Source organism: Cellulophaga baltica (genome assembly GCF_018861125.1).
Taxonomy (GTDB): domain Bacteria; phylum Bacteroidota; class Bacteroidia; order Flavobacteriales; family Flavobacteriaceae; genus Cellulophaga; species Cellulophaga baltica_A.
The window spans coordinates 228,491-273,304 of sequence record NZ_JAHKQN010000029.1 but is presented as its reverse complement, the minus strand read 5'-3'; the positions used below and the strand labels follow the sequence as shown (position 1 = coordinate 273,304).

39 protein-coding genes, 1 tRNA gene and 2 pseudogenes (1 of these 42 running past the window's edge) are annotated in these 44,814 nt (G+C 31.4%); 29 read left to right on the top strand and 13 right to left on the bottom strand.

Going from position 1 to position 44,814, the window contains the following annotated elements; translation table 11 throughout:
- A pseudogene (locus KO500_RS15360) lies at window positions 1-404 on the bottom strand (transposase); the annotation flags it as partial.
- 293 nt (window positions 405-697) lie between these two features.
- Here KO500_RS15360 and KO500_RS15355 point away from each other — a divergent pair.
- From KO500_RS15355 to KO500_RS17415, 7 genes are all read left to right on the top strand, one after another.
- A complete protein-coding gene (locus KO500_RS15355) occupies window positions 698-1,468 on the top strand; it encodes an AraC family transcriptional regulator (protein WP_215957443.1) in 771 nt (256 codons plus the stop codon).
- Window positions 1,469-1,539: 71 nt separating this feature from the next.
- Complete coding sequence (locus KO500_RS15350; protein ID WP_215957442.1) at window positions 1,540-3,006, top strand: S41 family peptidase; 1,467 nt, start codon at window positions 1,540-1,542, stop codon at window positions 3,004-3,006.
- Window positions 3,007-3,419: 413 nt separating this feature from the next.
- A complete protein-coding gene (locus KO500_RS15345) occupies window positions 3,420-3,983 on the top strand; it encodes a helix-turn-helix domain-containing protein (RefSeq protein ID WP_215957441.1) in 564 nt (187 codons plus the stop codon).
- A 304-nt stretch (window positions 3,984-4,287) separates the two neighbouring features.
- Window positions 4,288-5,190, top strand: a complete 903-nt coding sequence (locus KO500_RS15340) for an energy transducer TonB (protein ID WP_215957440.1) — start codon at window positions 4,288-4,290, stop codon at window positions 5,188-5,190.
- 225 nt (window positions 5,191-5,415) lie between these two features.
- Window positions 5,416-5,976, top strand: a complete 561-nt coding sequence (locus KO500_RS15335; protein ID WP_215957439.1) for a helix-turn-helix domain-containing protein — start codon at window positions 5,416-5,418, stop codon at window positions 5,974-5,976.
- A gap of 210 nt (window positions 5,977-6,186) precedes the next feature.
- A complete protein-coding gene (locus KO500_RS17420; RefSeq protein ID WP_252732542.1) occupies window positions 6,187-6,855 on the top strand; it encodes a DUF2254 family protein in 669 nt (222 codons plus the stop codon).
- Window positions 6,812-7,438, top strand: a complete 627-nt coding sequence (locus tag KO500_RS17415; RefSeq protein WP_252732540.1) for a DUF2254 family protein — start codon at window positions 6,812-6,814, stop codon at window positions 7,436-7,438. The genes KO500_RS17420 and KO500_RS17415 overlap by 44 nt, the downstream gene beginning before the upstream one ends.
- 43 nt (window positions 7,439-7,481) lie before the next feature.
- Here the strand turns inward: KO500_RS17415 and KO500_RS15325 are convergent.
- Window positions 7,482-7,562: transfer RNA gene (locus KO500_RS15325), tRNA-Leu, on the bottom strand.
- 146 nt (window positions 7,563-7,708) lie between these two features.
- On the opposite strand from KO500_RS15325, the gene KO500_RS15320 reads away from it, so the two are divergent.
- The 3 genes from KO500_RS15320 (at window position 7,709) to pth (ending at window position 10,014) form a co-directional block, all read left to right on the top strand.
- Window positions 7,709-8,650: a ribose-phosphate pyrophosphokinase gene (locus KO500_RS15320; RefSeq protein ID WP_215957438.1), complete on the top strand. Its 942-nt coding sequence runs from the start codon at window positions 7,709-7,711 to the stop codon at window positions 8,648-8,650.
- A 43-nt stretch (window positions 8,651-8,693) separates the two neighbouring features.
- Window positions 8,694-9,302 (top strand): 50S ribosomal protein L25/general stress protein Ctc, encoded by a 609-nt coding sequence (locus tag KO500_RS15315; RefSeq protein ID WP_215957437.1) that lies wholly within the window; start codon window positions 8,694-8,696, stop codon window positions 9,300-9,302.
- An 82-nt stretch (window positions 9,303-9,384) separates the two neighbouring features.
- A complete protein-coding gene (gene pth / locus KO500_RS15310; protein WP_215957436.1) occupies window positions 9,385-10,014 on the top strand; it encodes an aminoacyl-tRNA hydrolase in 630 nt (209 codons plus the stop codon).
- Here the strand turns inward: pth and KO500_RS15305 are convergent.
- A complete protein-coding gene (locus KO500_RS15305) occupies window positions 10,011-10,691 on the bottom strand; it encodes a hypothetical protein (RefSeq protein WP_215957435.1) in 681 nt (226 codons plus the stop codon). The genes pth and KO500_RS15305 overlap by 4 nt on opposite strands.
- Complete coding sequence (locus KO500_RS15300; RefSeq protein ID WP_215957434.1) at window positions 10,688-14,461, bottom strand: reprolysin-like metallopeptidase; 3,774 nt, start codon at window positions 14,459-14,461, stop codon at window positions 10,688-10,690. The genes KO500_RS15305 and KO500_RS15300 overlap by 4 nt, the downstream gene beginning before the upstream one ends.
- Window positions 14,462-14,511: 50 nt before the next feature.
- On the opposite strand from KO500_RS15300, the gene KO500_RS15295 reads away from it, so the two are divergent.
- The 3 genes from KO500_RS15295 to serS all read left to right on the top strand — a co-directional run bounded on the left by KO500_RS15295 (window position 14,512) and on the right by serS (window position 18,107).
- Window positions 14,512-15,441 (top strand): bifunctional riboflavin kinase/FAD synthetase, encoded by a 930-nt coding sequence (locus tag KO500_RS15295; protein ID WP_215957433.1) that lies wholly within the window; start codon window positions 14,512-14,514, stop codon window positions 15,439-15,441.
- Entirely contained in the window at window positions 15,438-16,757 is a 1,320-nt protein-coding gene (locus tag KO500_RS15290; protein WP_215957432.1) for an HTTM domain-containing protein, read from the top strand. Before KO500_RS15295 ends, KO500_RS15290 begins: the two co-directional genes overlap by 4 nt.
- Before the next feature lie 78 nt (window positions 16,758-16,835).
- Complete coding sequence (gene serS, locus KO500_RS15285) at window positions 16,836-18,107, top strand: serine--tRNA ligase (RefSeq protein WP_215957431.1); 1,272 nt, start codon at window positions 16,836-16,838, stop codon at window positions 18,105-18,107.
- Here the strand turns inward: serS and KO500_RS15280 are convergent.
- The 4 genes from KO500_RS15280 to KO500_RS15265 form a co-directional block, all read right to left on the bottom strand.
- The gene (locus tag KO500_RS15280; RefSeq protein ID WP_354668445.1) at window positions 18,104-20,770 is read right to left on the bottom strand and encodes a carboxypeptidase-like regulatory domain-containing protein; all 2,667 of its coding nucleotides are present in this window, start codon (window positions 20,768-20,770) and stop codon (window positions 18,104-18,106) included. The two genes, serS and KO500_RS15280, sit on opposite strands and share 4 nt — an antisense overlap.
- Window positions 20,763-21,503, bottom strand: coding sequence for a GLPGLI family protein (locus KO500_RS15275; RefSeq protein WP_215957429.1), 741 nt, complete (start codon window positions 21,501-21,503; stop codon window positions 20,763-20,765). Before KO500_RS15275 ends, KO500_RS15280 begins: the two co-directional genes overlap by 8 nt.
- A gap of 69 nt (window positions 21,504-21,572) precedes the next feature.
- Entirely contained in the window at window positions 21,573-21,884 is a 312-nt protein-coding gene (locus KO500_RS15270) for a hypothetical protein (RefSeq protein WP_215957428.1), read from the bottom strand.
- A gap of 23 nt (window positions 21,885-21,907) precedes the next feature.
- Window positions 21,908-22,207 carry a hypothetical protein gene (locus KO500_RS15265; protein ID WP_215957427.1) on the bottom strand — a complete coding sequence of 100 codons (300 nt, stop codon included), beginning with the start codon at window positions 22,205-22,207 and terminating at the stop codon, window positions 21,908-21,910.
- Between the two features lie 333 nt (window positions 22,208-22,540).
- On the opposite strand from KO500_RS15265, the gene KO500_RS15260 reads away from it, so the two are divergent.
- The 7 genes from KO500_RS15260 to KO500_RS15230 all read left to right on the top strand — a co-directional run bounded on the left by KO500_RS15260 (window position 22,541) and on the right by KO500_RS15230 (window position 30,254).
- The gene (locus tag KO500_RS15260; RefSeq protein ID WP_252732538.1) at window positions 22,541-24,322 is read left to right on the top strand and encodes a tetratricopeptide repeat protein; all 1,782 of its coding nucleotides are present in this window, start codon (window positions 22,541-22,543) and stop codon (window positions 24,320-24,322) included.
- Between the two features lie 93 nt (window positions 24,323-24,415).
- The gene (locus KO500_RS15255; protein WP_215957425.1) at window positions 24,416-24,727 is read left to right on the top strand and encodes a DUF4286 family protein; all 312 of its coding nucleotides are present in this window, start codon (window positions 24,416-24,418) and stop codon (window positions 24,725-24,727) included.
- On the top strand, window positions 24,717-25,037 hold the full coding sequence (locus tag KO500_RS15250; RefSeq protein WP_215957424.1) for a gamma-glutamylcyclotransferase family protein: 321 nt from the start codon (window positions 24,717-24,719) through the stop codon (window positions 25,035-25,037). The genes KO500_RS15255 and KO500_RS15250 overlap by 11 nt, the downstream gene beginning before the upstream one ends.
- Window positions 25,038-25,041: 4 nt before the next feature.
- Entirely contained in the window at window positions 25,042-25,914 is an 873-nt protein-coding gene (gene rsmA / locus KO500_RS15245; protein ID WP_215957423.1) for a 16S rRNA (adenine(1518)-N(6)/adenine(1519)-N(6))-dimethyltransferase RsmA, read from the top strand.
- Window positions 25,901-27,256, top strand: coding sequence for a magnesium transporter (gene mgtE / locus KO500_RS15240; protein WP_215957422.1), 1,356 nt, complete (start codon window positions 25,901-25,903; stop codon window positions 27,254-27,256). Before rsmA ends, mgtE begins: the two co-directional genes overlap by 14 nt.
- Before the next feature lie 101 nt (window positions 27,257-27,357).
- Window positions 27,358-28,881 carry a carbon-nitrogen hydrolase family protein gene (locus KO500_RS15235; protein ID WP_215957421.1) on the top strand — a complete coding sequence of 508 codons (1,524 nt, stop codon included), beginning with the start codon at window positions 27,358-27,360 and terminating at the stop codon, window positions 28,879-28,881.
- A gap of 551 nt (window positions 28,882-29,432) precedes the next feature.
- Window positions 29,433-30,254, top strand: a complete 822-nt coding sequence (locus KO500_RS15230; protein WP_215957420.1) for a DUF695 domain-containing protein — start codon at window positions 29,433-29,435, stop codon at window positions 30,252-30,254.
- An 89-nt stretch (window positions 30,255-30,343) separates the two neighbouring features.
- On the opposite strand, the pseudogene KO500_RS15225 reads toward KO500_RS15230, so the two are convergent.
- A pseudogene (locus tag KO500_RS15225) lies at window positions 30,344-31,922 on the bottom strand (IS1182 family transposase).
- A 304-nt stretch (window positions 31,923-32,226) separates the two neighbouring features.
- On the opposite strand from KO500_RS15225, the gene KO500_RS15215 reads away from it, so the two are divergent.
- From KO500_RS15215 to KO500_RS15185, 7 genes are all read left to right on the top strand, one after another.
- Complete coding sequence (locus tag KO500_RS15215; protein WP_215957418.1) at window positions 32,227-32,979, top strand: hypothetical protein; 753 nt, start codon at window positions 32,227-32,229, stop codon at window positions 32,977-32,979.
- Window positions 32,980-33,268: 289 nt separating this feature from the next.
- Entirely contained in the window at window positions 33,269-33,760 is a 492-nt protein-coding gene (locus KO500_RS17410; protein ID WP_215957417.1) for a DUF4274 domain-containing protein, read from the top strand.
- Between the two features lie 438 nt (window positions 33,761-34,198).
- A complete protein-coding gene (locus tag KO500_RS15205) occupies window positions 34,199-34,651 on the top strand; it encodes a hypothetical protein (protein WP_215957416.1) in 453 nt (150 codons plus the stop codon).
- Window positions 34,652-34,704: 53 nt separating this feature from the next.
- Entirely contained in the window at window positions 34,705-35,097 is a 393-nt protein-coding gene (locus KO500_RS15200) for a hypothetical protein (protein WP_215957415.1), read from the top strand.
- A 155-nt stretch (window positions 35,098-35,252) separates the two neighbouring features.
- Complete coding sequence (locus KO500_RS15195) at window positions 35,253-37,541, top strand: TonB-dependent receptor (RefSeq protein ID WP_215957414.1); 2,289 nt, start codon at window positions 35,253-35,255, stop codon at window positions 37,539-37,541.
- A gap of 21 nt (window positions 37,542-37,562) precedes the next feature.
- Entirely contained in the window at window positions 37,563-38,540 is a 978-nt protein-coding gene (locus KO500_RS15190; protein ID WP_215957413.1) for a DJ-1/PfpI family protein, read from the top strand.
- An 83-nt stretch (window positions 38,541-38,623) separates the two neighbouring features.
- Window positions 38,624-39,172 (top strand): PAS domain-containing protein, encoded by a 549-nt coding sequence (locus tag KO500_RS15185; protein WP_215957412.1) that lies wholly within the window; start codon window positions 38,624-38,626, stop codon window positions 39,170-39,172.
- A 26-nt stretch (window positions 39,173-39,198) separates the two neighbouring features.
- On the opposite strand, the gene KO500_RS15180 is transcribed toward KO500_RS15185, so the two are convergent.
- Entirely contained in the window at window positions 39,199-40,122 is a 924-nt protein-coding gene (locus KO500_RS15180; RefSeq protein WP_215957411.1) for a hydrogen peroxide-inducible genes activator, read from the bottom strand.
- A 102-nt stretch (window positions 40,123-40,224) separates the two neighbouring features.
- Here KO500_RS15180 and KO500_RS15175 point away from each other — a divergent pair, with 102 nt between their 5' ends.
- Together KO500_RS15175 and KO500_RS15170 are read left to right on the top strand one after the other, a co-directional pair.
- Window positions 40,225-41,745, top strand: coding sequence for a catalase (locus tag KO500_RS15175; RefSeq protein ID WP_215957410.1), 1,521 nt, complete (start codon window positions 40,225-40,227; stop codon window positions 41,743-41,745).
- Between the two features lie 65 nt (window positions 41,746-41,810).
- Window positions 41,811-42,326, top strand: coding sequence for an ankyrin repeat domain-containing protein (locus KO500_RS15170; RefSeq protein WP_215957409.1), 516 nt, complete (start codon window positions 41,811-41,813; stop codon window positions 42,324-42,326).
- A 77-nt stretch (window positions 42,327-42,403) separates the two neighbouring features.
- On the opposite strand, the gene KO500_RS15165 is transcribed toward KO500_RS15170, so the two are convergent.
- The 3 genes in view from KO500_RS15165 to proC are tightly spaced (at most 22 nt apart) and all read right to left on the bottom strand, a layout consistent with a single transcriptional unit that may run on beyond the window.
- Window positions 42,404-43,603 carry a glutamate-5-semialdehyde dehydrogenase gene (locus KO500_RS15165; protein WP_215957408.1) on the bottom strand — a complete coding sequence of 400 codons (1,200 nt, stop codon included), beginning with the start codon at window positions 43,601-43,603 and terminating at the stop codon, window positions 42,404-42,406.
- A gap of 22 nt (window positions 43,604-43,625) precedes the next feature.
- Window positions 43,626-44,405 carry a glutamate 5-kinase gene (proB, locus tag KO500_RS15160; RefSeq protein ID WP_215957407.1) on the bottom strand — a complete coding sequence of 260 codons (780 nt, stop codon included), beginning with the start codon at window positions 44,403-44,405 and terminating at the stop codon, window positions 43,626-43,628.
- 4 nt (window positions 44,406-44,409) lie between these two features.
- Window positions 44,410-44,814, bottom strand: partial view of a pyrroline-5-carboxylate reductase gene (proC, locus tag KO500_RS15155; protein ID WP_215957406.1) — the 3' portion only. 402 nt of this gene lie beyond the right edge of the window; the window shows 405 of its 807 coding nt (coding positions 403-807); the start codon falls outside the window, past its right edge; the stop codon is at window positions 44,410-44,412.

Below are 44,814 nucleotides of genomic sequence, written 5' to 3'. Positions count from 1 at the left end.
GCTTTTATAGGCGCCGAATCTATAGCTTGTGTATGGCCACTTACCATTCCCTTGGCTATACAAAGCTCCAATACCGTAGTGAAAACACTTTCAAATACAGTCTCTGGATAAAGCTGACGCGTACGACTAATCGTACTATGCCATGGCAATTCATCTTCTAGATCATAATCAATAAAAAATAAAATATCTAATCGCATTGAACAATGGGCAATAAGCTTACGGTCACTGATAATATTCTCTAAATAACCTACCAAACACAATTTAAAAAACACTACGGAATCTATACTCTTTTGACCACTAGACCCGTAGAAGGATTTGGTCATCGGGTAAAGAAAATCTAAATCTATCGTTTCTTTTAAGCGTCTATAAAAATTGCCCAAGGGAACGCGTTCGCTTAATAAAAAAGTAGTAGAACTCTAAAAGTCTTAATTCTATGAAACGATATCAATTAATTTGTATCTAGCCGAACCTCCTAATCTCTTAAAAATATACTATCTTCAAACTAAGAAACAAACATACGAGCCGTGACCGTTAGGCAACATTCCCCACATCAGAATCCGATTAATTCCTCAAGCTAACGAGAGAAAAAGATTCTAAAAGACGGAAAAAATTGATAAATTTGAAAAAACATAATTAACTGAATTTCAACAACAAAATTTGACATTAGTCGAGATTAAAAACAACTGTAGAATCAAGAATGCCATTCCATAAATTAGAATACATATCTATAGAAAACCAGACTAACGAATTTCCGAAACATTTCCACGAAACATTTTGTATTTCGCTCATACATAAAGGAACAGAACAAATTGATTTTGATAAACATAGTCTCTTTAGTGAAGCTGGTATTATTTCAATTACTAACCCTTATGAAGTGCATTCAAACCCATTAATTGATAAAACTTTGTGTTTAAAATTTGATACTATTTACGTTCCAAATGAACTTATGAAAAAAGCCCTAAACGGAAAAAACATAAAGTTCACCAATGGAAACAGAAAAATAAAAAGTAAAAAAACAACCCGCTTGTTTTTAGCTTTAAAAGACGCTTTAGATGCAACTGATATAGAAACTATTGATAGTCACTTTCATCAATTAGCGAAAGCTCTTGAAAAATTTTCGGATGAGAGTACAACGGACTATTCATATATTGATTTTAAAAACTTTGCTAACATAAACAACTATATAGAGAATCATATTCAAGAAAAATTTCACTTAGAAGAACTGTCTAAAATGGCACATATTAATAAATATGGTTTTTCAAAAAAGTTCAAAACATATACGGGAATGACGCCAATGAATTATATACTTATGCGAAAAGTATTTTCGAGTAAAAAGATTATAAAAAACACTACAAACCTTACTGATTTAGCCTACCTATATAATTTTACAGACTTAGCCCACTATTCTAAAACCTTTAAACGTTTTATAGGCACTTCACCAAAAGACTATAAAAACAGCCTGCTTTAAAATTGTCAACATTATACAAGTAAGTAAGGTTCTGGCAGTATTACATTTGTAAAAAAACACATAATTTTACAATGCATACAATTACCAAACTTAGCATTTTTATACTTTTAACACTTGCAATTTCTTGTAATTTAGAACCTAAAAAGAGTGTAATTATTGAGGAAAATAGACTTTCAGAAAAAGAAATGCTTGACGATTATCAGTTGTTTAAAAATATCTTTAAACAAGCCAATGCAGGACTATATAAATACCATACAAAACAAGTAATAGATAGTGTTTTTGAAGCAAACAAAAGGCTTATAAACGACAAACTATCATACCGAGAATATTATACTGTATTATGGAATGTAATCGATTATACAGGAAGCTGCCATAATGAATTGTACTTTCCAGACTCATTAAAACAACGATTAAATAAAGAGCAAATATTTTTTCCAATTCCGTTAAAATATTTGGGGGATAAAATATATACTAAGTACAAATTTGAAACTATTCCTAAGGGAAGTGAAATTATAGCTATAAATAATATACCGAGTAAAAAACTAGCTTCATTATTAGCAAATTACACGAGTACTGATGGTCATAACAAAACAGGAAAATACTCATTTATAGAAACTGGCAGACTAGCAAGCTATATGTACTTAATTTTTGGAAAACAACAACATTTTGAAATTGTCTACAAAGGTAAAAATTCATCTAGTATAAAAGAACAAATTACAGCAGTTGATTATACTACTTTCTTAAATAATTTCAAGAAAAAGAAAACTAAAATAGAACAAGAATATAGTTTTAAATATATAGACTCTATAAAATCAGGATACTTAAAAATAAAAACCTTCGGTATGGGTGGCTCAGATTCTGAAGGTCATAAAAAGTATGCTAAATTTCTAGATTCAGTTTTTATTCAATTAAAAAGAAATAAAACTAATAACCTAATTGTCGATGTTCGAAATAATGGTGGTGGAAATGACCCAAACGACATACTTCTGTATTCATACTTAACAAAAAGAAATTTTAAAGAGAATACATCTGCCTACACTATTTTTCAAGACATCCCTTTTAAAGAATATTACATTGATGATGATATAGATGAATTACCGATAAGTTTAAAAGAAGAACATTCGATATTTAAAGATGGAAAATACTACCAAAACAATAATTTTAATAAAGTTTGGAATCCAAATAAAAATGCATTTAACGGCACCATTTATTTATTAGTAGACCCTTTTGTTGCCTCTGCAGGCTCATTATTTGCTAGTTTAGTTAAAAGTGATGAAAAGAACTTTGTAATTGGTGAAGAAACAGCTGGTGGATATTATGGACACACAGGTCATATTCCTGTACATTACAAATTGCCAAACTCAAAATTAATACTACAATTCTCAATTGTAGATTTAGAACAGGACGTAAAAGAATTACCTGATGAAAATTATGGTGACGGTATCAAACCAGACTTCAATGTAATTCAATCGTACTCAGATTTTATGAACAAGAAAGACACACAACTAAACTTTACCATTAATTTGATTAAAAAGTAAAACTTTGCCTAACAAATAACTGAGGTAAAAAACAACTCTTTTCTCAATTAAATTTAGATACTATTATTCTAGGCTCATAAATTTAAAAACTGGTTCTTTGAGCTTTTTTATTGTATTAAATTTCTTTTGTTCTTTCTGATTTATAACTAAATTTAATAGAAATCAAACTTAAGATGTATATAAAAAATAGGCGAAACATTTATAAAATCAAGGATTTTTGTTCGTTTAAAACTTTGTACTTAACTGAAAATTTTGTGCTTCGTAATCGCCTACTTTTCATATACTAAACGTTAGAAAAAAACTAAACGAAATCAACATATTGACAAGAATGTCGTAAAAATGTCGCAAACAAACCGTTATCAAATGGACAGATTCATAATTAGTTTTGCAGGAACAATAAACCAAAATTAATTATGAACGAAATTGGAAAAAAAATTAGAGAAATAAGAAAGCAAAAAGGACTTTCTCAAGAGGAGTTGGCTGAATCTGCAAAAGTGAATTTAAGAACAATTCAGAGGATTGAAAAAAATGAAAGTGAACCTCGTGGAAAAACCTTGAATTTAATTTGTGAGGTTCTGAACATTAATGCGGAAGATATTTTAGATTATGGAAAACGAACAGATAAAAGCTATCTAACAATTTTTCATCTTTCTGTAATCGTTTTTTTAGCTATTCCTGTTGGGAATATAATTGTTCCTCTGATTTTATGGATGAATAAAAAAGATAAAATTGTTGGACTAAAAGATATCGGAGCAAATCTTTTGAATTATCAAATCTTATGGTCGATTATAACATTTTTATGCATAACTGGATTCGCATTTTCGAAAATTATGCATTACGGTTATTATCCTATTCTTTTTTATGTTTTTATCGGACTTTATGCTTTGAACATAATATTACCAATAATTTTTGCAATTAAAACGAGTAAAGGAAAAACAGAAAATTTATATCCGAATATAATTAAACTGATAAAATAACTGGTGGCAACAAGTGCTATAAAAAACATAGGGCATTTGTGTTAACTCCAAAGCTCCAAAGACTATCAAATCTTCATCTCGACGTTTCAGGAGGCTTTTAAAATAAAAACACACAAATACCTAGTATCAACATTATATATAAAACACCTTCAATAAAAGCTAAACCAAATGTTTACTTTTATTTTTAGACTAAATAATTTTTGATATCTAATATGCATTAAAAGCCAGCAAATACGTGTTGGCAGTTACATTTGTCTTAAATAATACCAATATTTGTACTGTTAACTATACAATAAAGACCATTATGAAATTTAATTTAAAAATAGCTTATAATACATTTTTTACTACCTTGTTATTTACCTTTACAGTAAGTGCACAATATTATCAAACTAATGGAGATGGTATGGAAATAACTTCTTACAGACCGTTTGAAGAAGTTACAGATTATGCCAATTTTATTGAATGCACTGCAACCAGCCCAGGAACCAAAAACGCTTGTTTTACAAGTAAATTACAGGAGTTTTTTAATGAGAACTTAAAGATGCCTAAAGACTCTATTTCTCAAAATTTTAATGGAAAAGTATATTTTAATTTTTTTACAGATCCTAAAGGAGAGCTAGAATCTTCGGAGATTTATAGTAGGCCAGAAACTAAATTTATTGAAAAAAAAATAGGCCTGGTTTTAAAAAAACTCCCAAAATTAAAAGTGGTTCAATTAAAAAATACGGCTGTTAGCACTGGTTATGTCTTATATGCTAAATTTACCCCAGAAAAAAACATTAGGTTAAAGGTAATAGACATTAAGGTAAGTAAAGAAAATTTAAAAGAAGAAGAAAAAAAAGAAGCAGGTGAAGGTGATGTTAGCTTTCAAATAGTAGAAGATGCACCCATATTTCCTGGCTGTGAAGATATGGCTAAAAGCACTTGGAGATCTTGTTTTCAAAACAAATTAAACAAACACATTGTTAAAAATTTTAATTATCCAGAAGAAGCCAAAGAATTAGGAATAGAGGGTAGAATAAACATTATGTTTGTAATTGATAAAGATGGATCTGTAAAAAACATAAGAACCAGAGGACCACACCCTTTATTTGAATTGGAAGGCCGAAGAATTTTTGCAAAACTTCCTCGTATGATTCCTGGCAAAGTAAAAGGAAAGCCTGTTAGAGTACCTTTTAGTATACCTATAACATTTAAAAGTTATTAATTACGAAATGTATTAGGGATATTTACATCTATATTTCTTAGATTGAAATTAAACATTAGTTTAAGATAAAATCGACTATATATGGAGTGAAGTTTAAAGGAGTTAATATAGAAAAACTTTACGGCATTTAATGACAAAGCAAATGTCATATAAAAATCATAGGAAAACCGCTATCAAACTTTAACCGAATTACTACTTTTAGATTTAAATAAAAGTATCAAACAAATGAATTGGATAGCAAAGAAAATAAGTGAAACCCGAAAAATAAAAAGACTTACTCAAGAGGAATTGGCTGAAAAAGCAAAAATAAACTTGAGAACAATTCAACGGATTGAAAACTCGGAAAGTGAACCAAGAGGTAAAACCTTAAATTTGATTTGCGAAGTCCTGGAGATTGACTCAAAAGAATTGATTTTAACAGAAAGTTCTATTCGGGAAAAAAATATTGGAACTAAAATAATTAATGGACTTTTTCTCATAGCTCTGAATATGGTCTTAATGGGAATTATCGGATTTCTTACATTAGACTCAAACGCAAATATGAATAGTGTATTTGGAGGATATTTATTAAGTATATTCCTCCCGTTTTTCATAGTTGTAATGACAAAGAAAATGAGCAGAATGGAAAGAATACTAAAATTCGGATTTGGTTATATTGCTTACTTTATTTTAATTTTAGTAAAATACGGATTCCCAACTGGATTTGTAACGGGTTTATTTCCTTGTCTTTTAATAAGTTTATCTGTTTTATATTTTGGAAATGAACTAAACAAAAACAGAGAATAAAAACCGTTATATAACAAATAACTGTGGTGAAAAAAAACTTTTTTATTCTTTCCGATTTATAACAAAATGAATAAAAATTAAACTTAAGGGTTACTGAAAAAAAACTACTCATTTTGGTTAAATTTAGATATAATATAGTAAGCTTAAACTTTGGTTTAAGCTTTTTTTATACTAATTTTTGTGTACCTTCAAAAAACAACATTCAACTAAATGAGAAAAAAAATTATAATTTATTCTAACCGCATTAGAGAACAATTATGGTTTAGACCATTTATGTTTTGTTTATTTTCTGTAGTAGGAGCACTACTAGCTCATCAAGCAAACGGAACTAGCATTAATGATAAAGTCCCTAACATTGATATAGAATCTATTAAAGGTCTTTTAGACACTATATCGTCTAGTATGTTAGTTATTTCAATATTTGCAGTAACATCAATGCTATCAGCATTTTCATCAGCAAGTAATACCGCAACTCCGCGTTCTTTTAAAATTGTAATAACTGATGATGTTTCACAAAATGCGCTTTCCGTTTTTATTGGAGCATTTATTTTCAGTATTGTGGCTACCATAGCACTTGATAACGGGTATTATGATAAAGCAGGTAAATTTATTCTGTTTGTATTTACGATATTACTTTTTACAGCAGTAATTCTCATTTTTCTAAGGTGGGTAAACAGAATTTCAAAATTAGGCCGTTTAGAGCATACTATAAGTCAAGTGGAGGCAGTTGCATTTCGGTCATTATCACAACACATAAAAAACCCTTATTTAAAAGCACTTCCTCATAAAAAAAGTATTAAATACCAGAAAACCGTTTACGCTAATAGCGTAGGTTATGTTCAAAAATTTAAACTTAAACACTTTACAAGTATTAGCTGAAAATAAAGATTTACATATTAAACTTAATTGTTTGCCCGGCAAATATGTACATAAGAATTTTGCTATAGCTAATTTTAAGGCTGATAAAAATATTGATTTTGATGAAATTGAGAAGAGCATCAACAAAGCTATAACTATTGGACACACGAGGCTATTTGACGAAGACCCTAGATTTGGTTTAATTTCATTAACTGAAATTGCAAGTAGAGCTCTCTCACCAGGTATAAATGACCCAGGAACAGCAATACAAATTATAGGTAGCCACGAAAGATTATTTTTTCTATGGCAAAAAGAGATTGAGAGTGATCGTAAACCAGAAGTAACTTTTAACCGTATAGAGGTACCACAAATAGCAATAGAAGATTTTTTTGATGATGCATTTAGGCCAATTGCAAGAGATGGCGCTGATAATATTGAGGTATTACTTAGGTTACAAAAAGCATTTAAATCAATAGCAAGTATTGAAAATACAAGTCTAAAAGAAAATGCATTAAAAAACTCTAAAGAAGCCTATCATAGAGCTGAAAAAGCTATTACGTTCACAAAAGATTTAGAATTATTAAAGAAAGAATGTTTGTTTTAAAAAATGAAAAACCTCTAAAATCTATTGATTTTAGAGGTTAAAGTACTCGAGGTGGGAATCGAACCCACACTCCAAAGGAACTGGATTTTGAATCCAGCGCGTCTACCAATTCCGCCACTCGAGCATTAAAAGGAGTGCAAAACTATAAAATATTTTCCTTTTTTAATCAAAAAATAACAGATTTATCCTTTAGCAAGACAAAAAAAATTCTAAATTTGCAGCTTCTAAGCGATCAAGGAGCTTAACAAACTATAAAACAACAAATTAACAATGGTCTATCAAGTCCCTGAGCCTAAAATTTTTGCATGTACACAAAGTGCTGTGTTAGCTGAAAAGATTGCAAAGTCTTTTGGTTCAGAATTAGGTAAAGTTATTTTTTCAAGATATAGTGATGGTGAGTTTCAACCTTCATTTGAAGAATCGGTTAGAGGAAGACGTGTTTTTATCATTGGGTCAACAAACCCAAGTTCTGAAAACCTAATGGAAATGTTATTAATGTTAGATGCTGCAAAACGAGCATCAGCAAGACACATTACCGCTGTTATGCCTTACTTTGGTTGGGCTAGACAAGATAGAAAAGATAAACCACGAGTTCCTATTGCTGCAAAATTAGTTGCAAAAATGCTTGAAGAAGCTGGAGCGACTCGTATTATCACAATGGATTTGCATGCAGATCAAATTCAAGGTTTCTTTGAAAAGCCTGTTGATCATTTATTTGCATCAACATTGTTTTTACCATATTTAAAAAGTTTAAACCTTGACAATTTAACTATTGCATCTCCTGATATGGGTGGTTCAAAAAGAGCCTACGCCTATTCAAAAGCATTATCTTCTGATGTAGTTATTTGCTACAAACAAAGAGAAAAAGCCAATATTATCTCACATATGGAGTTAATAGGTGATGTCCAAGGCAAAAACGTAGTTCTTGTTGATGATATGGTAGATACTGCCGGAACATTAACAAAAGCAGCTGACCTGATGATAGAACGTGGTGCAATAAGTGTACGCGCCATTACAACACACGGTTTGTTATCTGGTGATGCGTATGAAAAAATAGAAAATTCTAAGTTAGATGAACTAATCATTACAGATTCTATTCCGACTAGAAAAGATAGTAAAAAAGTAAGAGTTTTAAGTTGTGCTGATTTGTTTTCTGACGTTATGGAAAGAGTTCACACAAACACATCAATAAGCTCTAAATTTTTAATGTAGTGCAAACTACACCAAATAAGTATATTAATAATTAATACATATAATGAAGTCAATTACAATTTTAGGATCTAAAAGAGAAAGCGTAGGCAAAAAAGCAACAAAAGCCTTACGTAATGCTGGAAAGGTTCCTTGCGTACTGTACGGAGGGGAAAAACCATTACACTTTTCAGCGGATGAACCAGCGTTCAAAAACTTAGTGTATACCCCAAACGCTCATACTGCAGTAATTGAGCTTGAAGGTAGTGAAAAATTTGATGCTGTTTTACAAGACATCCAATTTCACCCAGTTACTGATAAAATCTTACACATAGATTTCTACCAGTTATTTGCTGACAAAGAAGTAACAATGGATATTCCTGTACGTTTAGTAGGTAACTCTCCAGGTGTAAAAAATGGTGGTCGTTTATTATTCAGATTAAGAAAATTAACTATCAAAGCTTTACCAGCTGATTTACCTGATTTCTTTGATGTTGATATTTCAGCTCTTAAAATTGGAAGAAACATTGCTGTAGGTACATTACTTAAAGAAGAGTACACAATCTTACACCCAGAAAACACAACTGTTGTTCAAGTTAAATCATCTCGTAACGTTGTTGCTGATGATGATGAAGAAGGTGAAGAAGGTGAAGCTACAGCAGAAGCTGCAGAATAAATTTCTCACAAGTATAAAACAAAGCATCCCTACATTTATGTTGGGATGCTTTTGTATTTTTACACCATAGTAAATCACAATAATGTTTGGTTTTTTAAAGTCCATTTTTAGCAGTAATAAAAATTATTTACAAGAGGTTGATTCCATGAAAAAATACTTAGTTATAGGATTAGGAAATATTGGTCCGGAATACGCACAAACAAGACACAACATAGGTTTTAAAATTTTAGATGCACTCGCTAATAAAGAAGATTTAAGCTTCAATACAGTAAAACTTGGTGATGTAACTACATACAAAGTTAAAGGCAGAAGTGTGCTATTACTAAAACCATCTACATATATGAATTTAAGTGGTAAAGCTGTTCAATATTGGATGCAAAAAGAAAACATACCTGTAGAGAATATTTTAGTAATTACTGATGATATAAATTTAGATTTTGGTACCATTCGTGTAAAAACAAAAGGTAGCAATGGCGGCCACAATGGTTTAAAAGACATTCAACAGGTATTAAACAGCACCAATTACAACCGTTTTAGATTTGGTGTCGGTGCCGATTTTGGCAAAGGCCGACAAGTTGATTACGTATTAGGCAAATGGACTGATGAAGAAAGAGATGCTCTTAAAGAACGACTAGCTCAATCTACTGAAGTAATTAAATCTTTTGTTCTAGCAGGCGTTGAAAGAACTATGAATACGTACAACGGTAGTTAATACACCCTAAAACTATATACACCCGAAGAGGAAGTATTGCCCGCTTCATCAATACTTTTAATTTTCCAGTAATAAATTGTACTTGATGCTACAGTAACATCTAATTCTTCTGTTGAAGCATCAAGTGTATCTATCAAAATAGTTGGCGGGTTGCTTGTAGAGAAATATACTTCATAACTATCAATATCTAAATCAACATCAGTGCCCTCCCAAATCAAAGTAACTTCATCATTACTATGTTTAAAAACAGATTCTCCTGAACTAGGTGATAATATATCCGCCGGAAAAGGTGCATATGACGTTTGAGCTCCTGCATTGTAAAATTTCCACTCCTCACTTGTGGCAGTTTCATCAACATCAGTATTTTTTGAAGTAACACTCCAGCTAAAAGGCATTCCTTTTTTAACTGGTAATTCCACAAAAGTTTCATTAGTACTTACAATTTGTGTGGAATTTGTCAACAAATTTTCAACAGTTAATTCATAACTATCCGTATGATCCGCTTCTTCCCATTCAAAAGTAATAATTCTAGTCGTTTGGTTGATGCTTTCACCCGTAGTACATTCTGAATTTTGTAATGGAAAAATCAAAAAAGTTGCATCAGGTGAATCGGGCTGATTGTTTTTTGAACAGCCGAACACTAATAAAATAGCACCTATGTATATTAACTTTCTCAATTTTTAATAAGTTTTAAAGTTTGTTTTAGATTATCACCAGTAAGCCTAATTACATATACTCCTTTTGGCAAACTATAGACTTCAAAATCTAAAGTTGAACTTGAATTTTCATAAGTAATCTCTTTTACCAAACTACCATTGGTTGAAAATATTTGCACCTTGCAATTATCATAAGTGATGCCAGTATAAATAGTCGTCTCATTCGTCGCAGGGTTTGGTGAGATATAAGGATCGTTTGCGATCAAAATAGTATCTTCATAAACTCCTTGACATGATAAATTTGTACTAACTTTTAATGTATTAAATCCATCTTTTAAATCTAGCGTAATTTGGTCACTTGCCACCTCAGTTGCAACACCATTTAATTCTATCGTATAAGTATCAGAACCAGATAGAAACAAATCAACTTGGTTGTCACTGGCCGAAATATCAGAAGTTACACTCAACTCATCTGGTTGCGTTACAATGGCATCAAGACAATATTCTTCATACGATATTGATCCATCAACACCTGTAATACAAATATAATAACTACCAGCTTCTAAATTTTCTAGCGAATAAAAACTAGTAAAACTGGCCACCATGTCAAGCCCCTCGCCAGTAATTGTAGCCGTATAGTTTAGTGATGTTGATGCTTCAATTCTAATTTCACCATCATTATTATTTATACAAGATTCACTATCTATTTCAACTGAAAAATTAGTAGAATCAAAACGATAAACAGCACAACCATTTGCATCTACTTCTTGACCTTCAGGAGTGTTTAAACATAAATCATCACCATCATCAAAAACGCCATCATTATCTTCATCAGGTCTAAACTCACCTTCTACGCACAATTCAATTTCAAAATTATTTAATGAACCACCATCTCCGTTAACATTATCTGAAATCTCAAGGATCCACTCTCCTTGTGAGGATTCTCCATTAAAAGAAGTTAGAGAACCCAAAGGTTTTACAGTCCCAGAAATTGCTGGGTTAGTTCCACAAGAATAACTTGAAGCGCTATTATCAAAAGTGGCATTTATATTTCGGGAACTACCACAAGAGTTAGACACTAAAATAACACTAGTACCTTCTGGCGAGGTTAGCTTTATAGTCAAATCTGACAAATAAGTATGTGTAATATCTAAAATTACATTGATATCCGAAACTGGCAAGTCTTCAACAAAAGTTACTGTTGACGTAATTGTTGATGTTCCTGATGATGAAATAGTCACTGGCACTAATGATGCTGCTGTTGTTTGGCAACTAATTGTTTGTGTTGTAAAACTATTTGCTGTACTAAAAGCACCTTCACCACAACCATTTTTAGGCTTCACATGCCAATAATATACAGTTTCAGAATCTAAGCCTGTAGTTGTATATGAATTTACAAGCACATTGGCCGTTTCAACAATATCAGTAAAACTTTCATCAGTAGCAATCTCCACATCGTACGAAGTACTCAATATTTCTTCATTCCACTCAAATGTTTGATAAAGACTGGCATCAACAAAATCATCTTCAGGGGAAGTCAAAACAACTTCTGAAAAACTTGTATTACTAATACGAACATCAATATCTACTTGTTGCGTAAAGCTGGTTGCTGTAGCAATTACGCTTATTGGATAAACGCCAGCGTCAACATCACCTGTTCCTGTAAAAGTAATTTCAATATCTGTTTCATCTTCAGTAGCAGTATCTTCTGAAAATGTTGCGACTAATCCATCAGGCAATCCTGTTACACTAAATGTAGCTGTTTCAGTAAAACCAGTATTTGTTTCGTATACAAAAGGAACAATGAGATCATCAGGTTGACAAACCTCATATTCTAAACTTGAAAAATTTAAAACGATATCTGAATTAGTTATGGTAAAATCTGAAGCATTCACTGCAAAGAAAATATTATCACTTGCCTTCACCATTAATCTTGCTTGCGTAGTTGCCTCCCCTGGAAGCAACACATCATAAGACCCATCATTAACTACATCATCAGCAATTAATTCAGAAAAAGTAACACCTCCATCATAAGACAAATAAATGTCTACTGTTTGAGCGTTAATTGTAGAATTGTTAGTATCTGCTACATCCCAAATTACTTCTTGTGTACTTCCGCCATCATAAGTAACCTCAGCATCTTGCGACAAAACACTAAATGGACCTGCGCTACTTAAAACATTCACCGCCATTTCATCAGACACTACTTGCCCACCTTCATCATTATTATCACGAACAGTTACAGCAAAATTCATTTCACGTTCTACATTAGAAACAGTTTCCCAGGCAGAATTTTCAGTAGGATTCGTTTGCGTTAAATTACCAGAGGTTACACTTGATAATTTTGGAAAATAACGACTAGTATTTGTTGTTGGTTCAAACGATCTAAAATTTGCACCACTAGGGTTATCGGGTCCAAATGTAGTATTGGTAACAATACCATCATCAATTTGCTCCCAAGTATAACTTAGAACATCATCAACATCTGAATCGGTAGCTTCAGCCTCTAGCACAAAAGCTGTTCCTATGGGAATAGTATAATTTACAAGATCTGTAAGTACTGGTGGATTATTGCTTAGCGAAATTACCTCAGCACATGATGTAGATTCTAAATTTTCAGAAATCTGCTTGATACTACTATAATGAAAATAGTCATCGGCATTTGTGGCTACATTGTTGCTACCTACAATACCAGCATAACTCATAATTGTAGAACCACTGGCAGGTTCAGTTTGCACTAGTGTACCTTCAGACTCAAAAGACCAGGTATGGTTTGCACCCAATTGATGTCCAATTTCGTGAGCAACAAAATCAATATCAAACAAGTCCCCTTCAGGATTTTGCCCTGAAGAATACGCACTACCCTTTTCTGAGTCTACACAAACGGAACCAATAAATCCTGCATCACCACCATCAAAATCAGCATGAAATAAATGTCCAATATCATAATTTGACGCACCAATTTCACTCGAAAATGTACTTTGTGCTTCTGTATTTAAACTTGTATCAAAAGGGTCTGTATCAGGGTCTGTATAAACAACTAAATCATTATCGGCAACAAGCTCTAAGGTCACTCCTAAATCAACCTCAAAAACCATATTAATTCTAGTTAATGTAGCATTAATTGCCGCTAAAGCATTTGCTACTGTACCACCATGATATTCGGTATATTCACCAGTAGCTGCGACAGCTATTCTAAATTTTCTTAAAACTTTATCACTAACCAATTTTGAACTTAGTGCAAGTGTTTTTACTGACACTACAGCTTCTTCAGTAGCACAAACAAAATCATTATCTAACACATCTGTAGCATCACGCGCATACAAAACATAATCACCATCTGCAGTTTTTTGCATAAAAGTAGCATCACCACCACTTTTATCAAGCATCATAGTCTGCACACCATCTTCCGAAACACTAAACCGAATTTTTTTAGCGGTATCGGTATCTGTTGACACACCTTTGTAAGATTTTATTTGTGGATATTTTTGTGCTAATTCAGGAGAAAAAACAGTCGCTTCCTCTATTTCAAAGGCATACATTTTACCTGTAGCATCAGGGAAATAGACTTTATTTATGGCTTGCTTTGAAGTAATTTTTGACAACTTTTGGCTAAAATCAGCCTCAGATAAATTATAAACTTTTGCTGTATGTACTTTAATATTTTTTAACGTATTTGATGTTTTTTGACTGTTTGAAGTATTCTCATGCCAATAATCATCTTGAGCCACCCCATAAAAGCATATAAAAAATATGGGAATTGTAAAAACTAAACGTAAGTTTGTTGCCATTAATACGTATTAAAAGATTATAAAAGTACGCTTTTTATTATTTTATTTTTGTGATAACGTTTCAAAACATAAGTAAATTCGACAACCTACATCCTACGGCAGTGACTATTGGCACTTTTGATGGAGTACACATTGGGCATCGCAAACTTTTAGAACGTCTCATAAACGATGCCAAACTTTTAGATTTAAAAGCTACGGTACTTACTTTTTTTCCGCATCCGCGTATGATATTACAACAAGATGCGAATATTAAACTACTTAACACCTTAGACGAAAAAATTCATATTCTTGAAAAAATAGGTTTAGATTATTTGATGATCTACCCTTTTTCTCGTGAATTCTCAAGGTATTCTGCCACCGACTTTGTTGAAAAAATATTAGTCAAAGGTCTGAACAGTAAAAAAATAATTATTGGTTACGATCACCGTTTTGGTCGTAATAGAAATGCTGATATTAAAGATCTTATTGATTACGGAAAAACATTTAATTTTCAAGTGGATGAAATTCCGGCGCAAGAGATTGAAGATGTATCGGTTAGTTCTACTAAAATTAGACGTGCACTTGAAGAAGGTGATATTAAAACCGCAAATTCATATTTAGGATATGAATACATGCTTACCGGAACCGTTAAAAAAGGAAAAGGCTTAGGCCGAAAAATAGATTTTCCGACGGCAAATATTCATATTGAAGAAAGTTATAAATTAATACCATTAAACGGTGTTTATGTAGTAAAAAGCACCATCAACAATCGTACTGTTTTTGGGATGATGAATATTGGCTTTAACCCTACGGTAAATGGTACTGAACGTAGTATCGAAGTCCACTTTTTTGATTTCAATAACGATTTGTATGAGCAAAAAATACAGATAAATATTTTAGAACGTATTCGTGATGAAGAAAAGTTCAAATCTGTAGAAGACCTAAAAAACCAATTATATAAAGACCAAAAAACTGCTATTAATTTAATTGCAAAACAATGAGTTCTTTTCTTTTCAAAAAAATTGACAACATAGGTTTAATACTTTTTAGAATATTTTTTGGAATCTTAATTAGCTTTGAATGTTACGGAGCAATTTTAACAGGTTGGGTTAAAGCTAATCTTGTAGAACCTACTGTATATTTCCCTTTTATTGGTTTTGAGTTTTTAAATGTTTTACGCGGGCAAGGTATGTACCTATACTTTGTAATTATGGGAACTTTGGGACTTTTAATATCCATTGGCTACAAGTACAGGTATTCAATGATTGGGTTTGCTGTACTATGGTCCGGCGCCTATTTGATGCAAAAAACATCTTATAACAACCATTACTATTTACTATTTCTAGTATCATGGATTATGGTTTTTTTTCCTGCTCATAAAGATTATTCAATTGATGCCAAACTAAACCCTGAGATACGCACCAATAAAATGTATGCGTTTTACAAAATCATCATAACCATACAGCTAATTATTGTGTACACGTATGCTTCGGTCGCTAAGTTATATGCTGATTGGTTAGAGTTTAAATTTATAAAAGTATTGATGAGCAGTAAATCTGAATATTTTTTAATTGGCGAGCTCTTACAACAACCATGGATTCACCAAATAATTGCTGTATTTGGCATTTTATTCGATTTACTAATTATACCCGCTTTACTTTGGAAACCGACTAGAAAAATTGCTTTTATATTTGCTATTTTCTTTCATTTGTTTAATTCGATTGTATTTCAAATTGGCATATTCCCTTATTTAGCGCTAGCTTTTACAGCTTTTTTCTTTGAACCTGAAAAAATTAGAAACATCTTTTTTAAGAAGAAAAAAGAATACCCAACAGAAAGCACCTCGCTATTAAAAAATAAAAAATTAATCATTGCATTTTGGAGTATCTATTTAATAATCCAGATAGGACTACCATTACGTCATCATTTTTTTGAAGGTGATGTTCTTTGGAATGAAGAAGGCCACCGAATGAGTTGGCGTATGATGTTACGTACAAGAAAAGGCAGTATTCAATTTGTATCGGTAGATAAGAAAACAAAAAAATCGACCAACATACGGTTAAAAGAACATTTAACGGCTAAACAGATTCGAAAAGTAAAAGCTTACCCTGATTTTATGTGGCAGTTTGCTCAATATCTAAAAAAGGAAGCTGAAAAAGAAAATAAAGATGTGGAAATACATGTTTATGGTAGAGTAAGTATCAATGGAAAACCTTCAAAAAGACTCATTGACAAAACTGTAGATTTGGGTGCTGCAGAATGGCAACATTTTAAACACAATTCTTTTATTTTACCTGATCCTATTTACAAGAAATAGCAAACTCTATAACTTTTACACTTTCTCTTTTGCGCAATGCTTTTTTACCATTAAATTTGAGGTTAAAATTTAAACGTCATGTTACAGCTAAACGCTATTAGAGAAAATAAGGAGGCTTTTATTGAAGCATTAAAAAAGAGAAATTTAGATGCTGCTTCACTTATTGATACTGTATTGAATTTAGATGAAAGTCGAAAAGCAATACAAACCAATCTTGATAATACGTTAGCACAATCCAACAAGCTGTCAAAAGAAATTGGAAACCTTTATAAAACAGGCAAAGCACAAGAAGCTAATGCTTTAAAAGAGGAGACTGCACAATTAAAAGAGAATGCTAAACAGCTAAGTGATGATTTAAGCAAAATAGCTTCTGAATTACAAGATGCTTTGTATCAAATACCAAATGTACCGCATAGCTCTGTTCCAAACGGAAATTCTGAAGAAGATAATGAAGAGATTTTTAGCGAAGGTGATATTCCTAAACTAATTGATGGTGCTTTACCACATTGGGAACTTGCTAAAAAATATGACATTATTGACTTTGAATTAGGGGTGAAAATTGCAGGTGCAGGTTTCCCTGTTTACAAAGGTAAAGGTGCTCGTTTGCAACGTGCATTAATCAATTATTTTTTAGATAAAAATACCGCTGCTGGTTATACGGAAACTCAAGTACCACATGTTGTAAATGAAGCATCTGGTTACGGAACTGGACAATTGCCTGATAAAGAAGGGCAAATGTACCACATGCAGACTGATGATTTATACTTAATCCCAACTGCAGAAATTCCGGTAACAAACATGTTCAGAGATGATATTGTTAATGAAAAAGATTTCCCGATAACGGTTACTGCCTACACTCCATGTTTTAGACGTGAAGCTGGTAGTTACGGTGCACATGTTCGTGGTTTAAATAGACTACACCAATTTGATAAAGTTGAAATAGTACGAGTTGAACACCCAAGCAAATCGTACGAAGCTTTAGATGGTATGGTTGAACATGTAAAAGATATTTTACGTGAATTAGAATTACCATACCGTATTTTACGTCTTTGTGCTGGTGATTTAGGATTTACCTCTGCTTTAACTTTTGACTTTGAAGTATTTTCTACTGCTCAAGACCGTTGGTTAGAAATTAGTTCGGTATCTAACTTTGAAACGTACCAAGCTAACCGTTTGAAACTACGTTTTAATGACGAGAATGGTAAAAAACAATTAGCTCATACTTTAAACGGTAGTTCTTTAGCATTACCAAGAGTGCTTGCTGGTATTTTAGAAAACTATCAAACTGAAGACGGAATTATGATTCCGGAAGTATTAATACCGTATTGTGGTTTTGATAAGATAGATTAAAAACGAAATTCCATTTTTAGAATAACAAATCTAGGTAATAACCTATATTCGGTGGTGGTTGACCCAATATCACTTATAGCTATTTGCCTAAAAATTTCAGTGTTAAAAAGATTTTTACCTGTTAATGTAAATGTGAGTTTATTTTTAAAAATTTTATAGCGTGCATTAAAATCAAGAAAGTAATAATTATTATCTGTTGCTAAGCTACCAAAAAAATAGCGCTCACTTTGTATCTGAAAATCTAACTCACTATCAAATATAAAAGTGAAATCTAAAAAGCTAATATTATCAGTATATTTATTTGTAAAAGTAGTTTTGATAGAATTGGTCGACCATTTAGTGCCTAAATGATAATTAAAAAAACCTTTAAAACCTGAACGCAATTCCAGACCATAATTAAAAGTACTTGCGTTCACTTCTCTTAAGTCAGCACTATTAACACTGTTTTTATAATTTGATTTTGAAACCCCTAAATCGAGTTTTAAATTTGATGAAATTGGTTTAAAATAATAATCAACTTTTGTATTTCCACTAAAAAATTCACGATCTTTTATTTTAATTTTCTCTGACAATGTATAATTCTGACTCAAAAAAGTATTTGTAGAAAAGAAATCGAAATTTTTATTATAAGTGATAATTGCATTTGCAAAAAAACGATCGCTCCAATTTCCTAACTCATAATTTAAAACAATTGAAGAGTTATCTAGTTGATTAAAATCTGTCGTACCTTTTTGAAAAGATTTATACCCAGTGAGCACATAACCATCATAAACATCTAAAGTTTTAGGGTTTGTGGTATTATAAGAATAATTACCTACAAATTTATTCTTAGCATTAATTTTCCACTTAAAACCAATGCTAGGGTTAATATAAAAAGATTTTTGAGTTTCTGTTACATTAGAAGACTTGAATGAAGTTAAAAAATGGTGTACTTCAATAGAATTTATAAGTGAGAAATCGTTTAATTTGACACTGTACTTACCTTTAAAATACAAATCATTTGTTTGATAGTTTATTTGGTTCTGATACCCTAATGGTAACTTAATCGTAGTATCATTTTCTAACAATTGAAAAACTGTATTTAAAAGGTCTTCTCTATATTCATTACCTACTTGTGCTTCTAATAAATTTTCATTTTTTCTTCGATCTAAAAAATGTGCATTTAAACCTAAGTACTGCATCTCATTATTGATAGTTTGTTTTACATTATCAATATTAGAAGTGGCAAATAAATCTTCAAATAAAAACTGATTTACAGCATACTGTTGCGGACTTTCCTCCTGAATATATCTTCCAGTAAGTAAGAAAACTTTGTTGCCTTTAAACTTGTTTGAATATCTTATTTTTTGATCAAAAAATGTATTGTTATTTTTTAGATTTTCAAGAGTTGACAACCCATTAAAAATTAAATTACTTCTATTATCTTCGGTACCAGTAGTATACTTTGTAGTTGCTTCTAAAGTTTTAGTTTTAGAAATAGTATAGGTGATATCAAATTTTCCAAACCCTAATTTATTTTTATTATTTAGTTGGTATTCTTCTGAGTTGACAAAATCTACGTTATTTACTCCTATTGTTTCTATGCTATTTTTAAAAAATTGTAATTCATCGGCATTAAAAAATGCTAGGGTTTTAATTTTCAACTTTTCTATAGGATTAAAAATAGCGTTTAATGATAATAATTCGGAATTATTAAAATTAGAGCGTTGACGCTTGAAATTTGGTATTGTACCTGATAAGTTTATTAAATTAGTTACGGTTGCGTTATCACCAATAACACCAGGTTCATTTAACCTAAGCGGACGTATGAGGCTTTGAATATCACCAATTGCATCATACCCTGTATTATTCAAATTGGTTAAAAAATAGTATTTATTTTTTTTACCAAAATTCATTAAATTCCCTTTTAGTTCGTAACGATTTTGACTTACTAACCCATACCCTAGAACTAAGTTTCCAAACCAAATACGCTTAGATTCTTCATTAAGCTTTAAGTTTAAAGCAACTTTATCACTCTCTTCAATACCTTTTAATAAGCGATTGTTCGAATAGTTTTTTAAAACTTCTACTTCTTCAATAGGGTAGGCTGGCATGTTTTTAGAAAGCACTTTATAACCACGTTCAAATAAATCATCGCCATCTACCATTAGTTTTTCTATCTCTTGATTGCCTACTTTTATAGTACCTTGACTATCCACTGATAAACCAGGTATTTTTTTTAACAAATCTTCTACACTCTGTTCTGTACCATTCGTAAAAAAATTAGTTTTAAAATTAATGGTGTCATTACTTATGGTGATAGATTTGTCGGCATGTACAACAACCTCATTTAGTGTTAATGATTCTTCATTTAGTATTAAATTAGTAGTAATTTCTGAAGTTGTATCCTCAATGATTAATAATACAGTTCTAGTGGCATAGCCTAAAGCAGAAAAAGATAGTATAAAACTCCCTTTTTCTGATGTTTCTAGAATGTAAGCACCATCTTCTTTTGCAAAACCGTAAGTAATTATCGATTGATCTATTGTGTCTTTGAGTACCACAGTGCTATATGGGATAGCTTGGTTTAATTCATTGATTAAATTACCTTTTAAAATAGTTTGTGAATACATATCATTAGGCAAAATCAAGAATACAAAGAAAGAGTAAACTAATCTAATCAAAAGATTTCTCAATATTTTTATCATCTCCTACTTTAACACTTACTATTGCTCCTCTAGGTAATTTAGCTTTCAATTTTTCTATAAACTCATCAACTGTTTTATTTTTGTAATCAACATATTCTTTGAATGAAATTTTATCCCCATTTTCAGGAACTATTATATCCTTAATATAATTTGTATTAATTTCTATTAGCTGAAAATTTATTTGTTTATCAAGAGAAGTTATTTTAACAATTAAACCTGGTAATCCATTAAATTTCCATGGTCCAAATGGAGTTGGGATGTCTTCAGTATACCATACGCTATAATCTCGACCTCTAAAATTTAGGTTAACTAAATTACAATTAAAATCACCAATAATTTTTTGTTCACTTCTAAATTTCCATTCGAAATCTGGATATGATTCATTTACAATTACTGGTTTGAATTCAGAATTTTCGTAAATAAAATCGCGGAAAATAATTATTTTTTTATTCAGATTTTGGTAATATTGTCTTCCAATACTGTCACTCCCTTCTAAATTAAAATTTATATCATCGCATTCACCAACAAAAACTGAATCATTTAAAACTTTGATGGGTTTAAATATTGACAAAGCCTCGTTATTGTTGATCGTTAAATTTATTTGAAAAACTTCTTCTTTTGATAGATTTTCGTATTCATAAATGGCGTTTATACTTTGTGATGAAAGTGTTGAGGAATAAACAAGAAAAAGTGATATTATAAATTTCATATTTTAAAAAATAAAGAAAGACTGTTTTAAAATTTTTAGAACAGTCTTCCATTCGTTAAACTTTCTACTTTAATATAAAGCTTTAATTCCTAATTGGAAAAGTGTACATTTCCCCCAACTAACGTCATAAATTGTAACTTCGATATCTACCTCAACTCCGTCAAAATTCCCTTCTATTTGAACTGCACAATCCTTAAGTTTACTTTTTGAATCAATAAAAATTATATCTTTTTTAGGGGTCAAAATAAAATTTGATTTAATATCTTTCTTATTTACTAGGTACTCTTCGTTTTCTAATGTCACTTTATTCATTTCTAAAGAATTCGAATACATGATATTACCTATAAATATCATCAAAATTGTAAAAATTAATTTTCTCATTTTTATTTTATTTATTACTTGTTTTACATGTCAGCAGCTACTTCTTTTAAAATTCTAATTGCCCCAGCAACACAATCATCAGCATCGTAAGTCATGTCAAGATCTACTGGTTTTCCATCAATTTCACCTTTTACAGTCAAGTGACAAGATCTTAATATTATATTTTCTTCAATTGTATATGTAATATTAGATAGTTTACTTATTTCTTTTAAGCTAAGTATTGTAGTATTTTTATCAATTTTTTGTTCATTAATTCTATTGTCATTTGCAAATCCAAAACTCGTTACAAATACAAAGACTAGAGTAAAAAATAATCTTTTCATAATTTTTCAAAAGCTACGAGGCATATTACATTTGTAATATATTCCTCTGGTTGGTTATTTTTGTTAATTAATTAGCAATTGGTTTTAGGGTTATTTTTTTACACGATGTAGTCACTATACAAATCACCAGAGGTATTTTGTAAAAACTTTCACTAAAGTAAAAAAATAAAACACCCAAAACTGCATAAAAACCTTACAATTTTAAAGGTTTTTATTTCACGTGCCTTATATTATTCTTTTAATGAAATATTCAAGCGCTATAGAAATTCTATGCCGCTTTTTCTTTAAAAAAATGTATCTCTTTCTATGTATCTTTACGAAAAAGATACTTTTTTGAAAAAAACCCTCTTCATATTATTTTTTACATTCATTCAGTTTGCTTTTAGTCAGACTTACAACTTGGCGAAGCAATACTTAAATGACGGTGATTTTGAAAAAGCCGTCGTTTATTTTGAAAAATTATACAAAGACAATCCCACACGAACAGAGTACATTAAAGACTTAATCAATTGCTACCAGCAACTAGAACGTTTTGAAGATGCTGAAAAAACGCTGATTGATATTTTAAACAGTAAAAAAGCGCATCCTGTTTATTTGGTTGAACTTGGTTACAATTACACACTACAAAATAAAGATGCTGAAGCATCAGAATATTACGATCAAGCTTTAAAGGTAGTTGATGATAATCAGCGATTTACCTATAGTATCGGCATGCAATTTCAAAAACATACTTTGTTAGATTATGCTGAAAAAGCGTTTACAAAAGCAATGGAGAAAGATCCTGCTTTAGATTATAATTTTCCACTTGCACGTATTTATGGTGAGCAAGGGAAAATTGAAGAAATGTTCATCTCCTATTTGGCTTTACTTAGAAATAGTAACACTCCAAATAGTAGTATTTTACGAAATATTGATGCTTTTATAACCTCAGAATCGACTAATGAAAATAATATAAAACTGAAAAGGTTATTACTTAAAAATGTTCAGAAAGACCCTGATATTATTTGGAATGAGCTTTTAAGTTGGCTTTTTGTTCGTGAAAAAAAATACAATAGCGCCTTTACACAAGAAAAAGCTATTTATAAACGGCTAGATGAAACCTCATTAAACCGAATTGAAGATTTAGCCAAGGTAGCTTTTAATGAAAAGGATTTAGAGACTTCAAATAAAATATATGAATTCATTATAAAAAACACCAATAATCCTGGTTTAAAACTAACAGCTTCACTTAGCCTCATTGACATTTTACTTTTAGATGAAAACCCCAATTTAAATACTATTGAAACCTCTTTTCAAGAATTATTAGCAACCTATGGTTACAAAAGCAACTCATTATCATTACAAATTGCTTACGCCAAGTTTTTAACTTTTCAAAAAAACGAAGCTACTCAAGCTATTGCTATACTAAAAAAGAGTTTTGATTTACCTTTAAACAATTACGGTGAAGCAACTATAAAAATGACCTTGGGTGACATTTTAGTTTATGATCAAAAATTTAATCAGGCTTTAATTTACTTTTCTCAAATTCAGAAAAAATTAAAAAATGATGTACTTGGGCAAGATGCTCGTTTTAAAGTAGCACAGACTAGTTTTTATAAAGGCGATTTTGATTGGGCACTTACACAACTTAAAGTACTCCGCAGTTCTACGTCACAACTTATAGCTAATGATGCCATGCAACTGAGCTTGCTTATATCTGATAATATTTTAGAAGATTCTACTCAAACAGCATTAAAAAAATATGCCAAAGCTGATTTACTCGCCTATCAAAATAAAAAAAGTGAAGCTATAACTACACTTGAAACTATTTTACAAAATCATAAAGGTGAGAAAATTGAAGATGAAGCGCTTTTAAAACAAGGACAATTATTAGAACAACAAAAAGAGTATGAACGTGCAGCTTTCAATTATCAAAAAATAATAGAATTTTATGCTTCTGATATTTTAGCAGATGATGCATATTTTGCAATTGCACAGCTTTATGAACATCACTTAAATGATATTCAAAAAGCAAAAGAGAACTACGAAAAAATAATTTACAACTACCAAGACAGTTATTATTTTCCGATAGCTCGAAAAAATTTCAGACGTTTACGAGGCGATCAAATAGAATAACTCGTAGTATTTAGGCAGGTTTTAAACCTAGTAATCCCTTTTTTACTTTTACCTTTGAAAATTAATTAACAAATCACTTCAATTTTAAATCCCATGTATATTTATAACGTAACATCAAATATAGACGAATCTATTCACGAGCAATGGATCAAATGGATGCATGAAACTCATATACCTGCAATGCTTGCAACAGGCAAATTTAGCAACGCAAAAATGTGCAAGGTTTTAATTGAAGAAGAAATGGGTGGCGTTACTTATTCTGTTCAATATACAACAACATCAAAAGAAACTTTAGAACAGTATTATAAAGAAGATGCTCCTCGCTTACGCAATGATGCTTCAAAACTTTTTGCTGATAAAATGTTGGCTTTCAGAACCGAATTAGAAGTAGTAAGTGAGCACTAAACATTATCTTTTTAGTTACGGCAGTCTCCAAGATTCCGAAGTACAATTAGCACTTTATAACCGTTTGCTAATTGGTCAAAAAGATAGTTTACAAGGGTACAGAATTGCTTCAGTAAAAATAGCATCACTATACCCCATAATTTATAAAACAGATACACTTACTGATTTAGTTAAAGGTATAGTTTTTGAGATAACAGAAAAAGAACTCTTACAATCTGATGATTATGAAGGTGAGTTTTACGAAAGAGTACTGTTACAACTAACATCAAAGCAAAAAGCTTGGTGTTACATTTCACCAAATAAGATATAGAGAAATGGCAAAAAAAGATAAAGGCAATTTTAATAAAAAATCTAAGTTCGTAAAGAACTTTAAGAAAGAAGAAAGCCCGGTAAAAGCTAAAAAGCATTTAGGACAACACTTTTTAAAAGATGAAGATATTGCACGTCAAATTGCCGAAACTTTAACCTTAAAAGGCTATACTAATGTTATTGAAATTGGTCCTGGAACAGGAGTTTTAACCAAATATATACTGGCGGAAAAAGTTGATGTAGTTGCGATGGATTTAGATGCCGAATCAATCGTATACCTTAATCACAGCTTTTTATTAGAACACCCACAATTTATTGGTCGTAAAAACAAATTTACCGTTTTAGAAGCCGATTTTTTAAAGTATGATGTGACTAGTTTGTTTGGTGATGAACAATTTGCCATTACTGGCAACTTCCCTTATAATATATCAACCCAAATCGTTTTTAAACTTTTAGAAATGAAACAACTTGTTCCTGAATTTACAGGCATGTTTCAAAAAGAAGTTGCTAAGCGTATTTGTGAAAAAGAAGGCAGTAAAACTTACGGAATCTTATCCGTATTAGTACAAGCATTTTATGATGCTGAATATTTATTTACCGTACCGCCAACAGTATTTGATCCACCACCAAAAGTAGATTCTGGTGTATTGCGATTAACTCGAAAAGAAAATATGATCATTGATTGCAACGAAAAATCACTTTATAAAGTGGTAAAAGCTGCATTTGGGCAACGTCGTAAAACCATTCGTAACAGTTTAAAAACATTCAATCTTTCTGATAGTCTAAAAGAAGACACTATCTTTGACAAACGACCAGAACAATTATCAGTTGACAATTTTATTGCACTGACTAATATGATTGATAATGATACCGTTTAAACTCACAGACGAACTTATAGGCAGTATTGAAGTACACATCGCTAATCGTAACGATGCAGAACTTTCTTTGCTTTTAAACGAAATCCACTATGCGGATATTGCTGAAATTATAAATGAGTTAAATGAAGATGAGGCTACTTATCTTATTAAACTTTTAGACAGTGATAAAACCTCTGATATTCTTACGGAGTTAGATGAAGATGTTAGAGAAAGTATTTTAGGAAACCTAACTGCAAAAGAAATTGCCGAAGAGTTAGATGAGTTAGACACCGATGATGCTGCCGATATTATTGGAGAATTACCTAAAGAAATTGTAAAAAAGGTAATCTCTGCTATTGATGATAGAGAGCACGCAAAAGATATTGTTGATCTTTTACGTTACGATGAAAACTCTGCCGGTGGTTTAATGGCGAAAGAGCTTGTAAAAGTAAATGAAAACTGGAACGTACTAACTTGTGTAAAAGAAATGCGTGCACAGGCTGAAAATGTGACTCGTGTACATTCTATTTACGTGGTTGATGATGAAGAGAAATTAAAAGGGCGTTTATCATTAAAAGATTTGCTGACTACCTCAACACGTACACATATAAAAGATATTTACATACCTAAGGTAGATTATGTAAATGTGAATGAAAAACCTGAAGAGGTTGCTAAAATAATGTCTAAATACGATTTAGAAGCCATACCAGTGATTGATGAGATTGGGCGTTTGGTGGGTCGTATTACTATTGATGATATTGTTGATGTTATTAGAGAAGAAGCCGAAAAGGATTACCAAATGGCTGCTGGTATCTCTAAAGATGTTGAAGCCAATGATAGTATTTGGGATTTAACACGTGCACGTTTACCTTGGCTGACTATTGGTATGATGGGCGGCGTTGGTGCTGCAAGTATTATTAATGGTTTTCAAGGGGCATTTATCAACTTTCCTATTCTACTTTCATTCATACCTTTAATGCAAGCAACCGCAGGTAATGTTGGTGTACAATCATCGGCAATTGTTGTACAAGGTTTAGCTAACGATTCAATAAAAGGTGCCATTTGGGGGCGTTTGGGTAAGGAATTGCTTTTAGGTTTGGTTAATGGTTTGGCTTTAGCTATAATTTTTATTTTTATTGGCCATTTTGCTTTTAATACCTCTTACCTACTCTCTGCAACGGTTGGTATTGCATTAGTAACTGTGGTTGTAAACGCTGCGGTAATAGGCACTTTTATTCCTATCTTCTTAAACAAAAGAGGCATTGACCCTGCAATTGCTACCGGTCCGTTTATCACTACAAGTAATGACGTACTTGGTATCTTAATTTACTTTAGTATTGCAAAACTTATTCTTGGTTTTTAACTACTAAAAACCAATCATTTACCTCTTATTAAATAGTTGATATTTTTTATTTTTTGTATTCAAAAAAGTTGTAATCTAGCCAAATAATTTGTGATGCAACCATGATTGAAAATATTGAAAATATTGAACTTGAATTTTTAACTATTGATGATTTTCAAGCGTTAAAAACGGCCATGATTGAAACTTACCCAAGCATGGAAAATCCGTATTGGAAAGAAGATTTAATTCAACTTTTAATAAACGATTTTCAACAAGGGCAAGTTGTAATTAAAGTAAACGGAAAATTAGCTGGTTGTGCTTTAGCACTTCGTGTGGACTATGCGCAGTTTGATAGAGCACATACGTATAGAGAAGTGACTGGTAATTTTACCTTTAACACCTTAAAAAAAGATGGCGATGTACTTTATGGCATTGAGGTGTTTATAAAAAAGGAATTTCGTGGTTTACGTTTAGGCCGTCGTTTGTATGATTACCGTAAAGAGCTTTGTGAGCGTGAAAATTTACGCGGTATTATTTTTGGTGGTCGTATTCCTAATTTTCACAAATATTCGCATGAAATATCTCCCAAAGAATATATTGAGAAAGTAAAACGTAAAGAAATTCACGATCCAGTCTTAAACTTTCAAATTTCAAACGATTTTCACCCATCAAGAGTGATGAAAGGGTATTTAGAAGGTGATTCACAGTCTAATGAATACGCTGTACTTTTAGAGTGGGATAACATTTACTACGAGAAAACCAAAGTCAAAGCAGTAACAAAGAAAAAGGTAGTACGTTTAGGTTTAATACAATGGCAAATGCGCCCGTATAAAAACTTAGAAGAGCTCATGCAACAGGCTGAGTTTTTTGTAGATGCAGTATCAGGCTACAGATCTGATTTTGCATTATTTCCTGAGTTTTTTAATGCACCTCTAATGGCTGAAAACAACCACATGAAAGAGTCTGATGCTATTCGTGAGCTTGCTAAACATACCTCTAAAATAGTTAAGAAATTTTCGGAGTTAGCAATATCATACAATATTAATATTATTACAGGTAGTATGCCTGAAATTAAAAAAGACTTGTTGTACAATGTTGGCTATCTCTGTAAAAGAGACGGTACTACTGAACGTTATGAAAAATTGCATGTTACGCCAGACGAAGCTAAAGTTTGGGGAATGCAAGGCGGTAATAAACTGCAAACTTTTGATACAGATTGTGGGAAAATAGGCATACTTATTTGTTACGATTCTGAGTTTCCTGAATTAAGCAGATTATTAGCTGATGATGGTATGGATATTTTATTTGTTCCTTTTTTAACTGATACTCAAAATGGATATTCTCGTGTGCGCCATTGTGCACAAGCAAGAGCCATTGAAAATGAATGTTACGTAGCAATTGCTGGTAGTGTAGGCAATTTACCAAAAGTTGCTAATATGGATATTCAATACGCACAGTCAATGGTGTTTACACCTTGTGATTTTTCGTTTCCTGCAAATGGTATAAAAGCCGAAGCAACACCAAATACTGAAATGATTTTAATTGCTGATGTTGATATTGATTTATTGAGAGAACTGAACCAATTTGGAAGTGTTAAAAACCTAAGGGACCGTAGAAAAGATTTATTTGAATTGAAGAAAAAATAAGCTCCATAGATTTGACAAAATTGAACAAAATTTAATTGATAAATAAATTTTAATATTACAAGGGACTATACTCAATAGTCCCGCAGTAATTGGGTATAACAAAAAATTTAAGTTTATTTGAATGGCAACACAAATGAACACCTTTGTTATTGCACCCCATTTAGGTGATAAAACCGTTACACCCATAGTTAAAGAAAAAACTTAGCAGAAGTTTTTGCCTTTGCAAAACAAAACTATTCTATTTGGCCTAGAGGTTTACAATTAGCATTGTCTGTGATATCCATACTAATTTCAACCAATGTAACTGTAAGTACGACAGACTATTGTTTAAAATCTAAACCTTTTAAAAAATGGGCCGCAATGACCATACCTGTAATTTGCAACCCAAGAACACAACAACCTACATTTTTAAACATAATCTTATTTGGGGAATGATTTACTGCCCTTAATTTAAAAAATTAGTACAAGAAATTATTTAGTAACTTTAATAGCTATATATAAGAAATATGTGTACCAGTACACATATTCGTACGTTAGGCATAATTTAAAAAATGAAGAAAACATTCAAATTTCTATTGTTAATTCTATTTTCAACTACACAAATGAATGCACAAAATTCTGAAGAGCAGTGGGACACATATATGGCAGCCTATGAAGACGACAAAGTAGGCTCAACTACTTTGAGAATGGACCTGTTTGATTCTACGCCAATAAAAGAATTTGAATATGTTTTGGTTACTGGATTGACTTACGAAACATCAAAAGAAAATGGATTTCCAGAAAATGAAACTTTTAGTCTGCTCCATAAAGTTGGGGACGAACTAGTCGAGATTGTAAAAAAAGAAACAGACTTTATATTGGTCGGTTCGTTCATGTATAATAAAGAAAGACTAGAATATTTTTACATTAAAGAACCAAAAAATATAATTTCTAAAATTGAGGATTTTTATAAAAAAAACTATCCCGATTATAAATACTATCTGAATGTAAAAGAAGACAAGGAATGGACTTATTATAGAGATTTCTTATATCCAAATGAGGATACTCAAAACTATATGGCTGACCAGTCAGTATTGCAAAATTTAGCAGATGCTGGCGACAAACTTACGAAGGCACGACGAGTGGACCATTGGCTCTATTTTTCTAAAGAATCGGAAATGAACCAATGTGAAAATGAATTGATTAAATCAAACTTTACAGTACAAAATGCCGGTATTAACAAGGAGACAAATCTTCCATTCGAACTACAAATTTGGAGAATTGACTATGTGGACATCGATTCTATTTATCCTATTACCTCTAATTTGAGAATAATAGCACAAAAGTATGGTGGAGAATATGACGGATGGGAAACGTCAGTAGAACGGGAATAAAACTATGCCTAACAATGGTAACCGTTGCACAACTCCATAATTTATAAAATAATGACCTTTATAACCGTCTTATAAGGCGGTTTCATTTTTTAAATCGGTAAGTAATTGTGTATTTTCAATGTACTTAGAAGAGATCTTTTAAAGTCATACCACCTCTTTTTTAGAAGAATATGTAAAGCAGACATTCCTGCTCCACTTTTTGTTCGTTTTTGAGTGAATTTTAGATATTTCTTCAAATTATAAGCAATGGCGGCTAAGTGCATAACCTTATTGGCTTGTTTTAACCCTATTGTATTTATTTTTCGCAATCCCATAAACTGAGTTAAAGTACCAAATACGGGTTCAACTGTACTTTGCCGTTTACCTTTCATATACTTACCCTGTGGGCTAGTTACTCTTTTTATATTACGCTCGTATTCTTCTCGGTAATAGGTGACACTAAATTTCTTTTCTTGAGCACTTTTACCTAAACAACTACGCTTTAATGCGCAAGCAAAACAAACAGCTTTTCTTGCTCTATACTCCTTCTTTTTTGTGCCTGTGCGGTAATCATTAAATATCTTTGTAAAGGGAATAACCTTACCTTGAGGACATTGGTAATAATCACCTTCTTTATTATATTCAAAACCATCAGGACCTCCTTTGTAAGTACCATGTGGAGGAATAAAACTTTTTAGCCCTTTCTGCTCTAAATACGCATAATTCTCACCACTACTATAGCCTGTATCTGCGACACAATTTTCCCAGTATAATCCTTGTTGCCATAAACGCTTGTGTAAACGTTCTACTATATCTGGTAACTGCTGATTGTCTTTACCATCTGCATGATACGCCCGAATATCGGTAATCACATGACTAGCCGTATCGACACTTAATTGACTCAAGTAATTAAGCTTCAGAGCCTTACCCGGCTTTACACTAATTCGAGCATCTGGATCTGTGGGACTGTAATGGGTTTTATTACTGGTGTACTTCGAGCCTTTGTTTCCTGAGCCTGGGCGCTGGTCTTGATCTGTACTCCATTTCTTATTTCTGCTTTGGATAGCACCAAGTTCTTTCTTGCTCGCTGTAACAATACGCTGACCTCTATCTGACTTATCGTCTTTGCTTTTACGGTGCGGTGTTTCTTTGTCCATAGAACTAAACACGCGAACCTTTCGTAAATGTTCTTCCAATTCATCTTCAGGGATTTTAAGCTCCAAGGTATCCATACTTGCATTCGCTTTTATAGGGGCCGAATCAATGGCTTGTGTATGACACACTTACCATACCTTTTTCTATACACATACGAAGTACTTTAGTGAAAACTTCTTCAAAAACAGATTCAGGAAAGAGTTGTCGTGTTCTACTGATTGTGCTGTGCCAAGGAAGCTCCTCCTCTAAATCGTAATCAATGAAATAAAGAATATCCAATCGCATAGAACAATGGGCAATAAGCTTACGGTCACTGATAATATTCTCTAAATAACCTACCAAACACAATTTAAAAAACACTACGGGATCTATACTCTTTTGACCACTAGACCCGTAGAAGGATTTGGTCATCGGGTAAAGAAAATCTAAATCTATCGTTTCTTTTAAGCGTCTATAAAAATTGCCCAAGGGAACGCGTTCGCTTAATAAAAAAGTAGTAAACAACTTTTCTTGGTATGTCTTTTTGCCTTGCATACCTAAATTTAAAAAATTACCCCAAAATTCACTTCAACTTTATATCAATTTATTATTAACTTGTGCAACAGGCACAATGCCTAAACGTAATGCGGACTTTAGGGCAAAACCGAAAGGTCTGTGTATATTTATGAAATCGCTAAATCTTATGGATTTAGCTTTGGACAAGAAAAAATAAAACTAAACAATAAGCTTTAGCTTCGTGCGCAGACGGAAACGAAAGGTTTCCTTGCCTCCGCACTACGCTTAGCCTAGCCTAGCCGTTGTAGAGCATTGAATACAGTATTAACTATCATCATTAAACATGAAAAAAGATTATCAAAGCAAAATTTCTTCTTCTCATAATATTCTGTTTAATAGAAATAATTTATTATTATTTATCTTATTAGTAACCTTCTGTTTAATAGGAGTAATCATATTTACTACAGATGCTTATACGGATAGATTTAAGTTTGGTAAACCTAATGAAATTGGAGATACTATAGGTGGTATTACTGCTCCCATAATAAATATAGTTTCAGCAATACTTATTTATTCAACAATTAAACTTCAGATAAAAACTAATAAAGTTCAATTTGATAGAATATCAGAACAAATTCAAAATCAGGAAAAAGAACGCACTTTTACAATCTATAATAATGAATTGAATAATATTGAAAATTATTATAAAAACTTAACTTATAATGATAATAAAAGTTCCTCAGCAATAAGTGTCTCTATTAAACATTTAAAATTAGCGACTAATTCACAGAGAAATTTTGGTGATAATTTCAACTCAATTAATAATATTATTGAAGCAAGAATATACATTCTAACTAATTTATCAAGTATTATAGAAGCTATTGAAAACAAAGAATTTCATAAAAGTGAATTTGACCTTTTAAATCAAAAAGTAATAAGGTTTTATGATACTCACTTAAAAAGTTTTGATAATGAAACTTTAGGTTTAAAAATATTTGAATATTATAGTGGTAAAATAAAAAAAGTTGAAGATTTGAAATTTATAATAAATATAATTCAAAACACAGATTATTTTCGCAATAATGTTAAAAACTAAAGTCCAATAAACGTATAATAAAAATTAGATATAAATAACGCTCTACGACACTATATATAGCAAATTGGGTGATTAGTGCTTAATCCAAAAGTCGTTGTCTATTTGCAAAGTCACCAAATCTTTTGATTTGGTATTTAAAAAGAAAAATTAAAACAAAATACAAAAGATTTGGCTTGTGACTAAACCGATAATAATCGCTTATTTTCTGCCCAACTTGCCATATATTTAACTTGTGTAAACTATGTCTCTTTACGAACATGCTGAAAAAGAATAAAACCTATAGAAATAAGTGATAGTTCGTCCTCATAAAATATTGCTGATTAAAAAACACTTTTTCGAATTCTCATTTAATGATGATGTTGATAATGGCGAAGAGACAATTCCCGATTTTGAAAAGTTCAAATCTCTAAACTCAGCGGAGCAGTATTATTTGGCGGACATCTACAACTGGGACGATGGACCAACTGTTATGCAATGGATTATAGACAGTCCAAAATGTGACGAGGGAACTGCTTGTAAAATTTTCTGGAGTACTGAGCCAGATTATTATTATGATTTTACGGCTGAAACTATAGATGAATATGAAAAAGGTGTGTGGAGTTTACTTCAAAGCATTTTGAAAAGGTTCAAAGCGAATGATTTTGCTAAAAGTCGATTTAAGTTCATCCCGACCGAAGAAGGCCATAAGACGGACTGGCCAACTAAATTTGATATTTGGGAAATTCCAGCCGAATTGAAAAGCGGTGTAAATGGAAAAAAACCGTTCGGATTTGGTTTATGAAGAAACAAATTGTGCGGAAAGCAGCACTAAGCACAACAAAACCTAAACGTAATGCGGAGGTTTGGGCTAAACCGAAAGGTCTGTGTATATTTATAAAGTCGCTAAATCTTATAGATTTAGCTTTGGACAAGAACTGAAAATTATTTAAACGAATTAATGTAAGTAATCAACATAACAGGAGAAAACCATTAAAGTTAAAACATAGTTATAAAAAAGACTTTTACCATTAATTATAGGAATAATCTAGATTACAAATGAGCACGATAATCTAAAAAAATAATAGAACCTCCCTTTTAAGTTCAAATTAGACTTAAAAGTTATTTTGTTTTTTTTATCCTAAAAGTAAACTTTAATAAGAATCTTTATTTGTAAGTTTTTTTCTACATTTATAAAATCAATGTAATCCTGAAAATTAAGCATTGCTGAAAAACTAAGAGTATGAAAAAAAAGACAACTATTAAAAATCAAACTTTAGTAATTTTACTCTTAATTGGTATTTGTATTTCCTGTAAAACTACTTCTACAATTTCAAAAAACATGGACCCAATACAAGGAGTTTGGAAATTAAACGCATTTTACACTCTTGCAAATGGTGATACAATAGTGACTAAAACTGATAAAGTACAACACAAAATATACTTAAATGGTCATGTAATTTGGAATACCGATCCTGAGCCAAATGGAAATGAATGGCATGGCTACGGAACTTATACTTATGAAAACAATACTATTACTGAAGAGCTTACCTCAATGTCAAAATCAATGATAAGTAATGTTAATGCGTATATTATACCTATTGAGATTGGTCTCAATAGGTATAAGCAGGTAAACACCTATACAAGGAATGACACCATTTTTAAAAACATTGAAGTCTATAAGAAATTAGATTAGTATTTGAAAAAAACATAATTTTACCGTAAGTAATTATTGTTTTTAATATAGACTTGAAAAAAGCATTTTCCATCTTACTGCTTATTACGTTGATGCTTCCTAATTTTATAAAAGTTGGGATACTAATTGATTTTAAAATTAACCAAGATTTTATTACTGAAGTCTTTTGTATTAATAAAGATAAACCAATGCTTTCTTGCAACGGTAAATGCTATTTGGCAGAACAATTAAAAAAAGCTGACGCAGAAAAGGAAAAAGAAAAACAAGCACCATCTTCTAAAAAATTACAATTAGAACTCATTTATTGTTATACTAAAAATTCTTTTACTCTTTTTCAGTATGATAATTTTAAGTATACCAAATTGAATATTAATTATGAAAATGAGAAATATTCATTTTCATTTGAATCAACAATTTTTCACCCTCCTAAATTTCGTTTTATTTAATAGTTATTTTGGTTAAAACCAAAAAACACAACACAAGCTTTTAGTGTTGTGCATACTGAAGTGTACTTTAGTTTCACTTCAAATTTTTCATATTAAATAATTACAATAATAAAATGAATTTTAAAAATTTCATAATAGCTGTGCTATGTCTTTATATGACTAGTAGCATTGCTCAAAACATAACTGGAACAGTTAAGTCTAACACTGGAAAGCCAATTCCATACATTAATATCTTGGTTTTAAATAGTGCTAAAGGAACAATGACTGATAAAGAAGGTAACTTCTCTATTGATTTGAGTTCAGGAACATACCAACTAAAATTTAGCGGAATTGGTTTTTCTACAAAAATTAATAAAATTGAGGTTAATGATTACAACTTATTCTTAGATATAGAACTTTTAGAAAGTACAGAATCACTAGATGAAGTACTTGTAAGTAGTGATAAAATAGAAACAAAACTACAAGAAACACCTGCTGCAGTATCTTCACTTAGTGCTCAAAAACTAGAAAAATACAGAGCATGGAGTATTACCGATTTATCTGCTTTATCTCCTAGCCTTTTTGTTATTGAACACGGTAACAGTTCTGGTTCAAATTTTTTCAACATAAGAGGAACAATGGGATACACTGCAGAACAATCTGTAGGCACATATGTTGATGGCGTATACCAATTCGATTTTTATTCTGCTCCTTTAAATTTTAATAATATAGAACGGATAGAAGTATTACGTGGACCACAAGGTACATTGTATGGTAGAAATGCATATAGCGGTGTTGTAAATATTATCACAAAAAAACCAACGAATACTACAAATGGTTATGTTGAAGTAGATTTAGGTAATTATGAGCAACAACGTTATTCTATAGGTGTTGATTTACCTATCGTAAAAGACAAACTCTTTTTTAATATCGCTAGTCAATATTCTAAAAGAGGTAGCATTTATAGTAATTCAACTCTAGAAACAGATAGTTTTGATAGTAGAAAATCGTTTAATATAAATGGAAATCTAAAGTATGTAATTAATAATAATTGGGTTATTAACCTAAATGCTAAAACAGAAAACAATGAAGACATAGGTGCTTATCCATGGGTGAGTTCGGCAGAAATTGCTTTAGAACAACCTTATGAAGCATTTGGGAATTGGAAAAATACCGAAAAAAGAACCAATACAAACATAGCGGCATCAGTAAACTATTTTGGTGAGCAGTTTAATTTCAGTTCAATTACTGCTTTTATAGATTATCGTGGTTGGTACCCTGATAGATTTGATTACGATTTTACCGCAGCTAAATTAATCAGTGGAGATAATGATATAAATCAAAATCAAATCACACAAGAATTTCGTTTTTCATCACCTGCATCAAACAAAAATTGGAAATGGACAGCTGGTAGTTATTTATTTAAAGAAGATATAGACCAAATTGGAAATACTTTTTACGAAGAAGATTATGCTTTATTTGACGCTAATGCACCATATACAGTTATAACTAAAGGACAGCGTAAAAGCCTTGGTATAGCACTTTTTGGTCAAGCAACATATAGCATAACCTCTAGCCTAGATTTTACTACTGGAGCACGTTATGATCTTGAACATAAAGAAAGAACAGAAAATAATGACCTCGAAAAAGACGATGTAATTACGACAATTACTGAACTAGAAACAAACACTAAAACTTTCAATGCGTTTACACCTAAGTTTATATTGAGTCATAAACTTAATCCTAATTCATTAATTTATGCATCCTATGCAAAAGGATTTAGGGTTGGCGGATTTAATGTTGGGGCTACAAATACAGAAAATCGAGTGTATGATCCTGAAAAATCTGACAACTACGAAATAGCTATTAAAAACAACCTGTTTCAAAACAAATTAAAACTTAATATAACCGCTTTTTATCTTCAGCAAAAAGACCAACAAGTAACTACTTCTACAGATGGCATCAACTACTTAACATTAAATGTTGGTGATATGAACAACCTTGGATTAGAGACAGAAATAGATGTAATTCCGTTTAAATATTTGACGCTGGAATGGAATGCTTCTTGGTCTCATGCTGAATATGCAAAATTAGAATTGTATGATGATACTTCTGGAACTGTAGCAGACTACAAAGGTAATCGCCCAATATACAATCCTAATTTTTCAAGTATGACGGCCGCACAATTTAGCTTTCCTATTAAAAAAAGCAAACAGAATATGGTTGCATTTGTACGAGCAGAATACAGGTATACTGGTAAATATTATTTCGATTTTGAAAATACAGAATATCAAAGCGGTTATGGTTTAGTCAATTCTAGAGCAGGTATTACCGCTAAAAACTATGAAATAGCTTTATGGAGCAGAAATATTATGGATACACGTTACCTTTCTTGGGGTTCTTATGGTTCATATTTATTAGGTAGTCCTGCAATGTGGGGCGTTAGTTTAAAAGGGAAATTTTAATCATTAAAATATTTACATAAAATGAAAAAATACTTGACTTTATTAATAATATGTCTAATTGTTATTTCTTGTAATTCAACAAATGAAAAGAAATCAAAAGAAAAAACTATTGTTGATAGCGAACATCCTATTGATCTTTTTACTCCACCAAAAGTTGAAATAAAAACCGTAGGTATTTTACTTTACGATGGTTTTGCTAATTTAGACGCGATAGGCCCTTACGCTGTGTTTAGTGCCATGATTGGAACAAACGTGTTTTTTGTAGGCCTAAAATCTGGTATAGTTACTGATGCTCGAGGAATAAAAATACAAGTAGACAGCACTATTTATGACACTAAACATTTAGATGTTTTAGTTATTCCTGGTGGTTTTAAAGAAACACTTGAATTAACTAAAAACGAAGTTTTATTAAACTGGATTCGTGATATTGATAAAACATCAAAATATACTGCTAGTGTTTGTACTGGTGCTTGGATTTTAGGTGCCACAGGTTTATTAGAAAGCAAAGAAGCTACTACACATTGGTATGCAAAAGGTGTTTTAGCTGAAAAATATGGCGTAAAATTAAAAGATGCTCGATATGTTAACAGCGGAAAATATTGGACAAGTGCCGGCGTAACTGCCGGTATGGATATGAGCCTTGCTATGTTAAATGAAATTATGGGCGAACAATACACCAAAATGGTAATGCTAGATTTAGAATACGATCCTAAACCACCAATTATAGGCGGTAGCGAACATAATACAGATAAAAAAATAGTTGAAGCTGTTAGAAGTATGTATGATAGTGGTTTACAGTCTATTTTAAATTCTGACGAAACCAAATCAATTACGTATCAACTTGACAATAATAAGGATTTTGTTTGCCGCATGCCATTATCCGAAAAAGTTACAGATACTGTACATATTAATAATAAAATTTACGGTTTTTGTTCAAAGGTCTGTAAAGATTTATTTAGAGAAGATACCGCTAAATATTTGAGTCTAGGAACAAATTAAAAACACTGATTTAATTATAAAACAAATTTGGTTTTAGCGCCTATTAATTAAATTGGTTATTTTTAAAGCTCAAAACTAAAATTATGAAGAACAATCTTTCTGAAATGACTTCTTTAGATATGAGTTTAGCTACAATTCAAAAAAACGAAGAAGTCAAACCTTCGAAAGGGAAGGCCATGCCGTTACTAAGCTGGGATATTTTTAGACAGTATGATTCTTTAACTCAAGAAAAATTTCAATTAAAAAATGATATTGAAGAAGTAAAAATTTTAGCTAAAAAATCAAATTGGAAAAATGAGTTTGAAACTATTTTTAATGACAATAATTTTGAAGCTATTGTTATAACGGATTTGAATAAGAATATAGTTTGGATTAATGATGGATTCGCAGCAATGACTGGTTACTCAAAAGAAGAAACCATTAATAAAACACCTAACTTTTTACAAGGAAAAAACACCTCTGATAAGAGCAGAAAAAACTTTAGAAGACAGCTTAATAAGTTAGAACCATTTACAGAAGTTATTACCAACTATAGAAAAGACAATTCCGCATACAAATGTGAGGTGAAAATTTTCCCATTATATAATAAAGAAGTAACTCATTTCTTGGCTATTGAAAGAGAAGTAATCTAGACCTGAAATACAAGTAAGTAAGTAATTTATCTCCAATTAATTTTCATAAAACGTTGATTCTTTTCAAAATCATCAGGTATTTGTTTTAATATTTCAGTCCGTAAAACATCTAACAAAACACCTTTACTAAAAGAATGGTGAGTAACTAAACTTACTTCTCTAACTGGTTTCGGTTCTGTAAAATGTAATATATGCCCAGCATCATTATCACTTATTGCCATTTCGGGCACCAAAGTAAAGCCTCCATAATTATCAACCATCTTTTTTAAGGCCTCAATTGAACCACTTTGAAACTGTACACTTCTAGTAGCATCAAGATTGCCACAAATATTTAAAACTTGGTTTCTAAAACAATGCCCTTTTTCCAAAAGCCAAACATTATCCATACTTTCAATATCATGTACCGAAATAAATTTCTTTTCACTTTCTATTTCATTTTTATTCCCATAAAATACAAATGGCTCATTATAAAGTTTTATTTCTCTAATAAAAGGTTCATTTAATGGTGTAACTAATATACCCATGTCAATTTCCTTTTTCTGTAAAGCCTCTATAATTTGGTCGCTTTCCATCTCTTGAATTTTTAAAATGGTATTCGGATATTTTTCAGAAATAGAACCCGAAATTAAAGGAATTAAATAGGAAGATATAGTAGGAATAACTGCAATCTTAAATTCACCTTCAATATTATCAAGCTCAATACTCACCATGTTTTTAAGTTCGCTAACTTCAGCTAATATAACTTTACATTTTCTAATAAAAAGTTCACCCAAATCTGTGGGTTTAAATGGTGATTTACTTTTGTCAAAAATTAAAAAACCAATTTCGTCTTCCAATTTTTTTACCTGGATGGTAATTGTAGGTTGAGTTACAAAACACTTTTCGGCTGCAGTAACAAAATGTCTGTAGGTGTCTAACGCAATTACATATTCTAATTGTTGAAGTGTCATCTCTTATTGATTTTAGCAATACAATGATATAAACTATTAATTTGATTAATGACTGTTTGCGATTGATATTTGTGCTCTCATTATAAATTAAATCTATTAAAAATGAAAAAAAAATTAACTACGCTAATTATGCTTTCCATTGCATTAGTTGGTTTTTCACAAACTAGTGAAGTAATGACCACAAATGGTGGTGTCCCTGTAGGCGACAATCAAAACTCAAAAACCGTTGGTGAATACGGTCCTGTTTTATTAGAAGATATTCACCTAATAGAAAAATTAGCTGCCTTTGATAGAGAGCGTATTCCAGAACGTGTTGTGCATGCAAGAGGCGCAGGTGCTTTTGGAGTATTTGAAGCTTCAGCCGATATGTCTCAATTTACAATGGCAGCACCTTTTCAGCAAGTTGGAAAAACAACGGAAATAGCAATTCGGTTTTCTACTGTTGTACATGGAAAAGGGTCGCCAGAAACAGCTAGAGATCCAAGGGGTTTTGCAGTAAAATTTTATACAGATCAAGGTAACTATGATATAGTTGGAAATAATTTCCCAACCTTTTTTATTCGTGATGCTATTAAGTTTCCAGATATGGTTCATGCATTTAAACCATCTCCTGTTACAAACAAACAAGATCCTAACAGGGTGTTCGATTTCTTTTCGCATTTGCCAGAAGCCACTCATACTTTAACATTGTTATATTCTGATTATGGAACACCTGCAGGGTATCAATTTATGAATGGTAGTAGTGTGCATGCGTTTAAATGGATTAATAATAAAGGTGAAATGACTTATGTTATGTATCACTGGGAATCTAAACAAGGGCAGAAAAATTTAACTGCAACCGAAGCTGAAATACAGCAAGGTAAAGATTGGCAACATGCAACAGTTAGTTTACGTAATGCTATTGATAGTAAAAATTACCCTCAGTGGGATTTATACGTGCAAATGATTAAACCAGAAGATATTCATTCTTTTGATTTCTGGCCTTTAGATGCAACTAAAGATTGGCCAGCCGATAAAATTGAGCGTATTAAAATTGGAACAATGACGCTTAATAGAAATCCAATTAACTTCTTTCAAGAGGTGGAATCTGTAGCATTTGCACCAGGGTCATTAATTCCAGGGGTACAAGCTTCAGAAGATAAATTATTACAAGGTCGTTTATTTTCTTATTTCGATACTCAAAGACATCGTTTAGGTCCAAACTTCCAACAAATTGAGGTAAATAAACCAAAACAAAAAGTAGTTAATTATAATTCTGATAGTTATTCAAGTTCTAGAAACGATGAGTTTGATAACCCAGATGTTAACTATCAACCAAGTTCAAGAACTGGTGTGTCAGACACAGAGCAATATAAATATGTTCAAGAAACTTTAAAGAATGTAACTATAACTCAGCAAAAAATTACAAAGACAAATGATTTTGGTCAAGCAGGAGATTTTTACAGATCGTTAACAAAAAAAGAACAAGAAAACTTAATAAGTAACCTAGCAGGAGATTTAGCTAAGGTAAAAGATAAAAACACACAGAAAACCATGATTACTTATTTCTATAAAGCAGATAGAAATTATGGTATGAGTTTAGCAAAAGCACTTGGTTTTTCTATGAAAGATTTCATGAATTAGAATTAATTAAACTAAAAAAAGAGGAAGTCTTTTAAGTTCTTCCTCTTTTTAAAAATTTAACTACTATGAAAAATTTATTAGTATTGATATTATTTATTTGTTCAACAGGCATTTATGCACAATCTATTTTTGAAGCGTCAAGAAATGGCAATTTAGAAGAAATTAAATTGCTTTACAAAACCAATAATGATGTTATAAACTCAGTTGACAATAAAGGCTTTACTCCTTTAATTTTAGCTTCTTATAATGACCAGCCAGAAGTGGTTACTTTTTTATTAGAAAATGGAGCCGCAGTAAATGCAAAAGATTTGTCAGGTAACACAGCACTTATGGGTGTCTGTTTTAAAGGCAACTTAGAAATTGCAAAAATGCTTGTCAATAATGGAACCAATATCAACCAAAAAAATTACAATGATGCTACTGCATTAATTTACGCTAGTACGTTTGGTCATACAGAAATAGCTACATTTTTACTTGAGAATAATGCTGATAAGAATATTACTGATAATAGAGGTAATACTGCATTAACACACGCTAAAATGCAAGGTAATGCTGCAATAGTAACGTTATTATCAAAATAAGAGTTTAGAACACACTTAGGTATTTGAGTTTTATAAAACCCTATAATTAAGTGTGTTCTAAAATTCTTTAAAAAAAATTAAACTCTTACCTGTCCGTCACCAAAAACATAGTATTTATTGGTCACTAATTGTTTTAAACCTAACGGACCTCTATGATGAAGTTTATCTGTACTAATAGCTAGTTCTGCACCAACTCCCATTTGACCGCCATCAGTAAATCTTGTTGATGCATTGTGATACACAGCAGCACTATCAACATTTTGCATAAAATTCATTGCTTCAATTTTATTTTCAGTAATTATTGAAGCGGAATGCTTACCAGAATATTTATTAATAACGTGAATTGCTTCATCTAGAGATTCAACTTCTCCTATTAGTAATTTTAAAGCCAGAAATTCTTCATACCAAACATCTATATCTGAAACAGTTTCTTTCTGTGAAAGAACATCAGAAACCTTATCATCTACTAAAATTTCAACCTTATATTTCTCTAATTTCTCTTGTAGCATTTTAAGCTTCGTCTCATATTCCGGAAGGTTTTTATTTATCAAAACCTTATCTAAAGCATTACAACCTGATATTTTATCCGTTTTTGCATTAATTATCACATTAACAGCTTTGCTCCAGTCTGCATTTTCAGACACATACAAAAAGTTATTTCCTCTACCACTCACCAATACCGCACAGCTAGCGTGAGCTTTAACAAAATTGATTAAACGTTCTCCTCCACGAGGTACAATTAAATCTAAAGGCTCAGTTGGGTTTCTTAAAAACTCTTGTGTTTCTTCACGTTTTAAATGAAGTAGTTTAATCCAATCTTTTGTTAGTCCGTTTTCCGTTAATGCCTCGTGCCAACATTTTTCTAAAAATATATTACTATTAAAAGCTTCTTTACCACCTTTTAATAATATCTTATTATTGGCTTTAAATGCCAACACTGTAGCTTCAATAGTTACATCAGGTCGAGACTCATAAATTATAAGTATGGTGCCAAAAGGAGCTGTTGTGTTTACAATATTTAAATTATTTTTTAATGTTCTGTTTGAAATTTCATTACCAACAGGGTCACTTTGTTGCATTACGGCTTTAACAGCGGCAATCATTTCATCAACTTTTTTATCGTCAACAACAAGCCTGTCATAAAGCGCTTGATCTTCTCTTTGAAAAGCATCAAGATCCTTTTTATTTTCTGATATGATATTTTTACGTTCCCGTTCTAAAATATCAATCATTGATTTTAGAACTTTGTTTTTTATATCTGTACTTATAAGTTTCATACTATTTTATTTTGAAATTTATTTAGGCACAAATGAACTTTGTACCTACTTTTTTATCTTTCACAATATCAATAATTACATTCTCACGTTTTCCATTAGCTATATACGTTGGAATGTTTTTACGGGCTGTACCTTTGGCTATTCTTAATTTTGATGCCATACCACCACGGCCTTCTCCTTCTTTTTTAACAGAACCTTGCACATACTGCTCTACATTTTCGTTAGTTTTAACCTCATTAATCACCTCAGAGTCATCATCATCAGGGTGACCAGTGTATAAGCCATCCATATCTGAAAGAATAATTAATCGATCAGCATCAATTAATTCTGCTACTAAACTTGCTAACTCATCATTGTCAGAAAACATAGACATGGTCAATGAAACAGCATCATCTTCATTTGCTATTGGAATGACTCCTTCTGATAAAAGCCCCTCATAACAATTGATCATATTATCACGGTGCTTTCCTATATCAAAATCTCTTTTAGTTGCTAAAACCTGCGCACATCTCATTCCGTAATCATGAAAGATACTATAGTAATAGTGCATCATACGTGGTTGACCTACCGAAGAATATACCTGACGTCTAATAGATTTATCTTCTATTTGTGTGTCACCTAATATTTCCATTCCGGCAATTGCTGAACCTGATGACACTAAAACCACTAAAATTCCTTCTTCATATAAAGCCGAAATCTGCCTCACTAATTCTCTTAAAACTGGCCCTAATATTCTGTTATCTTTATTAGTTAATACATTGGTTCCTACTTTGACAACCACACGTTTTATTCCGTCACTCATAATTTTATTTTTCTTTTCCTAATTCTACTGCTCTATCAAAAGCAGCATAAGCTGCATCTTGTATAAGTTGTTTCACATTGTTATCGTCCATTGAATCTATAGCTGCTTGCGTTGTACCTCCTTTTGACGCAACACGATCAATCCAGCTTTCTGGAGATAAGTTAGACTGGTTAAACAATTCAATTGCACCTTCAAATGTGTTACTCACCAATACTTTAGAATCGTAATCAGAAAAGCCCATTTTTAAAGCCGCTTCTAACATAGATTGCATAAAATAAAATACATAAGCTGGGCCACTACCAGATATACCTGTAGATGCATCAATAAATTTTTCTGTATTTACATGAATTGAAGTCCCAGTGGTATCTAATAAATTTCTAATAAGAATAAGTTCAACATTTGAAACAAC

Bases quoted from the DNA above. Each gene is read 5' to 3' on its own strand.
- KO500_RS15355 (WP_215957443.1), top strand. From the start codon at position 698: ATGCCATTCCATAAATTAGAATACATATCTATAGAAAACCAGACTAAC.
- KO500_RS15350 (WP_215957442.1), top strand. From the start codon at position 1,540: ATGCATACAATTACCAAACTTAGCATTTTTATACTTTTAACACTTGCA.
- KO500_RS15345 (WP_215957441.1), top strand. From the start codon at position 3,420: ATGAACGAAATTGGAAAAAAAATTAGAGAAATAAGAAAGCAAAAAGGA.
- KO500_RS15340 (WP_215957440.1), top strand. From the start codon at position 4,288: ATGAAATTTAATTTAAAAATAGCTTATAATACATTTTTTACTACCTTG.
- KO500_RS15335 (WP_215957439.1), top strand. From the start codon at position 5,416: ATGAATTGGATAGCAAAGAAAATAAGTGAAACCCGAAAAATAAAAAGA.
- KO500_RS17420 (WP_252732542.1), top strand. From the start codon at position 6,187: ATGAGAAAAAAAATTATAATTTATTCTAACCGCATTAGAGAACAATTA.
- KO500_RS17415 (WP_252732540.1), top strand. From the start codon at position 6,812: ATGTTCAAAAATTTAAACTTAAACACTTTACAAGTATTAGCTGAAAAT.
- KO500_RS15320 (WP_215957438.1), top strand. From the start codon at position 7,709: ATGGTCTATCAAGTCCCTGAGCCTAAAATTTTTGCATGTACACAAAGT.
- KO500_RS15315 (WP_215957437.1), top strand. From the start codon at position 8,694: ATGAAGTCAATTACAATTTTAGGATCTAAAAGAGAAAGCGTAGGCAAA.
- pth (WP_215957436.1), top strand. From the start codon at position 9,385: ATGTTTGGTTTTTTAAAGTCCATTTTTAGCAGTAATAAAAATTATTTA.
- KO500_RS15300 (WP_215957434.1), bottom strand. From the start codon at position 14,461: ATGGCAACAAACTTACGTTTAGTTTTTACAATTCCCATATTTTTTATA.
- KO500_RS15290 (WP_215957432.1), top strand. From the start codon at position 15,438: ATGAGTTCTTTTCTTTTCAAAAAAATTGACAACATAGGTTTAATACTT.
- serS (WP_215957431.1), top strand. From the start codon at position 16,836: ATGTTACAGCTAAACGCTATTAGAGAAAATAAGGAGGCTTTTATTGAA.
- KO500_RS15275 (WP_215957429.1), bottom strand. From the start codon at position 21,503: ATGAAATTTATAATATCACTTTTTCTTGTTTATTCCTCAACACTTTCA.
- KO500_RS15270 (WP_215957428.1), bottom strand. From the start codon at position 21,884: ATGAGAAAATTAATTTTTACAATTTTGATGATATTTATAGGTAATATC.
- KO500_RS15265 (WP_215957427.1), bottom strand. From the start codon at position 22,207: ATGAAAAGATTATTTTTTACTCTAGTCTTTGTATTTGTAACGAGTTTT.
- KO500_RS15255 (WP_215957425.1), top strand. From the start codon at position 24,416: ATGTATATTTATAACGTAACATCAAATATAGACGAATCTATTCACGAG.
- rsmA (WP_215957423.1), top strand. From the start codon at position 25,042: ATGGCAAAAAAAGATAAAGGCAATTTTAATAAAAAATCTAAGTTCGTA.
- mgtE (WP_215957422.1), top strand. From the start codon at position 25,901: ATGATACCGTTTAAACTCACAGACGAACTTATAGGCAGTATTGAAGTA.
- KO500_RS15235 (WP_215957421.1), top strand. From the start codon at position 27,358: ATGATTGAAAATATTGAAAATATTGAACTTGAATTTTTAACTATTGAT.
- KO500_RS15230 (WP_215957420.1), top strand. From the start codon at position 29,433: ATGAAGAAAACATTCAAATTTCTATTGTTAATTCTATTTTCAACTACA.
- KO500_RS15215 (WP_215957418.1), top strand. From the start codon at position 32,227: ATGAAAAAAGATTATCAAAGCAAAATTTCTTCTTCTCATAATATTCTG.
- KO500_RS15205 (WP_215957416.1), top strand. From the start codon at position 34,199: ATGAAAAAAAAGACAACTATTAAAAATCAAACTTTAGTAATTTTACTC.
- KO500_RS15195 (WP_215957414.1), top strand. From the start codon at position 35,253: ATGACTAGTAGCATTGCTCAAAACATAACTGGAACAGTTAAGTCTAAC.
- KO500_RS15190 (WP_215957413.1), top strand. From the start codon at position 37,563: ATGAAAAAATACTTGACTTTATTAATAATATGTCTAATTGTTATTTCT.
- KO500_RS15185 (WP_215957412.1), top strand. From the start codon at position 38,624: ATGAAGAACAATCTTTCTGAAATGACTTCTTTAGATATGAGTTTAGCT.
- KO500_RS15180 (WP_215957411.1), bottom strand. From the start codon at position 40,122: ATGACACTTCAACAATTAGAATATGTAATTGCGTTAGACACCTACAGA.
- KO500_RS15175 (WP_215957410.1), top strand. From the start codon at position 40,225: ATGAAAAAAAAATTAACTACGCTAATTATGCTTTCCATTGCATTAGTT.
- KO500_RS15170 (WP_215957409.1), top strand. From the start codon at position 41,811: ATGAAAAATTTATTAGTATTGATATTATTTATTTGTTCAACAGGCATT.
- KO500_RS15165 (WP_215957408.1), bottom strand. From the start codon at position 43,603: ATGAAACTTATAAGTACAGATATAAAAAACAAAGTTCTAAAATCAATG.
- proB (WP_215957407.1), bottom strand. From the start codon at position 44,405: ATGAGTGACGGAATAAAACGTGTGGTTGTCAAAGTAGGAACCAATGTA.